A 56,091-nucleotide genomic window follows, 5' to 3' on the forward strand; every position below is an offset into this window, starting at 1 on the left:
TGAACTCACTCGCTGTTTGGGTAAAACGTTTGTCCAGTCCCTGTGGACTAATGGGGAGCTGTTGGAAGGCGGCTGTCCGACTTAATCCATCCAATGTGCTGGCAGGATTGCCCATCCAGCCAAACACCAAGCTGCGGATGAAGTTCGAGCCGCTGAGTTTGCGCTGGCGTTGAATGAAGCCGCTTTTTTTGCTAACGCGTCCGCTTTTTCATACAAGATGGCTTGCAATGCGGTGGCTACTTTTGTCAGTATCAATGCGCGGTCTCCTTGTCGAAGTCGATCTATTCGGTGTGCAAAACTAATAGCCTACCAGAGAGGGAGACCGCTTTCGCGGGTTAAAGTTGATGCGTATAGGCCCGGTGCTCACCATTCCCTACCAACTGACCTACAACATCAAGGAAATGGTCAAAGACAAAGACGGCAAGGAACGTGAAATCCTGCGCGAAGTCACGGACAAAGACACGCTGTACCTGATGCCGACACGCCTTGACATTACCAGCCAACTCAACAGCGCATTACGCTATCGCGGCATTTACGATGTGCCGGTGTATACCAGTGATTTACACGTTACGGGTGAGTTCAATACGCAAGCCTTGCTGGATCGCATTGCTGACACCAAAAACAAACAAATCCGCTGGGAAAAACCCCAGCTTGCCGTCATGGTACGTGATCAACGCGGCATTGCCACCCCGCCCAGCTTGCAATGGAACGGCACAACCCTCGCCTTCAAACCGGGGAACAATCTTCCTGGCAGTGCCAGTGCCGGGATGCACGCCAAACTCCCCGACCTCGATTTGACCCAAAGCCAGCGTATTCCCTTCCAATTCGATGTGGCATTGCGCGGAATGCGCTCGATGAATTTCGCCCTATTAGCTGAAAACAGCACGGTAAAACTGGCGGCTAACTGGCCTCACCCCAGCTTTAGCGGTGAATTACTCCCCGAAACACGTGACGTTAATGACAGCGGCTTCCATGCAGTGTGGCAAGCCTCATCGTTTTCTTACAATGTTAGCGGAGCCTTGGAACAATGCCGTCAGGGTGAATGCAGCAGCTTGTTAGATCGCGCCGTCGGGTTTGACCTCATCCAGCCGGTGGATGTGTATCAGCAATCCGAACGTAGCATCAAATACGCCGCACTGTTCATCATCCTCACCTTTGTGGTGCTGATTCTGTTTGAATTATTGAAAAAGCTGCGGGTTCATCCGGTGCAATACACGCTAGTGGGGTTCGCCTTACTGGTGTTCTACCTGCTGCTGATTTCCCTGTCAGAGCACATTGATTTTCTGCGAGCTTATGGCATAGCCGCCTTAGCCAGCACGAGTCTGTTAACGCTGTACTTTGCTGCCATATTGCACAGCCGCAAGCTGGGTTTACTGCTGGGTGCAGGGTTAGCAGGGCTATACACCTTGCTCTACATCATTTTACAGGCTGAAGAAAATGCGCTACTCATGGGCAGTGTATTGATCTTTGCGGTACTGGCCTTGCTGATGGTGGCAACACGGCATTTCGATTGGTACGCACTCACCACAGAAAAAGACAAAGGGTGATTACCCAAAGAAGGGGGTGATAACTCACCCCTTCAAACATTAACCCAGCAGCTCTTTCAAAAACTGCGGTAGCGCAGCACTTCCCTGATGAATCCCTGCATTGTAATAGCGGGTTGGGAAGGTCAGTACCTCTGCTGCGGCTTGCCGTGCAAATTCTACCTTACCCGCTTTCGCCGCAATTGTGCAACTCCACCAGCCGGTCGGGTAGCTCACCAGTTGAAACTGGTGCAGTTTGGTATCGCTGAAACCTGCTTGACGCATGGTGTCGTGCATCGGTTTAATGATTTTTTCGGCGTGAACCAAGGGTGATTCGCTTTGCTGCACCAACAAACCATTCTCACCCAGCGCCCGCCAGCAGCCCCGGAAAAACTCTTCACTGTACAATACCGCGCCGGGGCCTACTGGATCCGTGCTATCCACAATCAGCACATCCAGTGAGCCGGGTTCAGCATTATTAATCCAAGCAATGCCATCTTCAAACGCCAAGGTCGCACGCGGGTCGTTATTGGATTCGCACAGTTCCGGGAAAAACATTTCACTCACACGGGTCACGCGCTCATCAATGTCGATCTGGATAGCGGATTCGACTTCCGGGTGACGTAAGACTTCACGTAACGTACCACAGTCGCCGCCGCCGATAATGCACACGCGCTTAGGCGCTGGGTGGCTGAATAATACCGGATGTGCCATCATTTCGTGGTAAACGAAGTTGTCACGGGTCGTGACCATCGTGCAACCGTCCAGCGTCATCAGCTTGCCGAAGGTTGTGGTGTCGTAGATTGCCAGCTTCTGGAACGGGGTTTGTTCTTCGTGGAGTTTGCCCGCTTCGGTCAATTCCAAGCCGAAAATCGTGCCGGAATCGGATAATTCAGTAAACCAGTTGGGTTGGGTTGTCATGGCAGCGCCTGTTGGTTGTTCACACAAAGGCGCTATCATGCCACAAGCGTTCAGGCGGGTGAATGACTCTTCAATGAAACACCGGGGCTTCGCCGGAAACACTTAAGCCTTCAGCCCAAAAAAAGCTGTTGCCTTCTTCTGGGCGATTCAATAACACCATTAACACCACCCATTTGAGGCGGTCGAGGTTAAAATCTTCGTCCTGTAATTCCAACACGCGGTCGAGAATTTGTTCACGGGCTTCGGCACTGATCACGCCTGCGTGCTCTAAGAACATCAAATAGCCTTGGCATTCGCCATCCAGCCAGTAACGTTCCTGAGGGGCAAAAATGCGGGTGGTACAAGAGCGATAGGTCACTTCCACCCGTTCGGCGGTATCACCGAGGCTTTCCAGCCAATCAAAAGCGCGGGTAATTTCACTGTTGAGGAAACCCGCATCCTGCAAGTAGCCATGCATAGACGCACGGTCTTCCGGCAGGTTATCACCCATGTCGGGATAGTTATCAAAAAGGTAGAAGAGAACATCCAGCGTATTTTCTTTCATCAGATTCCAGTTCCTGACCCCAATCGCATGTAGTGACCACCACCACATGCTGCTACAAGGTTATGCAGTTCGAGCATAAGGAGAATGGATGAAACTGCGTCAGCGGTCAAGCCTGTATTCAGGATAATCTGGTCTATCGGTAGTGGTTCGTAGCCCAACGCATCAAGTACTTGCAGGTATTCAGGATCAAAGGTAGTAGTGTCGGATAATTGCGCAGACAGGTTTAGTGCCGCTTGTCCTTGGGGTGTGGAACTTACCTTATCTTGTTGTAACCAAACATTTAGTTGTGGCGCAATCTCTTCCAGAATATCGGTGGCAGTTTCGACTAATTTTGCACCTTGACGAATCAAATGGTGGCAACCACGCGCCAAGGGATTGTGAATCGAGCCGGGAATGGCAAATACTTCACGCCCTTGTTCCATCGCGTGTCGGGCGGTGACGAGCGTGCCACTTTGCAATGCGGCTTCCACAATTAACACCCCAAAGCTCATCCCACTAATGATGCGGTTGCGCCGGGGAAAATGTTGCGGATGTGCAGGAATGCCAATCGGAAATTCAGACACGATACAACCTTGCGCGACAATACGCTCCGCTAGTTTACGGTTGCGTAAGGGGTAGATAATGTCGAGGCCATTCCCCACCACAGCAATGGTATTGCCCCCAGCGTCCAAAGCGGCTTCGTGGCTGTGCGCATCAATGCCGACGGCCAGACCACTGGTAACGGTGAGGCCATTGGTGGCGAAATGAGCCGCAAACGCGCGGGCGTTTTCTTTGCCGCCTTGGGTTGGGTTGCGGCTGCCTACCATGCCGATTTGCGGGTCATTCAGTAACCCAGCATTACCCAATGCGAACAATACCGGCGGAGCCGTGCGGATGCGCTTGAGCAGAGCCGGGTAACGGCTGTCTTCCGGCACTAAAATATGGTGCTGATCAGAAGCTTCCACCCAACGCCAATCAGGAACAGCAGCGTCACGCGGCTGGGCGCGGTAGGCAGCAATCCCTTCTTTTTTCAAGCCAGCCTCTAGCAAAGCCGTATCAGACACCTGTAACGCCGCTGCTGCACCACCAAAGTATTCCACGATGCGGCGCAGGCTACCGGGGCCGATGCCTTTAGCACGCCAGAAATGCAGGCGGGCACGAAGTTCTGTATCAGTGAGCATGAAAAAGGTGTTCCGTGATGACAAGCCTTGCATTTTCAGCCAGTGAATGGTGTCGATGCAAACAAATCCGCTAATCTGTGTAACCTACCATTTATCTTGTCACGACCAAGCATCGCTTGATTGCGTCTATACTGTGCCAACGTGTCAATCAACAATAACAGCATGGAATTGTGGTATGCGAAAACTTATTTGGTCTTGTGGCGTTGCCCTATTTTGTCTGGCAACCAATCTAGCAGCAGCCGTGCCACCACCTTCACCTCCAACTGCGTCTGCCGCAGCCACACAACCCGCCGAGCCGGTGAATGTATTGGCTGCCGCTAAACAAGCGGGTGTGTTACGGGTGGCGATGGAACCGGATTTTCCACCCATGTACTGGCTCAATGAAGAAGGCAAGGAAGACGGTTTCGATTACCACCTTGCGCTACTGGTTGCCAAAGAGCTGGGCATTCCAGCCGTGAAAGCGGTTGAAGATGATTATTCCAAGCTGCCTGGCCTAGCGGTTGAAGGCAAGGCTGACATGGTGATGGGCGGCTACATCCCTGATGATTCCATTGAGGGTGTCGATTGGACGGATAGTTATCTGGATTTCGGTCAATGCCTGATTGTGCCGCGTGGCAGCACCATCAAAAACATCAAGCAGCTACGCGGTAAAACCATTGGGGCTTACGAAGACCCCGCTGTTATCAAGTGGATCAACGACAACATCCCCGACAAAAAAGCGCTAGTGACTTACGAAGGTGTCGGCTGGTTTCGTCATCTGGAAAAACGCGATGTTGATGCCATCATTTACGATTACCCCTTTACGGTTGAAGAAATCAAGCCGTTTAGCAGCAGCTTGCAGATTGCAGCCTTTAACTTGAATGAAAGCACCTACGCCATTGGCATCAAACAGGGCAATGATGAAATGCGTACTGCTGTCAATACGGCTCTCGCGAAGATCAAGGAATCCAGTGAGTATGCTGAGTTGATCAAACGCTATTTGCCGTTCAAAATTTCCAAGGAAGTACCGGATGGCAGTAATACTTACACCATCCAACCGGGTGATTCGCTCGGTAAAATTGCCGCCGCCAAACTGGGTACGACGACGGCATGGAAAACCTTGTGGGAACTCAATAAGAATCGTATTCCTAACCCTAACTTATTGGAAACGGGTGATGTATTAATTATGCCTGACACCAAGGCGAAGGAGACGCCATGAAACTTGACCGTTTCTGGATGGTACAAATTGTCATCATCCTGACCTTGTTCACGCTGTTAATTGGCAGTTACCTATTTTCATTTGGCCTGTTTGCCGATAAACAACCTACCACTATCACCGCAACAGTAGCACCAACACCTGTTGTCCCCACAACGACGCCAGAGGCAAGCCTAACGACTGCTCCGACAGGTGCTCCTACCAAGCCAACTGAACCAGCGGCAACCTGTACGCCTGCGGGTATAACGTTATCCAGCGACACGATTCGTGACAGTTTAAGCAGTAATGATGCCGCCCGCCAAGCAAGCTGTCTGGCATTTCTGCAAGCAGAAAGCCTTGCGGGTGATAAAGGTGCGGAAGTATGGCTAGGGCAAGCGCATCACCATGGCTGGGGTGTGGCAAAAAATCTTCAGGAAGCAGCCAAGCATTATCGTCAAGCAGCGAACAGCGACGACAGCGACGTGCGTGATTCCGCCCAACAATGGTTACAACAGTTGGAACAGGAAACGCAGCGTTAACCGCCTGTAGCACTCATGTGGCGGAAAATCATCGGCTGTGCTGCTTGCAAATTGAATTCATGCCCCTGCGGTTTAATCTCCATTGCCTGATGCAGCGCCTCACGTACCCGAAAATCATCAGTGGGGTTAGCGCGTAACACACGGCGTAAATCCAATGAATGCTCTTGCCCCAAACACAACAACAAGCGCCCTTCTGCCGTGACCCGCACCCGATTACAGGTATCGCAGAAGTTGTGGCTGTGCGGTGAAATAAAACCAACCCGCGCCGTACCGCCATCACGTCGAAAATAACGTGCAGGCCCACCCGTCTTCTCAGCCATTTCCTCCAACTGCATGGTGGTGCGCAAATCGCGCAAGATTTCGTCGCTGGAATAAAAGGCTTCAGCACGGTCATGCTCACCAATCACCCCCAGCGGCATTTCCTCGATGAAGGTCATATCCATGCCGCGCTCGTGAGCAAAATTCACCAAATCCGCCACTTCGTCGTGATTACGGTTTTTCAGCACCACCGCATTGAGTTTGATACGTTGGAAACCTGCCGCTAAGGCCGCATCAATCCCCTCCAGCACTTTATTGATGTCTCCCAACCGGGTGAGTGCGTGGAAACGGGCAGGGTCGAGGGTATCAAGGCTGATGTTGATGCGAGTCACGCCTGCGGCTTTCAGTTCCTTGGCGTAACGCGCTAATTGCGTGCCATTAGTGGTCAGGGTCAAATCTCGCAACCCCTCCAATTGCCCCAAATCCTGAAACAGTTTGAGGATATTGCGCCGTACCAGTGGTTCACCACCCGTAATACGCAGTTTATCCACGCCCATTGCGACGAAGGCTTTGCCCAGTCGGAACATTTCCTCCAATGTCAGCAATTGCGCTCGCGGTACGAAGGTCATGTCTTCCGCCATGCAATACACACAACGCAGGTCACAACGGTCAGTCACGGAAAGGCGCACATAAGTAATTTGCCGCCCGAAGCGGTCAATCAATAGGTTTGAGTTGGGGTTGCTTGCTATCATGTGACTGTTTTACCAATTCGGCGTGGGAGTCGCAATAAGCATGACGGGGCAAAGGATACCAGACCAAAGGAGTACCACCGGAGTGGTACTCGCGGGTGGACAAGGCAGCCGCATGGGTGGGCAGGACAAAGGCTTATTGGTTTTTAACGGTCGCCCACTGATCGAACACTTGCTGGAGGCTTTGCAACCACAAACGGATGCATTGCTGATCAACGCCAATCGCAACCACGCCCGTTATCAAACCTATGGCTACCCCGTAATCAGCGATGCGCAAAATACCGCTGGCAATGCATACTTAGGCCCCTTAGCAGGCATTGCCGCCGCCCTGCAAGCCGCCACCACCCCGTATATTCTTACCGTACCGTGTGATGCACCACACATTGCGCCCGACATGGCGGTACGCTTGTGGCAAGCCTTGCAACGCGATGGCGCAGAACTCGCGGTGGCACACGATGGCGAACGCTTGCAACCCATCCATGCCCTGATCCCAGTGACCTTATTGCCGAGCCTGCAAGCCTTCTTAGCAGGCGGCGACCGCAAAACGGATTTGTGGTACAGCCAGCACCGTGTCGCACAGGCCGATTTTAGTGATTGCCGCGAGATGTTCCGCAATATCAATACACCGGAACAACAACAAGCGTTAGCACAAACCTTACCACCCCTGCCATTGCGGGTACTCGGCGTGAGTGCTTGGAGCGGTTCGGGCAAAACCACCTTGCTTGCCGCCCTGATTCCACACTTGAAACAGGCTGGGCTACGCCTGACGGTAATTAAGCACGGGCATCATCACATTGAGTTAGATACCCCCGGCAAAGACACCTACCGCTTCCGTGAAGCCGGTGCGGATCAGGTATTGCTGGCTTCACGCAAGCGCATGGCAATGATGCAGGAATGCAAAACTCAGCGTGAACCGGAACTGGCGGATGTGCTACGTTTCATCAACCCCGATTGCGCTGATTTGGTGCTGGTGGAAGGTTTTAAGCATACTGCCATCCCCAAAATTGAAGTGCATCGCCCCAGCCTTGGCAAGCCCTTACTGTTCCCTGACGACCCAACGGTGATTGCGCTGGCAAGCGATGACCTGTCGTTGGCTGTACCCGCACACATTGCCAAGTTTGACCTGAACCAACCGCAAGCATTGGCGGCGTTTATTGTAGGGTGGTTGCAACAGAAAAAAACGCCAGCAGCAACCCACCTCCCCAAACACCTATCCATGACCGAAGCCCGCACCCGCATTCTCAACCGTGTGCAACCATTGACTGCCGCCCTCAAACTCCCCTTACGCGATGCGCTAGGGCAAGTGTTAGCCGAAGCGGTCATTTCCCCGCACAACGTCCCGAATTACACCAATTCCGCCATGGATGGCTATGCCTTGCGCGGCGTGGATTTACCCACCGATACCCCCCGTGAATACCGCGTCATCGGCAAAGCCTTTGCAGGAGGCGCGTTTGCGGGGGAATGTGGCGCTGGCGAATGCGTGCGCATTATGACGGGTGCGGCAATGCCTGCTGGCACAGATACGGTGGTGATGCAAGAGCAAGTCACAGCGGGTGCAGACGGTTGCGTGCGAATTGCCACCGGGCAGCAGGCGAGGCAAAACGTGCGCCTCGCTGGTGAAGACATTGCCCAAGGCAGCAGCGTGTTGCCCGCAGGCCGACGCATAACGCCTGCCGATTTGGGCGTATTGGCATCACTAGGCATCAACGAAGTCAGCGTGACACGCCCGTTACGCGTCGCCTTTTTTTCCACCGGCAATGAGTTGCGTTCACTCGGCGAAACCTTAGAAGCAGGGCAAGTTTACGACAGCAACCGTTACACCCTGTACGGCCTGTTGAAGCAACTTAACGTCGACATTTTCGACATGGGCGTAGTACGCGATGACCCCGCCACGCTGGAGGCGACCTTGCTGCAAGCCTCTGACATCGCTGACGTGGTGCTAACATCCGGTGGCGTATCGGTTGGGGAAGCGGATCATATCAAAGGCATATTGGCAAAACTGGGGCAAATCCATTTCTGGAAAATTGCCATCAAACCGGGGCGACCACTGGCATTTGGCACTGTGGGCAAGGCGCAATTTTTTGGCTTGCCGGGCAATCCCGTCGCCGTGATGGTGACATTTTTACAATTTGTCCAACCCGCATTGCTGAAAATGGCAGGCGCAACCGCGAACGAACCGTTGTTGCTGGATGCTGTGTGTTTAAGCAGTCTGAAAAAACAGCCGGGGCGCACCGAATTCCAACGGGGTTTTGTGCGACAGGAAGGTGGCAGACTCGTGGTGGATAAAACAGGTTATCAAGGCTCAGGCGCACTAAGTTCCATGAGTCGGGGCAATGGCTTCATTATCTTGCCGGAAGAAAGGGGAAACGTGCAGCCGGGGGATGTGGTACAGGTGCAGCTATTTGGGTGGTAACGAAGCTTTCGCCACCACCCAAAAGCGTATACGCGAATAGTGGAGCGCCACTAATCCCCGTTGCGATTCTCAGGCGTTAGTTTCCAAATATCACGGTTATACTCTTCCATCGTGCGGTCAGTGGAGAAAAAGCCGCTGCTCGCCGTATTGAGGATACTCATGCGCGTCCAGTGTTCCTGATCCTGCCATGCGATTGACACTTGTTCCTGTGCATTCACGTAGCTGCGGAAATCCGCCAAGGTCATCCACGGGTCGTGCGGGCTGAGGATGGCATCCAGCACCATGTCGAAAATACCCGGCTCCGTCATATTGAAATGACCGCAACGAATCAGCTCAATCACACCGCGCAAATCCTCATCGTGTTCGACGTAATGCCAAGGGCGGTAGCAATGGCGTAACTCATCAACGTCATCAGCACGTAAACCAAATAAGAAGAAGTTAGACTCACCCACGGCTTCCAGGATTTCAATGTTCGCCCCGTCATACGTGCCAATGGTCAACGCGCCGTTCATCATGAACTTCATATTGCCAGTACCAGAGGCTTCCTTACCCGCAGTGGAAATCTGCTCCGATAAGTTTGCAGCAGGGGCGATCACTTCCATACTGGAAACCCGGTAATTGGGGATAAACGCCACCTTCAGCCTGCCGTCCACATCCGGGTCAGTATTCACCACTTCCGCCACGCTGTTAATTAGCTTGATAATGCGCTTTGCCATCGCGTAACCGGGCGCTGCTTTGCCCCCGATCAGCACGCAACGGTCAGCCCAGTGATCCAGCTTACCCAGTTTGATACGCCGGTAGAGATGCACAACGTGCAACAGATTGAGCAATTGACGCTTGTACTCGTGGATGCGTTTCACCTGCACATCGAACAAGGCATGGGGGTTGAAATCGACGCCGCATTCCTTTTTCACCAACGCCGCTAAGCGTTGTTTATTCGCATATTTCACCTCGCGCCAACGCGCATGGAAGGCAGAATGTTCAGGCTCAGCCAATGGCTTGAGTTTCGCCAACTGGCTCAAATCGCGCACCCAACTGTCGCCAATATGCTCACTGATCAGTGCCGTCATGCCGGGGTTAGCGTGCGCTACCCAGCGGCGGGGCGTTACCCCATTGGTTTTGTTGTTGAATTTTTCTGGCCAAAGTTCATAGAAATCATGGAACAGGCCATCGACTAACAATTGCGAGTGCAGGGCTGCAACCCCATTAACCGAGAAGCTACCGACAATCGCTAACCAAGCCATGCGCACCTGTTGCCTTGGGCCTTCCTCAATAATGGACATACGCCGCAAACGCTCCGTATCACCCGGCCACTTCATCGACACTTCGCGCAAGAAACGCGCATTAATTTCGTAAATAATTTCCAGCAAGCGTGGCAGCAATTTGGCAAACAGGTGCACCGCCCAACGTTCCAACGCTTCCGGCAGTAAGGTGTGGTTGGTGTAAGCCATGCAGTTGGACGTGATCGCCCACGCTTCTTCCCAACCCAAACCTTTTTCATCCATCAAGAGTCGCATCAATTCCGCCACTGCAATGGTCGGGTGCGTATCGTTCATCTGGAATACATGTTCCGCCGCAAACTTGCTGTAATCGTGATTGCCTTGACGCTCCCACAAGCGGATCGCATCTTTCAAGCTGGCAGAAGCCAAGAAATATTGCTGGCGCAAGCGCAATTCCTTGCCGTTTTCGCTGCTGTCATTGGGGTACAGCACCATCGAAATGTGTTCGGCGTGGTTTTTTGCTTCGACCGCTTCGGTGTAACTGCCTGCATTAAATTCGTCAAGATTGAACTCATCCGTCGCAGTCGCTTTCCACAAGCGTAAGGTATTCACGGTATCATTCTTGTAGCCGGAAACGGGCATATCAAACGGTACTGCCAACACATCATTGGTGCCAACCCACCGCACGCGCTGCCTGCCTCTATGATCCAAGAAATGCTCGGTATGTCCACCAAACTGTACCCGTTGGCTGTACTCGGCGCGTTCCACCTCCCACGGGTTCGGATCGCGTAACCAATGATCAGGATTTTCGATTTGATAGCCGTTTTCAATGTGTTGACGGAACATGCCGTATTCGTAGCGAATACCGTAGCCCAGCACTGGCAAACGCAAGGTTGCACAACTGTCCATGAAACACGCAGCTAGTCGACCCAAGCCACCATTCCCCAACCCCGCATCAGGTTCTTGTGAGGCAACCTCTTCTAAATCAGTGCAGTAATTCAACAAAGCCGTTTTTGTCGGTTCGCAAATATCGAGGTTCAGCAAATTATTGCCGAGAGAACGCCCAATCAGGAACTCCAGCGACATGTAGTAAGCACGACGCTTACCGGGTTGCAAATATTCACCCCATGTCCCACGCCAATCCACCATCAAGCGATCACGCAAGGTGTAAGCTAAGGCTTGATACAAGTAAACGGGCCTACACCCTTGAAACCGCCCTAAGTGGTAAGAGAGATAACGCTGAAAATCAGCGCCGAGGGTTTCTGCATCATTGGATAATGGATCCAGCGGTATCGCGACGTAAGGGATATGGTCGGAAAAATGCTCTGTCATGCTGTTGCTCCTTTGTTGTATAGCGTCAGATACTCTGCCGCGCTGTTATCCCATCCGAATGCATGTTTCATGCCGGTTATTTGTAATTGATACCAGACGGCGGGCTGATAGAAATAATCCATTGCCCGCAAAATCGTCCCTTTCAACGCACTGGTAATCGGGTCATGGAACACAAAGCCATTCGCAACACCCTGCGCTATGTGGTTAGGGGAACTATCCACCACCGTATCGGCTAAACCGCCGGTATGCAGCACAATCGGTGGCGTTCCATAACGCAAACTGTACATCTGATTTAAGCCACACGGTTCAAAACGTGACGGCATCAGGAAAATATCCGCACCGGCTTCCAGCAAATGCGCCAATTGCTCATCATAACCAATGAACACGAATACACGTTCAGGGTGCTGTGCCGCCAAATCCAGCAGACGTTGCTCAAAATAGCCATGCCCTGCACCGATCAGCACAAAACGCGCCTCCGTGCTGGCTAACAAACCAGGAATGGCATTAATGACCAGATCCACCCCTTTCTGTTCCACCAAACGGCTCACCATGCCCAGTAATGGGAAAGCCAAGTGTTCAGCGGGATTCTGCGCCCCAAAACGTTGCAGCAGTGCAGCCTTATTGAGGCTCTTACCCGGCTGAATCTGCTCGACACTGTAATGTGCTGGCAAGTAAGGGTCAGTAGCAGGGTTCCACACATCCGGGTCAATACCATTGAGAATACCGTGCAACTTATAACGCCGTGATAACAGCAAGCCATCCATGCCGTAACCGAAAGCGGGGGTACAGATTTCACGCGCATACGTGGGGCTGACCGTCGTTACTGCATCGGCATAGACAATCCCAGCTTTTAGCATGGAAAAGCCGCCGTAAAATTCAGCGCCTTCTGCCGACCACCAATAGCTCGGCAATTCCAATAACTTAAAATCGGCTTGTGAAAAATGCCCGCCGTAAGCCAGATTGTGAATAGTGAAAATCCGCTGCGGGCGTTGTGGCAACATATCCAGAAACGCAGGTACTAAGCCGGTTTGCCAGTCATGGGCGTGTACCACATCCGGTGTCCAATCCAGTTGCAATGCATCCCGTGCCAATTCCGCAGCGGCCCGTGCAAACACGGTGTAACGCTCGGCATTATCTGCCCAGTCGTAGCCATTGGGTTGCAAATACGGGTTGCCGGGGCGATCAAACAACGCAGGGCAATCCACAATCCACAGCGGGAACGGGTAACCAGGATGCTGACTTTCCAGAATCCGTGCCGTATGCATTTGCCCCGCACCCTGCAATTCCAACCAGCCCAGAATTCGCACACCTCGCAATTTGCGCAATAAATCGCGGTAGCCGGGTAACAACAGGCGCACATCCACCTCGGCTTTATGCAAGGCCACCGGCAAACTGTACGCAACATCCCCCAACCCGCCCGTTTTTACCAAGGGGTAGGCTTCACTCGCAACAAACAATAATTTCATCAGCACGCTTGTAAAAATAACGCCGCCAGTGGCGGCAGGGTTACTTCGACCGAATGCTCAAACCCCATCCACGCATGAGGTTGCACCGGAATCATGCCCGCATTGCCGCAATTGCTACCGCCGTAGTATTCCGAATCAGTATTCAGCACTTCGCGGTAGTGACCAGCAGCGGGAACCCCGATACGGTAAGCGTAACGGGGTACGGGGGTAAAGTTTAGCAATATAATCAACTTATCGTCGGGATTTTCTCCCTGACGAATCAGGCTAAGCACTGACTGGTCAGAATCATGGCAATCAATCCACTGAAAACCGCGACCATCAAAATCGTAGTGGTGCAGGGCTGGCAAATCGCGGTACAAGCGGTTCAAGTCCCGCAAAACGTGGCGCAGGCTGTCATGAGCAGGAAAACTCACCAACGCCCAATCCAGTTCCTTTTTCACGTTCCACTCTGCCCATTGCCCGAATTCACTGCCCATGAACAGCAGCTTTTTACCGGGGTGCGCGTAATGCCAGGCATAAAACAGCCGTAAATTCGCAAACGCCTGCCAGTAATCCCCCGGCATTTTATCCAGCATACTGCGCTTTAAATGCACCACTTCGTCGTGTGACAATGGCAGCACGAAGTTTTCCGAATACGCATAAATCTGGCTAAACGTCAGCAAATTATGGTGGTATTTGCGGTGCACGGGGTTCTGTTCAATGTACTTGAGGTTGTCGTTCATCCACCCCATGTTCCACTTCATGCTGAAACCCAAGCCGCCGATTTCCACCGGGCGCGACACCGCAGGCCACGAGGTGGATTCTTCTGCAATCGTCAATACGCCGGGGAAATAACCATGCACCACGGTATTCATTTCGCGCAAAAATGCAATCGCTTCAATGTTTTCACGCCCGCCGTACTGATTCGGCAACCATTCGCCTGCTTTGCGTGAATAGTCCAAATACAGCATCGACGCGACCGCATCCACCCGCAGCCCGTCAATGTGGAATTCATCAATCCAATACAGCGCATTGGAAATCAGAAAGTTCTTCACCTCATTGCGCCCGAAATCGAAAATCAGCGTCCCCCAATCCTGATGTTCGCCTCGGCGTGGGTCAGCGTGTTCGTACAGCGGTTCGCCAGTAAATTTTGCCAGCGCAAAATCATCTTTGGGGAAATGCGCCGGAACCCAATCCAGCAATACGCCAATCCCCGCCACGTGACAGGCATCCACAAAGGCGCGGAAGTCATCTGGCGTGCCGTAACGGGCGGTGGGGGCGTAATAACCTGATACCTGATAACCCCACGATTCATCCAGCGGGTGTTCCGCCACTGGCATTAATTCGATGTGGGTGTAATTCAAGTCGGTGACATAAGGAATCAGCGTTTCGGTAAGTTCCACCCACGAATAAAAACGCCCGTCAGGGTGTTTACGCCAAGAACCGGGGTGCAATTCATACACACTCATGGGCTGGTGTTGCCAGTCGAACTGCTCGCGGGCGGCAATCCACGCGCTATCTTGCCAAAAGTATAGTGTATCGGTAGGGACACGGGACGTGGTTTCGGGGCGCATGAACATTTGCTGCGCATACGGGTCAGTTTTGACCACGATGGCATCGTGCCGATTGAGGATTTCGTATTTGTACGACGTGCCGACTGCAATGCCGGGGATGAAAATTTCCCATACGCCGGAATCGCCGCGCACACGCATCGGATGACGACGACCATCCCACGCATTGAAATCGCCAATCACGCTGACGCGCTTTACCGCAGGTGCCCAGACGGCAAACAATGTGCCAATTACGCCATCCACACTGGTGAAATGTGACCCCAACACTTTCCAAGCGTGGTGATGGCGACCTTGACCAAGGAGATGTAAATCAAGGTCGCCCACCTGTGGAGGAAACGTGTAGGGACAGACGGCATCGTGCCAGTTGCCTGCTTGTTTATCCTGCCAGCGTAGGGCGGGGTGCGAGGGAGCGGAGTCAGTTGGAGAGGGGAGCCTCGCTTCAAAACAATCAGTACCTTCCAAGCGTGTCATTAATCCATGCCCGACGACTTCAACCGCTTCAGCGGCAGGCATGAAAGTACGCAGCACTTGGCCGCCATCCGGTAGCGGATGCCATCCCAGCCAATCAAACGGGTCGTGATGTGTGCCTTGTTGTATCCGACGCAAGTTCTCGTTCATTTCGCTGGTGTCCCTGTAGTTTTTCATGCAATTGTGATGCCAGAGTATCCGGTATGTCTGACCAGTCGAAGCGCCATGCCCAATTACCCTCCACCGTACCGGGGGTATTCATGCGGGCATCGCTACCTAAATGCAGTAAATCTTGTAATGGAATAATGGCTAACAAAGCACGGCTGGCAAAAATCGTATCCAGCATAGCGTCTGTTACCTGTAAAGTGTCATCAATGCCTAACACCTGCATGATATGTTGCTGACCCACCTCATTCAGACTGCTAAACCAGCCTTGCAAGGTGTCATTATCGTGCGTACCAGTGTAGTACACGGTGTTCTCACGCACATTGTGTGGTTTATGTGGGTTATCTTCAAAATGATCAAAACCAAATTGCAGCACACTCATCCCCGGCAAACCGTACTTATCGCGTAAAGCCGTCACATCAGGCGTAATCACCCCTAAATCTTCAGCCACCAACGGGATATCACCGAGTGCTGTTTGGATGCTGGCAAGCATGGCGTCACCGGGAACAGCCTGCCAATACCCTTTGGTCGCAGTCAGCTCTGTTGCCGGAATCATCCAACTCGCGGCTAAACCTCGGAAGTGATCCAGCCGTACCAAATCGAAAAATTCGAAGTGATACAACAAGCGTTGCTGCCACCAGAGGAAGTTTTCCGTCCGCATGTATGCCCAGTTGTAGTGCGGATTGCCCCAACGCTGCCCTGTTTCGGAGAAATAGTCGGGCGGCACACCGGTCACCACCGTTGGCTTACCCGCATTATCCAACAAAAAACGTTGCGGATTTGCCCACACATCCGCGCTGTCGTAGGCCACAAAAATTGGCATATCCCCGAATAGGTACACCCCACGTTCAGCCGCATAGGTGCGTAAGGCTTGCCACTGCAACCAGCAAGCGTATTGCTCGTGGATCATAGCGGCAAGAGCTTCGGCCTGTTCACCACGTACAATAAACATGGCCTTCGGGTCACGCAAGCGCAGGGGTTCTGGCCATTCGCTCCATTCCTGTCCCTGAAACCGCTGCTTCAGCACCATAAACAGTGCGTAGTCCTCCACCCAGTGCTTTTGGTTAGCGTACCAAACGTCAAAAGACTGATCTGCATCAATGCTCGTTGCCTCCCCATCGCCAAACAACGCCGGATTCACCGCAAACGCTGATGCACACTGATACGGCGACGCCCCAGCCAATGGCACTCCCAAGGGCAACATTTGCCAGACGTTGAAACCCGCTGCTGCCAGCCAATCCACCCAACGGTAAGCATCAGTATCCAACTTGCCACTTGGCAGAGAAGTGGGGTGTAACAATACTCCTGCGGCACGTCCAATCGTTTGTATGCCCATCAAGTATTCCTGCGCATCGTGCCAGCATTTTCAGCGGCAGCGCCACCTTGCGACATCGGTTTATCCAAATACGCGGGAGCATCCACACCCAGCATTTCATACAACTTGCGTAATTGTTGGCGGAATAACCGCTCAAAATCACGCACGCTATCCGCCGGATTGTAATCACCGAACCACCAGAACCAGTCTGAGCCTTCGCAAATCCCTAACTGACGACTAGCCAATTCTTGTTGCTGCTTATCCAATGTACCTGCCGCCATGACCTCATCAAAAGCAACTTTCGCAGCGGCAAGATAATCCCACCCCCGATTTTTGTCGGTTGAACCTATCCACGTTGAGAATGAACCATAGACCCAACTACCCGCACAAATCGCGGGTAACGGGCGCGTCGGCAACTGACTGGCTTGCGCAAACGTTACCATCTTAATTTGATCAGAATGGCTGAGGGCAGCGTAGAGCGCATCAAGGAAATACACACCATTTTTCGGGTAATACTCCCACGCATTTTCACCATCCAAAATGATCGACACGACCTGATTGGATACATTGTGATTGAGAAATACTGCAATATTTTCTAAGTGTTGCACGAAATCTGCCACCGCATCACGGGCGTGCCAATCGCTGTACTTAAAGCCGATCAAATCCGACAAACCATCGTCACGGAAAAACAAACGTACCTTACTATCCGGCTGCTGGTATGGCATAAACAGGCTGCGTTTACTGTGTTCGTCTTCACCGTCGTACCCCGAAAGGCGGCAACTGTTACGCCATACGCCTTCCCCTGAAGCAGTCCAACGAATCCCTAACGTATCCAGCAACTGCACGGCATCGCTACTGATGCCACCTTCCGACAACCAAACACCCTGTGGCTTCAGTCCGAAATAACGTTGGAATACATCAATACCCTGTTGTAAATGCCAGCGGGAACGCGCCTCCCCATCAGGGTAGCTACTGGCTTCAGGCACGGGTGCATCCGGCAAAGAACAACGCAAATTCTGGAAATTATTCAATAACGGCACAATCGGGTGCATGTAGGGTGTCATGGAAAGTTCCACCTGCCCACGTTCTGCCAATTTGCGGTAACGCGGAATTAGCCCACTCAAGCACTCCCGCATGACACTTAACAAATCGTGCCGGTCTGCCGCACTGAACTCACTGCCTTGCTGCATCAAACGCTGGATAATCGGCAAGTCTTGTAATGACTGCCCCATCCATGCCAAGTGATACCACGTCAATAAATCCAGAAAATACTGACGGCTCAAATAGGCCAATGAACAGCGAAAATGTTTACTGCCCACACCCGATTCATCGGTTGCCCCAATCATCTTAAACAGACGTTGGAACGCTGGGTGCGGATGAATCATAGTCGGTGCATGGCAACGCTGGCACTCCGCAATCAATTCAGCCCGCGCGACTTTATCCAGCGGCACATCTTCGACACCTGCCAGCAAATTGAGCAAGCGATCCTGCATGGGTGTACCCTCTTGCAGAAAAGCACTTAATTGCTGGGCGTAATCGTCAATTTGCTCCAGCAAGACTGGGGCAAAGTTAACCACACAACGCATCCGGCTCTGTTTTTCCAGATGTGCCGCCATGTCGCTGTAATCTTTGATGCCATGCAAGTAAACCCACGGCAGACGGTACTCACCATCCAGCCCATTGCGATACCAAGGCTGGTGCATGTGCCAGCATAAAACAACATTTAACTGGCCATTCGCCATAACATATCCCTATCGCCTGTACGTAATTTTTGCCCCATCATTTCGGCTGTGACCAGCACAATACCTTCGGGGGTGACGTGGAAACGTTTGCGGTCGAGTTCAAGGTCTTCCCCGATAATCGTACCGTCAGGGATCACCGTGCCTTTGTCGATAATGGCTTTGGTGATCCGGCAATTTTTACCGATGCTGACCTTGGGTAAGATTACGCTGTCTTTGACTGAACTGTAACTTTCAATGGTAGTAGCAAAGAACACCATTGAACGTTTCACCCGTGCACCTGACAAAATGCAGCCTGCGGAAATCAGCGAATCAATCGCCTCACCCCGGCGACCGTCGTCATCGAACACAAATTTGGCGGGTGGGTATTGTGGCTGATATGTCCAAATCGCCCAATCGCGGTCATACAGGTTTAACTCTGGCTCCACCGCGCACAATTCCATATTGGCCTGCCAGTAAGAATGTACCGTCCCCACATCACGCCAGTAGCCCGGTTCGCCATTATCCTTGCGGAACGGGTAAGCCATTGCCACCGACTTATGAATATTGGATGGAATAATATCCTTACCGAAATCACGCGAAGACTGCGTTTTTGCGGCGTCTTCGTACAGCACCTTGTAGAGGAAATCGCGTGAAAAAATGTAGATCCCCATCGACGCTAACGCCATACCCGGCTTGCCAGCGATTTCTTCAGGATGAGCTGGCTTCTCGGTGAATTTAGTGATCCGCAAGCCCTCATCGACCGACATCACCCCAAAACCTTTCGCTTCTTCCACCGGTACTTCAATACAACCCACCGTGAAATCTGCGCCAGAATTGACGTGGTGCACCAACATTTTGGAATAATCCATCGTATAAATATGATCGCCACCCAACACCAGCACGTAATCAGGGTCGTGGCGTTGCACAATGTCGATATTCTGGAACAAGGCATCTGCCGTACCCTGATACCATTCTTTTTTGCTGGTACGTTGCTGTGCGGGCAGAATTTCCACGAACTCACCGATTTCTGCCCGCATAAAACCCCAGGCACGTTGTAAGTGGCGGATCATGGAGTGCGATTTGTATTGCGTCAGCACCCCGACCCGTCGAATGCCCGAATTCACACAATTGGACAAGGCAAAGTCGATAATGCGGTATTTACCACCGAAAGGTACAGCCGGTTTCGCCCGCCACATGGTCAGGTCTTTCAAGCGCGAACCTTCGCCGCCCGCCAACACCAACGCTAAGGTTTTACGGGTCAGTTCCGTGACCATCTTCGGCTCGGTGTAATATCGGTACAACTTCGCCTGTTGATTTTTATCCAGTGTCATGATGTCTTCCTATGGTGCAGTGCGACCGCCAGTGCCCCTTGCAAGCCGAGCCGCGTATTGGTAATCAAGTAAATAGGCATTTGCTGAACCAAGCCAGCCATTCTGCCTTTGTCAAAACAAGCATCCAAAAAACGTTGACTGGTTAACCACGGCTGGATTCGGGCGGAAATGCCTCCACAAAGGTATAAACCGCCACGTGGTTGGTAGAGCAGCGCCACATTGCCTACCCAGTTAGCATAAATATCCGTAAACAACTCCATTGCGGCGATGGCAATCGGGTCACCCGCCTGTGCAGCACTATTGACTGCCGCACCACCACGTTCACGCAATGCACCCGGCAATGTTCCTGTCATGTCTTGCAAACAGAACTGGTACACCTGATTCACCCCAGGCCCGGAAAGTACCCGTTCCCACGAAACATGGCTGAATCGTTGCCGCATAAAGGTCAGCAAACGTTCTTGCTGAGCATTCGCCGGGGCAAAATCAGTATGTCCCCCCTCAGTCGCGAAGCTCTGGTAATGACCCCACGCATCAGCTTGCATCCATGCCAAGCCTAAACCTGTACCCGCACCAGTGATAACACGCACCCCAGATGCTTGCCGAGTTGCTGCTCCCGCATTCAGTACCACATAGTCATCAACCGTTAACCTAGCAACACCCGCAGCAGCCGCTTGGAAATCATTGATAAACAGAAGCTGCGGCGTATTTAACAAGGTTTGCAGAGCTGATTGCTCCAACGTCCAGTCCAAATTGGTAAGACGAATCGGCTGACCAGCTTGCACCGGCCCCGGTAAAGCCAAGCACACACTATCCGGCACTACGCTCTGCTGCGCATCCGTGAGGAATTGTGCTAACAATGCCTCCGCACTGGCAAAGTCACTGCTGGCATATACATGCTCAAAACACACACTTAAGACTTGCGCGTCGACTTGTACCCATGCCAACCAACTTTTAGTACCACCAATATCACCCGCAATTATATTCATCAACGACCCTGTGGTTATATGTCCGTTTTTGGGTTATGGCTTGTTATGCCTTAATACTAGCAGCCCTGAATAATAGATACTCTGCTGCATATCAAGATAGTTAAGCTTACTAGTGCTTATCCCTGCGTTTGCTCCTGTTGAGCACGTTGCTGACGGTAATAGTTAATTAAGCCATTGGTGGAAGCATCATGCGTGGTAATTGTTTCCGCTGCATTCAATTCGGGTTGAATGCATTTTGCCAATTGCTTGCCTAACTCAACACCCCACTGGTCATAGGAATTCAAGTTCCAGATGATGCCTTGCACAAAGATCTTGTGTTCGTATAACGCAATCAACAGGCCTAAACTATGCGGGGTGAGCGCCTTCAGCAATAAAGCATTACTAGGGTGATTGCCAGCAAATACTTTAGGTGCGTGAGGTGGGGCAACACCGCTGTCACGGGTTTCCTCCAAGGTACGCCCACGCATCAAAGCTTCAGTTTGTGCCAAGAAGTTTGCCATGAGAATGTCATGCTGCTCATGCAAGCCGGTGGGGGGGGTCACGGAGATAATAAAATCTGCCGGAATCAAGCGGGTTCCTTGGTGAATCAGTTGGTAGAACGCATGTTGCCCATTGATGCCGCTCGTACCCCAGATAATCGGGCCGGTGGCATAATCAACATTGCACCCGTTACGGTCAACTGACTTACCATTGCTTTCCATATCAGCCTGTTGCAAGTACAGCGGCAGGCTGCGCAAGTAATGGTCATAAGGCAATACCGCTTGTGATTCTGCCCCAAAGAAATTGCTGTACCACACGCCCAATAGCGCGAGAATCACCGGCATATTGCGCTCAAACGGTGCTTCTCTGAAATGCTGATCCATCGTATGTGCACCGCCGAGCAATGCTGTGAAGTTGTCTGCCCCCACTGCCAACACAATCGAAAGCCCGATCGCTGACCACAGGGAATAGCGCCCGCCGACCCAATCCCAGAAGCCGAACATATTGTCAGGGTCAATTCCAAATCCAATGACCGCCTCCCGGTTGGTGGAAACTGCCACGAAATGCTTGGCAATGTGCGTGTCATCTTCGGCGTGTTGCAAAAACCAGTGCCGTGCGTGATGCGCATTGGTCATGGTTTCTTGCGTGGTGAAGGTTTTGGAGGCGACGATGAACAGTGTGGTTTCAGGGTCAAGGCTTTCGAGTTTTTCGACAATGTGCGCACCATCAACATTGGACACGTAATGCATCTGCAAACGCGGGTGGCGATAGGCTTTCAGGGCTTGATACACCATGTGGGGGCCGAGATCAGAACCACCGATACCAACATTCACCACATCCACAATCGGCTTGCCGGTGTAACCTGTCCAGGTACCGCTACGTACCCGTTCGGCGAATGCGCTCATCTGTTCGATGACGGCATTCACCGCAGGCATGACGTTTTCGCCATCCACCATCACCGGGGTATTGCTACGGTTGCGTAAAGCAGTATGCAGCACCGCACGCTGTTCGGTGTTATTAATTTTTTCACCCTGGAACATACGTTCCCGCCAACCTGCCACATCAGCCGTTTCAGCCAGTTGGATCAGCAGTTGCAGGGTTTCCTTGGTAATACGGTTTTTGGAATAGTCGAGCAAGAGATCGTCGACTTGCAGGGAAAAGTGCTCGAAACGCTGGGGCTCAGCGGCAAACAATTCACGTAAATGCACATCGCAAAGTGTCTGGTAATGGTGTTGTAAGGCTTTATGGATAGGTTGATGCAATGCTGGTAACTGGTCAGCATTGGATGGGGTTTCCGTGGTGATTGGCATGAATTCTCCTTGTTCGCATGACCGGCAGTTATTGTTATGCAAATTCTATGCCGGAAAACCGCTAACTCGCCATGATTTAGCGCATGTTTATTGTTATAAAGCTTACAAGATTTTCCGCTAATCTAGGTGAACACGCAATGAAATTTTGCCCCAATTCAGTGCGTACTGACTAACAATTAGTCTGACCTGCCGGAATTTTGCAGGAGGAGATTCGACCAGTATTGAGAGCAATCGTGACTTCATAGCGATTCACCCCTGCCAGTGCTAACGTAAACGTACCTGAATGTTTGACTTTTCCCATTGACGTATAACTCACTTGTTGCGGTGTATCTATGTTATTGGTGATCGTCACGCCGTTAGTATCGGGAGCAACATCCAACAAAATCTCCCCAGTCGCTTCAACCAACACCAGCCAACCCTGATTAAACCCATCCGATGGCGTGGTGGAACAACCCGAACCGTCTGCCTCGCGCACACACAGATTGACAGTCTGATTACGTTTCACGGCTTCGGAACGTGCGTAATTCAATGCAGAAACCAGTTGGTTGTTGAGGGCAGTCAGGCGGTTACTCTCCATCATTTCACGTAGCGAAGGCGCAGCAGAGGCTATCAGTATGGCTGCAATGGTGACTGTGACGATGAGTTCAATGAGCGTCATGCCGCTCTGTGGGCGCTTATTCATGAAAGATTCCCTTAGCTGTGTTTTATTGTTGGGATTCAGGGAAGAAAAGGCGTCCATGCCATGCACGTACTTCCTTGTGGCAAGCAGTATACCGAATCAGCCATTCATCAGCGGTGGCTGTAGGATGAACGGCTATCCATAGCAGATTAACCGCGTTACTAACCCGCGTTACTTGCGCCAAAACGCCGGAGTTAAAATGACCAACATGGTGAATAATTCCAAGCGCCCCATCAACATAGCCAGACACAGCCACCATTTAGAGAAATCATCGAGGCTCTTGAACGTACCGGCAACTTCCCCAAGCCCCGGCCCCAAGTTATTCAAGGTAGCGGCTACCGCAGAAAATGCAGTGATCTGCTCATGCCCTTGTGCCATCAGCACCAGCATGAACACCACAAATACCGCAATGTACACCGAGAAAAACCCCCACACCGCCTGCATCACATTTTCAGGCAACGGGTTACGGTTGATTTTGATGCTGATGCGTGCATTGGGGTGAATCAAACGATTGACCTCACGAATCCCCTGTTTCACCAGCAACAAGAAACGAATGACCTTCATGCCCCCGGCAGTAGAAGCCGCACACCCCCCAATAAAACTGGCAAATAGCAGCAACACCGGCAAAAAACCCGGCCACTCACTGTAACCTGTGGTAGTAAAACCGGCTGTCGTACCAATGGATACCACGTGAAACAAGGAATGCCGCAATGACTGCAAAAAACTGTCATACGTGGCGTTGTAATACAAATAAACGGTACTCACCACCGCTAACCCAGCCATCAGGCCAACATACGCACGGAACTCAGAATCACGCACATATCCCATCACACTAGCACTACGCCAAGCAATAAAGTGTAAACCAAAATGCACCCCTGACAGCAGCATAAAAACCACCGCAACGGCTTCAATCGCACTATTATCGAAATGCCCAAGGCTGGAATCGTGGGTTGAAAACCCGCCAATAGCCACCGTGCTAAAACTATGGGAAACCGCATCGAACCACTCCATGCCCGCGACGCGATAAGCCATTGCACATAAAATAGTCAAAACCAAATAAATATACCACAACAACTTAGCGGTTTCGGTAATCCGTGGCGTAAGCTTAGCATCCTTCATTGGACCTGGCGTTTCGGCACGGTAAAGTTGCATTCCCCCAACACCCAGAATAGGCAAAATAGCAACCGCTAGCACAATAATGCCCATCCCCCCCAACCATTGCAGCTCTTGGCGGTAAAACAGTATGGAACGCGGCAAACTATCCAAACCGATAATGACGGTAGCCCCCGTAGTGGTTAACCCAGACATGGATTCAAATACCGCATCGGTCACGGACAAGTCCACCGCTTCGGATAAGATCAACGGTAGCGAACCCGACAGCCCCAATACCACCCAAAACAACACCACAATCAAAAAACCATCCCGCGAGCGCAGTTCTGCACGTTCCCGATACACTGGTAACCAAAGCAATAGCCCACCGATAAGCAGCAAAGCAAAACTTTTCCCAAATGGCAGAATGTCAGGGTCATCCATAGTCCAACCGATAACAATAGGGGGCAACATCGTCAAACTGAACACCATCAGCAGCAACCCCAATACCCGTTGTATGACTTTATATTGCATAGACTTAGAAGAAATGGATACCGACTTGGAACAGTTTTTCTACGGCTGGCACGTAACGTTTGTCGGTCACGAGCATGATAATATGATCGTTTTCTTGCACAAGAAGATCAGCGGCAGCCATCAAAATAGTCTCTTGCCGAACCAATGCACCGATCGTGGTACTAGGCGGTAACTTGATTTCATCCAAACGTCTACCCACCACCCGTGAGGTTTTGTAATTGCCATGCACCACGACTTCAATAGCCTCTGCTGAGCCACGCCGTAAGGCATGTACTGCCACAATATCGCCCCGGCGGATATGCGTGAGTAATGCGCCTATCGTGACTTGCTGGGGAGAAATTGCCAAGTCGATGCTGCTTTCCACCAAATCGATATAACTAGGGCGATTAATGAGGCACATTACTCGGCGTGCACCTAAGCGCTTTGCCAGCATGGAAGAAAGAATATTCGCCTCATCGTCGTTGGTAATCGCCACAAACACATCAGTATTATCAATGTTTTCCTCTGCGAGCAGGCTTTCATCAGCAGCATCACCTTCCAACACAATGGTCTTATCAAGGCGTTCAGCAAGTTTGGCAGCACGGTCGTTATTCTTCTCAATGATTTTGACGTGATAGCGGGATTCTTCCAGCAAACGGGCAAGGCGATTGCCAATATTACCCCCGCCCGCCAGCATAATGCGCTTATAGGGTTTATCGAGTTTGCGCAATTCGCTAATAATGGCACGAATATGCTTGGGACTGGCGATGAAAAAAATCTCATCATTAACCTCTACCACCGTCTCTTCTTTGGGGACAATGGGCTTACCTTTTCGAAAAATAGCCGCTACCCGCGCTTCCACACCTGGCATATGTTCACGCATCGCCTTCAAGGGGGAACCAATCAGCGGGCCATCGTGCAAGGCTTTGACCCCAACCATTTGCACCTTACCGTTCGCAAAGCTAATGACTTGCAAAGAACCGGGGTGGGAAATCAAGTTAAAAATATGTTCTGTGACCAATTGTTCGGGGCTAATCAGTACATCAATAGGAACTGCCGTATCATTGAATAATTCCGGTCTATCCAAATAATGGGAAGAGCGAATACGCGCAATCTTGGTTGGAGTATGGTACAGCGTATGGGCAATCTGGCAGGCCATCATATTGATTTCATCACTATTAGTCACCGCAACCAACATATCGGCATCTTCGATCCCCGCCCGTTCCAACACCCGTGGGTAAGACGCTTGCCCGACTTCGACGCGCACATCCAGTTTTTCGCGTAAATCACGCAATGCCGTCGCATTGGTATCCACAATGGTGACATCGTTATCTTCGTGCACTAATGATGCAGCAACGGAATGACCCACTTGCCCCGCACCGAGAATCAGGATTTTCATAGAGTACGCTTAGCGTCCGTATTTTTTCGGGTCAACGTTGAGGGAACGCATTTTGCGATACAAATGGGTACGCTCCATTTTCACCTGATCCGCCAATTTGCTGACATTGCCATCCGCTTGTTTGAGTTGATAAATCAAATAATCGTGCTCAAACTGTTCGCGGGCTTCCCGCAAAGGCATATCAAACAAGCTTTCGGGAATTTGTCCGATTTCTTGTGAAAACACGGGAATACGCGTGCCAACCGACTCTTCCACCTCATCCAGCGACACTTCGGTTTCGGTGCCAAGAATCAACAAGCGTTGTACCAGATTGCGTAATTCGCGAATATTGCCAGGCCACGTATGGTTGCGCAGGAAATTCTGTGCCGCCAGCGAAATATGCCGGTACGGTAAACCCTCTTGTGCGGTGAGGATGTCGACGTAATGGTTGAGTAATTCCGGCACATCTTCGGGGTGTTCGCGCAAAGGGGGAATCATGATTGGTAAAATATTAAGCAGATAGTACAGCTCTTCGTTGAACTTGCCACCACGAACATCATCCAGCAAATCATGGGAGGAGGACACCATCAGGGTAATATCCATATCCACCCACTCATTACTCCCCACACGCATAAAACGGTTTTCCTTCAGGGCATGGAGCAAGCGGGTTTGGGTATCCTGATCCAACTCATAAATTTCAGCGAGAAACAGCACGCCACCATTGGCTTCATCTAACAAACCGTATTGAATTTTGTCCTGGTCTTCACGCCCAAACAGTAACTGGCTCATGCTACCCGCCTCTTTACTGGCAGCCAGTGCAGCCCGTACAAACGGGCGGTTTTTGCGGCTACTCAAGGCATGAATATAGCGGGCAAACGTTTCCTTACCCGTACCCGGCTCACCATACAACAACACCCGGCTATCATGCTGGGCAATGCGTTTTGCCTGTTCACGCAAGCGTTGCATGGTCTGACTGCCGCCGACAGGTTCCAAAGAACTCACCATTTGTTTGCGCAAGCCCCGGTTTTCCTTTTCCAATTGACTGGCACGCAAGGCATTGCTGATCGTCAGCAACATTTTAGCCATCGACAGGGGTTTTTCGATGAAATCGTGTGCGCCCAGTTTGGTCGCTTCTACCGCCGTTTCAATCGTGCCATGCCCTGACATCATGATCACGGGGCAACACAGTGTCTCGTTTTCACGCCATTCCTTGAGCAAAGAAATACCATCTTGCCCCGGCATCCAAATATCGAGCAACACCAAATCGGGCTTGCGGCTGCGGTGTAGCTCTTTGGCTTTCGCCGCGTTTTCGGCAGTGACGACCCGATAGCCTTCATCTTCCAGAATTTCACTGACAAGCTGGCGAATATCCGGCTCATCGTCTACCACCATAATGTATTGTGCTGTCATATCCCTACTCCCTATGCCTCGTTCACCGGAAACTTCACGCTGATTATAGCGCCTCCACCGTCATGATTGCGGGCGGTGAGGTATCCGCTGTGTTCTTCGACGATTTTTTTAACGATTGCCAAGCCTAACCCCGTCCCTTTGTGTTTGCTAGTGACATAAGGCTCGAACAGGCGCGGCAGTAATTCGGGCGGAATGCCAACCCCATTATCGCGGACACTGAGAATAGCCTGCTTAGTATCCGCTTGATACTGTGTGCTGATAGTCACGCTGGCTGGGCTGACGTGATGCTCCTCCAAGGCTTCCAGTGCATTTTTGGTCAGGTTGACCAAAAGCTGACGAATGCGGTGAATATCCAGTGACAGCAAAGGTAAGGTGGGAGCCAATTGCAAATGAATTTGCACCTGACCTTCATTCAGACGGTACAACTCAGCAACTTCTTGTACCAGTGCATTCAAATCAACCATTTGGAGGCGCAAACTGGGGGCGCGGGCATAATCACTAAACGCATTCACCATCGACTTGAGGTTGTCGACTTGCTGCACAATGGTATTGGTCATGCGTTGCAGGAAACTGGCAGATTCCGCACTGAGTTCACCTGACAATTTACGGCTCAAACGCTCGGCAGAAAGCTGGATGGGGGTTAGCGGATTTTTGATTTCATGGGCAAGACGCCGCGCCACCTCCCCCCATGCCGCATCGTGTTCAGACTGAATCAGATCCGTCACGTCATCAAATACCAGCACCGAACCTTGCTGCCCCGATACACCTTGCGGCAATGAAGCGCCACGACACACCAAAATCACATGTCCTTCTTCCGTATTCAGGGTAATTTCGGCTTGCCATTCCTGACCGGCAGCCATGTCTTGCCGGTGGGTTTGCACAATGTCGATGAAGGGTTGCAGTAACGGCAAATTCTCACCCAATTCACTCAGCGTTTTACCCACTTGATCCAGTAAGGATTGGCGTAAAATACTGCTGGCAGCAGAATTGACCCGGCGAATGATGCCAGTTTCATCCAAGGTAATGACACCGGACGATAAGTGTTCCAGCACCACATGCAGGTAATCGTGTTCTTGTTGCAACTGGCGGCGAGCTTGTTCACGTTCCCCACGAGCATCGGAGAGACGCTTGGTCATGGTATTGAAGGAACGCGCCAACATGCTGAAATCATCACGTTCAGAAACCGGCAGTTTCTTCTCCAAATCCCCGGCGGCAACCGCCAAAGTACCTTCCACCAAAGTACGCACGGGGCGCGTTAGGCGACGTGAAAACACAAAAGCTGCCCAGAGTGAAAACAGGGTGGTCAACACCATGATCACCACGATCATTAGGCGAAACATATTTTTGATAATATCGCGTTGATAAACCAAACTTTTGTATTCATTACGGGCAGATAACACACTTTCTGCCAAATCGCGTTCCCGATCTGCCACAGGAAAGCGGGCGGTTAGGATAGCGCGGCGTTCATTATCGTGCCCATAGACGATACTGACCGCAACCCGTGAAAATAACTTATCTGTGCCCTCAGGTTCCAGTGCATAGTAGTAATTGCGCATTTGCATAGCACTAAACAAACTGCGGCTTGGCATTTGCGGAATCAGGGTTTCGGTATCCTCCACTGCCAACGCTAAGAGTTGCTGAGAATTATCCAGCAGTAAAATCTCACTCGCACCAATATTAAGGAATGTTTCCAGTAACAAAGGAATTTCATGCAATTCTTTGCCTTGCAGCGTGCGTTTGAAACGTTCCAATGCCCCCAAATACTCGCGATGACGGGTTTCCAAAGCCAATTGGCTTAAATCCAGTGAATCATCCAGCGCCCGCTCCACGGATACCGAAAACCAGCGATCAATCCGTGTACCAATCATATTAATCGCAAACAAGGAAACAAACAGCACCGGCAGCAAGGTAAGAATCAAAAAACCCGTCATCAAGCGCAAAGTAAAACGCGAACCGGCTTGCCGCGTGCGCCATTGATTAAAGACCCTAACCAGATTTCCCAGGATAATCACACTCAGCAACACGAGGGTAAAAATACTGAGGTAAAGATGCCAATCCCCGTAGCGTTCGAGGTTGGTGGGGCTGAGCGTGGCCAAATTCAACAAAATCAGCGACACCAGCAGTAAGAGAAATACCAAGGCTAACGGCAACCATTGCCACCAGCGGCTTTTTAGGGGATCGGCCACAACACTCCGTCACTTTCCAGTGAATAGCGGTCAGAAAACAGCGATTTCAATTTCAGGGGTAATTCCAACGACTGTTGGGTCAAGGTAGCCGTTACAAAAATTGCGGCATTATCACCCCATGCATCCTCAGGTAACGCAGGCAGACGGTAATCACTCAGCGTTCCCATCTGTTCTATCGCTGCTGATAAATTGGGAAAGTTCCAATTTTCCTTAGTGTCAGGGCGCACCACCTGATATTGCTTACTTAACGGGTGGTATTTTAGTTCAGTTTTCACCACCACCAAGGGCTTTTGGGTATTCCACCACCAAGTATTGTGCCATTCCAAGGTGAAACGGGTTTCCTGTTGCAGCGTCAAGCCATTCAGTAAACCTTCCCGCAGGTAATCGCTCAGCTCAACATCGAGTTTGAAATTGGTCAGCAACTGCTTGGGAGGCTGAATGCGGATAGAAAACTCCCGAAACTGGAGATGACTTTCAGCCGCCAGCGCTTGCCCCCACAAAGCGCACAGCAGTAGCCCTATTAGTAAACAGCGCTGCATGATGGATAGGTTGGTGATCACGGTATTATTTCCTGCACGGCTTTGCCCAGTAGCGCGTAATAAAAACCATCCATGCCCTGTTCACCCGGCAAAATTTGCCGTCCAGCGACTTGGGCATAACCCCAAGCTACCTCAAGCGGCAGCAAGTGAGCATCTGGATGTTCTGTCAAAAAAGCCTCGACCTGATGGCTGTTTTCGTCCGGTAAAATCGAGCAGGTTGCATACAGCAACTTGCCACCGGGTCGTAAAGTATGCCACAAATTGTGTAATAATTGCGCTTGTTCTTGTTGTAACTCGGCAATATCACTGGCACGACGTAACACTTTAATGTCAGGGTGGCGGCGGATCACCCCCGTGGCAGAACACGGTGCATCCAGCAAAATACGGTCGAATAATTGCCCATTCCACCACGCCGTCGTGCCCCCTGCGTCCGCAGCAAGCAGTTCGGCTTGCAAGTGCAAACGGGTCAGGTTTTCGGTGACACGTTTGAGACGTGATTCGCTTTCATCAATCGCGATCAAGTGTAAACCGTCGGTGCGTTCCAGCAAGTGGCTGGTTTTGCCACCGGGGGCGGCGCACGCATCCAATACGCGCATTCCGGCTTGGCAATCCAACAACTGGGCGGCGAGTTGCGCTGCTGCATCTTGCACCGAAACTGCACCACTGAAAAAGCCGGGAAGTTGTTCAACACCAACAGGGGTTTGCAAACTCAGGGCGCTATCCACTAGGGGGACAAGCTCCGCCGCAATCCCAGCTTCTTGTAGCATGGCTTGATACGCCACCGTGGTTTGCACGCGTTGATTCACCCGCAATGTCATGGGCGCGTGGGTATTGCTGGCGCTGAGAATGTCCGCCCAAGCGTCCGGCCATGCAGTTTGAATGCGTTCAAGCAACCAGTCGGGGAAGGCATAACGTGCCGTGACGGTGCTATCCGCTTGTACCAATAGCTCGGCTTGCTGGCGGATGAAGGTGCGTAATACGCCATTCACCAATTTGCCTGCCCACTCTTTTTTGAGCTTTTTGGTGGCTTTAACGGTTTCGTTGACGGCGGCATGATCGGGTTTGCGCTGGTAGATAAGTTGGTACAGACCGATGCGCAATAAGCATTCCACATCCTTATCTGCCGGTTTTAAAGCTTTCTTCATCAGCTTTTTGAGGATAGCGCTTAAACGCTCGTGCCAACGCAATGTGCCAAAACACATGTCGCGCAGCAAAGCTTGATCGTGAGGGTTCAGGGTAGCAATCGTGTGGTCTTGCAGCACTTCGGTGAGGGATTCACCCTCGTAAATTACCCGTTGCAAGCACAGCGCTGCGGCGGCACGAGCGCTCACAGTTGCACCCCTAGCAAAGAGCGTCCATTTAAGAATTGCTCTGCGGTTAAGCGTTTACCGCCGGGGAGTTGCAGGCTGAGGATACGTACTACACCGTCACCAGTGGCAATGTCGATACCGGATTTGCTTTCGGCAATGACCGTGCCGGGAACTACCGCTCCCTTCACCCCTTGCGGGGGAAGGGCTGGGGATGGGGGGGCAGTTCGGAGTGAGGACGCAAACAAGCGCAACGGCTGCCCTTCGTACACCGTAAATGCCACCGGATACGCATCAAACGCACGGATAGTGCGATCAATCACGGTTGCGGGTTGTGTCCAGTCAATTTGGGCTTCTGCCTTGGTGAGTTTGTGGGCGTAATTGGCAAGAGTATCGTCTTGCACTTCTGGTTGCAGTTTGCCTGCTTCCAGCAAATCCAAGGTGTGCAGCAATGCGGTTGCGCCCTGTTTTGCCAGATTATCGTGAATGCTTTGCCCGCCATCCTGAGGGGTAATCGGGCAAACCACTTTATACAGCATATCACCCGTGTCTAGCCCGGCTGCCATTTGCATGATGGTGACGCCCGTTTCCTGATCCCCGGCCTGAATTGCCCGCTGAATCGGGGCAGCGCCCCGCCAACGTGGCAGCAGTGAACCGTGAATATTGAGGCAACCGTAGCGGGGAATATCCAATACTACTTGCGGCAGAATCAGCCCATACGCGGCTACAATCATCACGTCAGGCGCATAGGCCCGCAGTTTATCCTGCTCTTCGACTGCTTTTAGGGAAAGTGGCTGTTCAACAGGGATGCCAGCCGCTACCGCAAGCTGTTTCACCGGGCCAAATGTCAATTTGCGCCCCCGCCCCGCCGGACGATCGGGTTGGCAATACACGGCAACCACCTCATGCCCCGCTGTTAGCAGTGCTTGTAAAGCGGGTACAGCAAATTCGGGCGTTCCTGCGTATATAACCCTCATGCGATGATCGCTTTCGCAGCAGCGGCGCGGCGTTCTGCCAATTTAGCTTGTTCTTTTTCCCACTTTTGCACCACTTTGCGGGCGCGTTGCTGCTTGAGCGTGGAGAGGTAATCGACAAACAACTTACCGTCCAAATGATCCATTTCATGTTGGATGCAAATGGCGAGTAGCTCATCAAAGTCTTGCTCTAGCACCGTACCTTCACGGGTCAGGGCACGTACCCGAATACGTTCGGCTCGCGTCACTTTTTCGTAGTAATCAGGTACTGAAAGGCAACCTTCTTCATGCTCGATCTTGCCTTCTTTATGGAGAATTTCAGGGTTGATCAGGCACAACGGCGCATCTTTGTTTTCAGACACATCCAAGGTAACGATGCGCTGGTGAATATTGACCTGTGTTGCGGCTAAACCGATGCCTTGGTTGGCATACATGGTTTCAAACATATCATCCACAATCTGTTGGATGGTTGCGTCAACTTGGGCAACCGGCGCGGCTTTCTTGCGCAAACGCGGGTCTGGGTGGTGTAAAATCTCTAGTTTTGCCATTGTAAATACCGAAAATCTAAAAGTTCTGAATGTTTATCAGGGCATAGTTTATTATAACCCGCACATCCAACCCATAATAACGACAAGGATACCACCATGCGGCATTCTTCAGCTTTTTTCTTAAAAACCCTGTGCATTAGTATCGGGGCTGCCCTTGTGCTTAGCGGCTGCGGTACGACTACCACAACCCCTCGCGGGGGCGCAGACCCGTATGATAAGTATTATGGGCAAGCCACCACACAATCAAGTGATGTGATTGATTCCAGTAGTATTATCGTCAATCCCGCTGCACCACAAACCTATGTTGTCAAAAAAGGCGATACCTTGTGGCGTATTGCTCGCCAATTTCTGCATACCCCTTGGCATTGGCCAGAAATTTGGGATAAGAATCAGCGCATAGCTAATCCGCATCAGCTTTACCCCGGTGATGTGTTGACCTTTGACTACGCTACGGGGGCTAATGGCGATAAATTACAACCGCGCATCCGTATTGATCGACGCGGGGAAGGTGAACCCATCGCCACGTTAGCGACCTTCATGTTATGGCCGCGTGTATTGGATGAAGCCACCATCAACAATGCCCCGTATATTTTAGCTTCACGCGATGACCGTCAGTTAATCACTGAAGGCGAAACCATTTATGTGAAAAACCTGCGCAATGCACAAGCAGGCACACGTTGCGCTATTTTCCACCCCAACAAAGCCTTGCATGACCCACGTACCGGGCAATTGCTGGGCTATGAAGTGACCTATGGCGGCTACAGTCGGGTAGAACGGGTGGACAGTACCTCGACAGCAACCGTGCTGGATGCCAAACGCGAAATTCGCAAAGGTGACCGCTTACTGGCTCCTGTGGATGAAATGGCAAACCTCAATGGCATCATCCATGCACCTACCACCAAGGTGCGCGGCGACATCGTGTCGTTGTTTGATGCCGAAGCGATTAGTGGCAACCACATGATTGCGGTGATTAATAAAGGGCGACGTGACCGCATTGAAGTCGGACACACCCTAGGCGTTTACACCCAGGGTAAGTATGTGGTGGACGTGGTGGAATCGTGCAAAGCCAAATCGGGAGCGGTGTGCAGCCAACTTCCCCCGGAAAAAGTCGCGCATCTGGTAATTTACAAAGTGACGGATCGGGTGAGTTACGGCTTGATCATGGATGCAACCCGTGAAGTGAAGGACGGGGATAAGGTGGGTAATCCTTAACAATACCAGTGAGCATTGATTTGCTGGGGTTATTTTCCGATACAAAAATTGGAAAATATTTCCCCCAGCAAATCATCCGGCGTGAACTTGCCGGTAATCTGCCCTAGCGCATCCTGTGCGGTGCGCAATTCTTCCGCCATTAATTCCCCCGCATTGAATTCGCGCAACTGGAACTCAGCGCGTTCCACCGCTGCCTGCGTCGTCTCCAACGCCTGCAAATGCCGCCGCCGCGCCATAAACGTACCTTCCGCCTCGCCCTGATAGCCCATCCGCGTTTTCAACTCGGCGCGTAAGGCATCAATTCCCAATGACTGTTTGGCGGAAATGTAAAGGTGTTCGCCCTGTTTACCGGGGAGTTTGCCGCTTAAATCAACTTTGTTATGCACGGTAATGCGCGGCAGGTGCGGGGGCAAACGCGCCAGAATGTCAGCATTTTCCGGTTCATCATGGCGGGTATCATCCACCAGCAACAGGATCAAATCCGCTTTGGCAATTTCCGCCCAAGCGCGTTCAATACCAATCTTTTCCACCGGGTCATCACTCTCGCGCAAGCCAGCAGTATCGACAATGTGCAGCGGCATTCCGTCAAGGTTAATGCGTTCGCGCAACACATCGCGGGTGGTTCCGGCAATTTCGGTGACAATCGCGGTTTCCTGCCCTGCTAATGCATTCAGCAAGCTCGACTTGCCCGCGTTGGGTCTGCCCACAATCACCAGATGCATTCCATCACGCAATAAGCTGCCTTGTCGCGCTTTCAGGAAAATCGTGTGTAATTGCTGCTTAATGCTTTCCAGCCGGTTAGTCACCGCGATATCCGCGAGAAAGTCGATTTCCTCATCAGGAAAATCCAACGCCGCTTCCACATACACCCGCAATTCAATCAAGCCCGTGAGCAGCACATTCACCGCAGCGGAAAATTCCCCCTGCAAGGAACGCAATGCCGACCGCGCTGCCTGTTCCGACCCCGAATCAATCAAATCGGCAATCGCTTCTGCCTGCGCCAAATCCAGTTTGTCATTGAGGAAAGCACGTTCGGAAAACTCGCCGGGGCGTGCCAACCGTGCTCCCAGTTCCACACAGCGTTTGAGCAGCATATCCAGCACCACCGTACCGCCATGACCTTGCAGCTCTAACACGTCTTCGCCGGTGAATGAATGCGGGGCAGGGAAATACAATGCGATACCGTCATCCAAGGCCGAGCCATCGGCAGCTTTAAACAAACGGTGAACCGCCTTACGCGGGGAGGGCAGAGAGCCAAGAATACCAACGGCAAGCTTAGGAACAAGCTTGCCGGAAAGCCGGATAATCCCGACCCCACCGCGCCCCGGCGGTGTGGCTACGGCAGCGATGGTGTCAGGATTGTTCCACATGAAACATTAACCTCTTAGGCGTGTCCCACAATTTTCTTATTGATGAACCATTGCTGGGCAATCGACAATACGTTATTGACCACCCAGTACAGCACCAGACCCGCCGGGAACCACAGGAACATGACCGTGAAAATAATCGGCATGAACTGGAAAATTTTCTGCTGCATCGGGTCAGCCGGTGGCGGGTTAAGTTTTTGCTGTACCCACATTGATGCACCCATAATGAGTGGCAATACAAAGTACGGATCCATAATCGACAAATCTTTGTACCACAGCAACCATGGTGCTTGGCGCAATTCCACGCTTTCCAACAGTACCCAATACAAGCCCATGAACACCGGAATCTGGATCAAAATCGGCAAACAACCACCTAACGGGTTAATCTTTTCTTTGCGGTAAATGTCCATCATGGCTTTTTGCTTGCCCTGTGGATCATTTGCGTAACGCTCGTTAATTTCTTTGAGCTTCGGCGATACCGCTTTCATTTTCGCCATCGACTTGTAACTCATTGCCGATGGATAAAAGAACGCCAGTTTGATCAAGATCGTGAGGAAGATAATCGTCCAACCCCAATTGCCAACAACGCCATGAATCATCTGCATCAGCCAGAAAATCGGCTTGGAAATGAAGGCAAAAATACCGTAATCCACGGTTAAATCCAGCCCTGTGGCAATGCTTTCCAGCATGTCTTGGTCTTTAGGCCCGACATAGAAACCGGTTTTGAATACCCCCGTTGCGCCCGGCGCAATTTGCTGAACAGCACTGCGCATCCCTAACACATAGCCTTTCACGCCTTGGTTTTGGCTTACCATGCTGTAGTACTGGGTTTCTTGGTCTTGCTGCGGAATCCAGGCACTCAGAAAGTAATGCTCCTGCATCGCCACCCAGCCACCATTCACGGTTTCATTGACTGGCTTTTCATCCAAATCGTCAAATGACAGCTTGGTGTATTTGCCGTCGTGGAAATACGCCCCGCCAACATAGGCTTGCACCCCGCTCAACAGGCTACCCGCATTTGCCGCGTAACCGTGCTTCAATTGACGGTATTCGGTGCCGCTCCAGATGCTAGTGGATTGGTTGTTAACTTCGTGTTCAACGTTAACCAGAAAACTACCGCGTTTAAAGACAAAGCGCTTGGTGACGGTTACGCCATTTGCCCCTTGCCAAGTTAACGGCACGATCAACTCATTCTGTCCCTCAGCCAAGGTGTACTCGGTTTGAGCAGCGCTGTAGATCGCGAGATGATCCGGCGCGAGGGATTTAGCATCAATCCCCTCCGCCACTTGATGTTGTAACCCGGATTGCGCCACGTAATTGCGCCCATTCAAATCCAGAATTTTAACCGGCTTATCCGGCGTATCCAGGCTGACAGGGTAAGTAGGCAAATCGGTTTCTAAAATTTCACCACCACGGGTATTAATGCGTAACACCAGTGTATCGGTACGCACGGTCAGGGTTTGACCCACGCCATTATCCGCAGCCGGTACAGGCGCTACTTGCCCCGGTATTGCAGCCACACTGCTTTGCACGGGAACTTCTTGAGCCGCGCCATCAACGCTGGCAGGAGCAGTCACACTACTGGCGGCCGCGACTGGGGGTTTGGGTGCATGATCCTGTTGCCATGTTGTCCAAATCAGGAACAGCATGAAAAGCAGGGTGAGATACAGGAAGGGACGTTGCGAATCCATGGGTAAAGCAATCCGGTTATTGACGGTTAGGGTAGGGCAGTCTCATTGGGGTTGCCCAGACCGGCAGAGTATAGCTTGTGCAGGCGCAACCATAAACCTTCCAGTTGCTGGAAAATATCGGTATTGCTCATATTCAGGACATCCGTGCGACACATGATAACCAGATCAACCGCCGGAAGCCTTGCCTGATGCTGGCGAAAACTTTCCCGTACCAGTCGCCGGATACGATTGCGTTCATGTGCACGCCGTAACGCTTTCTTAGCAATCGCCATGCCTAAACGCGGAAAGCCGACCGTGTTAGCGGCGGCTCTGGCATTCAGACCATTAACGTGCAGGCGTTTACCTTGCTGGAATACCCGCTGGAACTCAACCCCGCGAGTCAGGCGAACCTCACGCGGAAAGCCTGTTATTCCTGACAGACCTGCATCCAAAATCTTATGGAATCAGGCGTGCACGGCCTTTGGCACGACGCGCACTCAATACTTTACGACCATCAGCGGTCGCCATGCGAGCGCGGAAACCGTGAGTACGGGCGCGGTGGATTTTGCTCGGTTGGAAGGTTCTTTTCATGACAAGTCACCAGATTAATTCATTAAGTCAATCACTGTGCGCACCACAAAAAAATTTCCGGTTCACGTACAGCTAAAAAGGTGAGGCACATTAAGGGATTGCATGGATTTTGTCAACACTACCATCAACAAGTGTGCGTAGCTTGTGCTTGTGGATAACTCTGGAGGACGTCTATAATTGCCCTCCCAACACTGTGCTTTCCACCCGTTTCAACCACCTTGGAACCGCTTTCTTATGCTCTGGCAACAATGTTTACAGCAACTCGAACAGGAAGTCCCTGATAGCGAAATCAACACCTGGCTACGTGCTTTGCACGCAGTTGAAAAGCGTCAGGCATTGTATTTATTAGCCCCTAATACCATTGTCCTGCAACAGGTTCACGAACACTATTTGCCGCGTATCTTATTTCATGCTCGTATTCTCACCGGGGATAATGAATTTGATGTATTGTTGCAGATTGGTTCATCTGTGCCAGCCCCGCCGCCGGTATCACCACAGCCGCTCACTAACCAACATCAACACCCGTCACCGACGCCACCAGCACAGCCCTATAGTAAAGCGTGGAACCCAACACAACCCGCACCAGTCAGCGAACGTTTTGCCAATGCACTGAATCCCCGCATGACCTTTGCTAATTTTGTGGAAGGCAAATCCAACCAACTGGCATGTGCAGCGTCACAACAAGTCGGTGACCATGCAGATACCACTTACAACCCGTTATTTATCTACGGCGGCGTTGGCTTGGGCAAAACTCACCTCATGCACGCTATTGGTAACCGGATTCTGGAACGCGAACCGGGTGCACGTGTCATTTATGTATATGCAGAACGTTTCGTTAATGACATGATTTCCGCCATTCGTAACTCACGTATGGAAGAATTCAAACAACATTACCGTAGCCTTGATGCCTTGCTGATTGACGATATTCAGTTTTTTGCGGGCAAAGACCGCTCCATGGAAGAGTTCTTCCATACCTTTAATGCGCTGCTCGAAGGTCAAAAGCGTATTATTCTTGCCAGTGATAAATTCCCACGCGATCTTGACGGTATTGAAGACCGTCTCAAAACCCGTTTTAACTGGGGTTTAACGGTACAAATTGAATCCCCCGACTTAGAAACCCGTGTCGCTATCTTACGCAAAAAAGCCGAAGATGCCGGGCTACGTTTACCCAATGACGTGAGCTTTTTCATTGGTAAGCGTTTCCATTCCAATATCCGTGACTTGGAAGGTGCACTGCAACGGGTGATCGCCAGTATGCGCCTCAAGTGCATTACCCAAGTAACCATGGACTTTGTACAAAATGCTTTGCGTGATCAATTAGCCAGCCAAGACAAAATGGTCTCGATGGCAAATATCAAAAAAGTGGTAGCACAGTACTACAATATTCGGATAACCGACATGGATGCCAAAAGCCGCAACCGTTCAGTGGCACGCCCGCGTCAGATTGCAATGGCGCTTTCCAAAGAACTCACCAATCACAGCTTACCGGAAATTGGCGATGAATTTGGAGGGCGCGACCACACCACCGTGCTGCACGCTTGCCGCAAGGTGGCAGAGTTACGCGAATCGGATCCTAAGCTAGAAGAGGAATTCCGCATCCTATTTCGGACGCTAACAAGCTGAGGATAACTACCCCGATAACTCACAGGATAGCCTGTGGATAAACAGTGTATTGAAAAGTATCCACAGGATACTGACAACTTGGAGGGGAAATAGACCACAAGCTTATCCCTGTGGATAAGTGCCTTTCGAGACATGGAAATCAGCTAGATAGCGAGGTTATCCACATTTGGTCACTTCCTTTATTATGATGACTATTCTTTAAGATTTAAGATATATAAGTAATGAGACTGACCCAAACCCGTGAACATCTGCTCGAATCCCTCCAAGCGACGTTGGGAGCCATCGAGAAACGGCATACTGCCCCTATTCTGGAAAATGTGTTGCTACGTATCCAAGGTAACCAATCATTCTGGCGTGGAACCGATTTGGAATTAGAAATTGCCACTCACGCACCCATCATGGATGGTGCGGATGGTGAGATCACTTTACCTGCCCGTAAACTCGCTGATATTTGTAAATCCCTCCCTGCTGAAAGCATTGTTAATATCGAAGTGCAGGAAGATAAACGTGCACGCGTAACCGCAGGACGTAGCCGGTTTGAGCTTGCAACCTTGCCCGCCAGTGAGTTTCCCGAATTGGAAGACATCGGTGATGTGCATACCTTGGAATTACCTGAAAGTGCCTTGAAACACTTATTGGAAGCAGCCTCTTTTGCCATGGCAAATCAGGATGTGCGTTATTACCTCAATGGTTTATTGTTGGAAGTCAATCAGGATGGGGTGCGTACTGTCGCTACGGATGGACACCGGTTAGCCCTGTGTTTTCATACGGCTGAGATGCCCGGTGTCGAACAAAGCCGTCAGTTGATTATTCCACGTAAAGGCGTTTTGGAATTATCACGGCTGCTGCGTAGCGATTGCCAAGTACCTGTACAGGTACAGAGCAGCCAAAACCATTTGCGGGTACAACTGGATAATTTACGCTTCACCACTAAACTGGTGGACGGGCGCTACCCTGATTACCGGGCTGCGGTTCCCGGTGGTGGGCAAATTCAAGTTGATCTGGATCGTAAAGCCTTCAAAGACATGTTGAGTCGGGTCGCAATTCTTTCCAATGAAAAATTCCGGGGCGTGCGCTTATCCTTAAGTGAAAACTTATTGCAGGTGCAAGCACATAACCCAGAACAGGAAATCGCTACCGATGAGTTGGATGTACAGTACACTGGCAATGATTTCAGTATCGGTTTTAACGTTACCTATTTATTAGATGCGGTAAACCATCTGGAGGGGCAAACCCTGCGCTTGCACTGCAATTCCCCTGAAAGCAGTGTATTGCTCACCGACCCCGAAGATGAAAGCGTGCGCAATGTCATTATGCCGATTCGCCTGTAAGCCCCGGTACGCAGGCGCATGTGGTTAAGCCGTGTCAGCGTCGACTATTGCCGTGTGGTTACTCATGCCGAGCTGAGCTTGGCAGAACGGGTCAATGTGCTGTACGGTGACAATGCTTCGGGCAAATCCAGCGTGCTGGAAGCCTTGAGTGTATTGTCACGTGGGCGTTCGTTTCGCACCCCGCGCATTGCCGAATTGATTAGTCGCGGGGAAACCGAACTCACTGTCGCTGCCACCGTAGAAAACGGTTTGTCCGGGGCGCGTTACCCTTTGGGCATCAGCAAAAGTATGACGGATACCCGCATTCGTATTAACCACGCCGATGTACCTCAGCAAGCCGAACTCAGCAGCCACGTTCCACTCACCTTAATTCACCCCGGTTCGGTGGAATTGGTTACGGGTAGTCCAACGGCGCGGCGGGCATTTCTCGATTGGATTGCGTTTTACCGTTTTGCGGATTTCAATATGGCATGGCGGCAATACCAGCGGGTGTTGAAGCAGCGCAATACCTGCTTACGTGATCCACGTCAGCGTCAAGCATTGCCGCAATGGACACAGCAGCTCATTAGTCTGCAAACCGTATTATACCGTTATCGTGTGAGTGCATTAGCGGTCTTGCAGGAGGCTTTGCAGAATACCGCAGAACTTTTAGCTGCATTGGGAACACCACAACTACACCTTAGCAGTGGTTTTCCACAGGGGGTTGATGTGGAGGATGAAACGACTCTGCAACAGTTTTTCCGTGATAAAGCGGAGCAGGAACTTAAACAAGGTTTCAGTCTCTACGGTGCACACCGTGCTGACTTGCACATCATGTTGGATACGATTCCCGCTGTGCGGGTCGCTTCTCGTGGGCAACTTAAAATACTTACCGTGAGTTTATTATTAGCTCAAAGCTATGCAATTGCGGAGACTGGCACAAAACGCGGTATAATCGCCATCGACGACTTGGCAGCAGAACTGGATGAGCAAAATCAGCAAGCGTTATACAATACGCTGCACACAACACAGCAACAGTTGCTAATCACCGGCACACATCACCAACCGCTGAAAAACTGGGTGGCAGATGCCAAGGTGTTTCACGTGAAACACGGGCAAGTGTTTGCCAGCGCGTAACCACCGAATCACAGCAGTAAATAATGGAAAAGATATGACTGAACCAACACCTGTACCACCAACCTACGATTCCTCGAATATTAAAGTACTTAAAGGTTTGGAAGCGGTGCGCAAACGCCCCGGCATGTACATCGGCGACACCGATGATGGCACGGGTTTGCACCACATGGTATTTGAGGTCGTGGATAACTCCATCGATGAAGCACTCGCGGGTTACTGTAAAGAAGTCAAAGTGGAATTGTTCAGTGATGGCTCGGTGAAAGTCTCGGATGATGGGCGTGGTATTCCTGTTGATTTACACGAAGAGGAAGGTCGTTCTGCTGCTGAAGTCATTATGACCGTGTTACATGCAGGCGGTAAGTTTGATGATAACTCTTACAAAGTGTCGGGCGGTTTGCACGGTGTGGGTATCTCGGTAGTGAATGCCCTTTCCTCCAATCTGGAATTAACGATTCGCCGCAACGGTAAGTTGTATCAGCAGATGTATAAGCTGGGTGATCCGGTTGCGCCACTGGCGATTATTGGTGATACCGAAGGTACAGGGACATCAGTGCGTTTCTGGCCGAGCGCCGAGATTTTCGCACTGACCGAATTCCATTACGACATTTTAGCGAAACGCTTGCGCGAACTATCCTTTTTAAACTCTGGGGTTCGCATCCACTTGATCGATCGTCGCGGGGAAGGCCGTGAAGACATTTTTGAATACGAAGGTGGGATTAAAGCCTTTGTTGCCCACTTGAACCGCAACAAAGCACCGATCCACAATAATATTATTTACTTCACCACCGAACGCGATGACGTGGGTGTGGAAGTCGCCTTGCAGTGGAACGATTCGTATCAGGAAAACATTTTCTGCTACACCAACAATATCCCGCAGCGCGATGGTGGTTCGCACTTGTCCGGCTTCCGCGCTGCCCTCACCCGCACCCTGAACAGCTATATTGAGAGTGCTGGCTTAGCCAAAAAAGAGAAAGTGAGTCCTAACGGTGATGATGCCCGCGAAGGTTTGACTGCTGTATTGTCCGTCAAAGTGCCTGACCCGAAATTTTCCTCACAAACCAAAGACAAGTTGGTGTCGTCTGAAGTCAAAGGCATTGTTGAGGCGGCTATGAATGAGCGTCTGACCGAGTTTTTGCTGGAAAGCCCCACTGAAGCCAAATTGATTGCAGGCAAGATGATCGAAGCGGCGCGGGCACGTGAAGCAGCCCGTAAAGCGCGTGAAATGACCCGCCGTAAGGGAGCCTTAGACATTGCCGGTTTGCCGGGGAAATTGGCTGACTGCCAAGAAAAAGATCCTGCGCTGTCCGAACTGTTTTTGGTGGAAGGGGATTCTGCGGGGGGGTCTGCCAAGCAAGGGCGTGACCGCCGCACCCAAGCTATCCTCCCGCTCAAAGGTAAAATTCTCAATGTGGAACGCGCCCGTTTTGACAAGATGATCAGTTCCCAAGAAGTCGGCACATTGATCATTGCCTTAGGTTGCGGGATTGGGCGTGAAGAATACAATATCGACAAATTGCGTTATCACCGCATTATTATTATGACGGATGCGGACGTGGACGGATCACACATCCGTACTTTGTTGCTGACATTCTTTTATCGGCAATTGCCGGAGTTGGTGGAACGCGGCTATATCTACATTGCACAACCGCCGTTGTACAAAGCGAAACGTGGGAAACAAGAGCAATACATCAAAGATGATAGTGAGATGGAACGTTACTTGCTGCAATTAGCTTTGGATGGTTCTAACCTGCACTTGGATGCACACTCCCCTGCCATCAGTGGCGAAGCCTTGGAAACGTTAGTGCGCCAGTACAATGCTGCCAAGCAAGTGATTGCCCGCTTGTCACGCCGTTACGACCGTAATCTGTTGGAGGCTTTGTTGTTTGAAAGTCTGCCTTCCACCGAAGAAGCAAGTAGCGTCACGGCTGAAGCGTTTGCGACTTGGGTCAGCAACGCGGTTGCCACCTTAAATGCCGGGGATAATGGCGCTCGCACCTATTCCTCGGTATTACAGAAAATTGATGATAGCGCCTGGACATTGGGTGTTAACCGCCGTCAGCACGGTTTAGATCATCGGATTACGCTGGATCGCGATTTCTTCCTGATGCCTGAAACCAAATTGCTAATCAAAACCAACCGTGAAATGGATGGCTTGCTTGGTGACGGTGCGGTGGTGATACGGGGTGAGCGTAAGCAAGCTGTACAGCGTTTCGACCAAGTGGTGGAATGGTTGATGAAGGAAGCAAACCGTGGTTTGCAGATCAGCCGTTACAAAGGTTTGGGTGAAATGAACCCCGATCAATTGTGGGAAACTACCCTTAACCCTGAAAGCCGTCGTTTAATGCAGGTGCGGGTTGAAGACGCAATTGCTGCCGATGAGGTGTTTACCACGTTGATGGGTGATGAGGTTGAACCGCGTCGTGATTTCATCGAAAAGAATGCGTTGTCTGTTTCAAATCTGGACGTATGAGGTTTCACGTGAAACAAGAAAATCCATTACTGAATAACGATAAGTTACCACTGTTTTCTCTGATCAAACCGGAACACATTACCCCCGCGTTGGATGTGGTGTTGCAAGACAACCGTGCGTGGTTAGATAAAACCTTAGATACTGAAATCCGTTTCACGTGGAACAATTTGGTTGACCCCATGAACGAAGCGGGCAATCGTTTAGAGCGTATGTGGTCGCCTGTCAGCCACATGAACGCGGTGGTAAATACCGATGCACTGCGGAAAGCTTACAACGACAACCTTTCTCGCTTGAGTGATTACCATACCGAGCTTGGACAGAACACCAAGTTGTATCAAGCCATGCAGTCGATTCGTGCGAACGAAACAGGGTTGGATGCGGCGCAACAGAAGAGCTTAGATGACAGTTTGTTAGGTTTTACTTTATCCGGTGTAGCGTTGCCAGAGGCACAAAAAGAGCGGTTCCGTGAAATCAGCCAAGCGTTGTCGCAACTGACTTCACGCTTTTCCGACAATGTATTGGATGCAACCAATGCATGGACAAAGCAGGTTCTGGATGTGAACGAACTCGCGGGTTTGCCCGAATCCGCGTTGGAAATGGCGGCACAAACCGCTAAGCAGCGTGATATGGAAGGTTGGGTGATTACCCTACAATTTCCTTCCTACTTTCCGGTGATGACTTATGCTGACAATCGTGAATTGCGGGCGGACGTGTATCGGGCATACACCACCCGAGCCTCCGAACTCGGTGCGAATCTGGAGTGGGATAATTCGCACGTGATGCGTGACATCCTGCGTTTGCGTCAGGAAGAAGCCGCATTATTGGGTTACGCCAATTTCGCAGAACTCTCTCTCGCTACGAAGATGGCGGAAAGCCCGCAGCAAGTGCTGGACTTCCTTGAAGACCTTGCACATAAAGCCAAGCCGTTTGCGGAAACTGAATTTGCCGATATTCAAACCTTTGCACGTGAACAGTTGGGACTGGCGGATGTACAAGCGTGGGATGTGGGTTACGTCAGTGAAAAAATGAAACAGGCGCGTTTCGACTTCAGCGAAGAAGATCTGAAACCCTATTTCCCTGCTGACCGTGTGATCAGTGGTTTGTTTACCTTGGTAGAGAAACTCTTCGGGGTGCGCATCGAGCAGCAATCCGGTCACATTGATTTGTGGCATAACGACGTGCGTTTTTATTTGGTATACGACCGTACCAATACGGTACAGGCATGTTTCTACCTCGATTTATATGCCCGTCAGCACAAGCGCGGGGGGGCATGGATGAGCGATTTCTGCGGGCGCTTCCGTCGTGCCGATGGCTTACAAATTCCGGTGGCGTTCATGACCTGTAATAGCAGCGCACCTGTCGGTGACAAGCCTGCTCTGTTTACTCACGATGAAGTGGTGACGCTGTTCCACGAATTTGGACACGGTTTGCACCACATGCTGACGCAAGTTGATTACCCCGACGTTGCGGGCATTAATGGCGTGGAATGGGATGCGGTCGAACTGCCAAGCCAGTTCATGGAAAACTGGTGTTGGGAACGCAGTGTACTGGATATGATCGCGGCACATTGGGAAACAGGTGAACCTTTGCCGGAAAGTTTGTTCCAGAAAATGCAGGCAGCACGTCACTTTCAAACCGCGATGGCTACCGTGCGCCAACTGGAATTTGCGCTGTTCGACATGAAGCTGCATCTTGACCCACAAGCAGCCGAACCCGGCAAGGTAGAAGCGATTCGTCGTGAGGTGTTGGAACAGGTGGCGGTAATCAAGCCTCCTGCGTTCAACCGGATGCCGAACAGCTTTACACATGTGTTTGCGGGGGGGTATGCAGCAGGCTATTACAGCTATAAGTGGGCGGAAGTATTGTCAGCAGATGCGTTTGCTCGTTTTGAGGAGGAAGGCTTGTTTGATGCGGGTGTGGGTGAGTCTTTCCTAAAAGAGGTGCTGCAAGTCGGTGGTTCGCGCAAAGCCATGGAATCATTTGTTGCCTTCCGTGGACGCAAGCCGTCAGTGGATGCATTGCTGCGTCACAGTGGTTTAATTGCATGAAAATAGCCACATGGAACGTCAATTCATTGCGGGTACGCTTGCCTCACGTTTTGCAATGGCTGGCAGCAGCTCAGCCGGATGTACTGGCGATTCAAGAAACCAAAACAGTGGATGAGCAATTTCCATTGGTCGAACTGCAAGCGGCGGGCTACGTCGCCGCGTTTGCCGGGCAGAAAACGTATAACGGAGTGGCAATCCTTAGCAAGTCCCCTGCTTCGGAAATCATTACCGATATTCCCGGTTTAGATGACCCACAGCGCCGCATTCTGGCAGCGACGATTGATGGTGTACGGGTAGTGAATTTATACGTGGTGAACGGCTCGGAAGTTGGGTCGGATAAATACGCTTACAAGCTTGATTGGTTGGGGAAAGTGACGACGTGGTTGCGTCAACAGGCGGCACTTTACCCCAAACTCGTGGTACTGGGTGATTTTAACATCGCGCCCGAAGACCGTGATGTACATGACCCTGTGGCTTGGGGGGATGCTATCCTCTGTTCACCTGCTGAACGCGCCGCATTGCAAGCGATTCAGGCATTAGGTTTACGTGATACTTTTCGTCAGTTTGAGCAACCAGACAAAAGCTTTAGCTGGTGGGATTACCGTGCTGGCGGGTTTCGGCGCAACCACGGTTTGCGAATTGATTTGATTCTTGCCAGCCAACCCTTAGCCGATGCTTGCCTCTCCTGTGTGATTGATCGTGAGCCGCGTACTTGGGAAAAGCCTTCCGACCATACCCCTGTCGTAGCAGAGTTTCGGTGATGATACGTTACTTACTGATTATGCTGTCAGTGTTTGCGCTGACAATCGCAGGTAAGTTATGGCTAGATTCACGCAAGGATACGGTCTTGCCCATTGTTGAATTAAGCCTACAGCTACCTTGTGATTTGCATCAGGCTCCCTGTATTGCCAGTGATGCACAAGGCCGCAGCTTGCGTGTTAGCATCAACCCCAACAGTATTCCCTTAATGGAAGAGCTGCTGGTGCAAGTAGAAACCAGTGGTTTACCTGAGGTGCGAAGCCTGCGTTTGACCGTTGAAGGGGTCAATATGTTCATGGGCTATCAATATGCGGATTTGCACGCCATTAGCCCAGGGCGGTTTCAAGGAAAGCTGATTCTGCCTGTGTGTACCTTGGAAAAAATGCAATGGTTGGCAATGTTGGAAGCGCTGACACCCTCCTTCAAGGTAGCGGCGAAAATTCCTTTCGAGACTATTAGTAACACACCTTTACCACCGTTTAATCAAGATTTAATTAAAAAATAGACAAGCCAAGCCCTTGTATCCGTCAAGCGTAAAAATGTTCGTGCCTATCTGCTAAACATTGTGCTTCAAACGGTGATCGCGTCTCATGATAACTCTGTCAGAACGCGGTACACTTTCATGCTCAAAAAGAACAATAAGGCGCAAGGTTGCGTCGACTATAGGCTTCCCAGTTTTATGCAAACGTATCTGCTCATCTTGTTGGTGTTTAGCTTTGGCATAGGGGCAACAGCAGTGAAGCCTATAAACAACTCTGCTCCTGCTCTTTTGCAAGCAGGATCAGCACCGGCTCATCAGTTCCATAATTTAGCTTTGTCAGTAAAGCTCCCCCCTGAATTAATGATTACGGCTGGCGAGGTCGAGTGGCAGATCCGCTCTCAAGATAAGCGTATCGAACAACGTTATCTTGGTTATGCCCCTCTGCTGACCTTACCTGCTGGGCAATACACTATAAGTCTGGCGATTGGCACGTATACGGCTCAACAAACCGTAACGGTACTGGCTAATCACACCAGTAGTGTTCCCTTTAGTGCTCAAGTGGGACGTGTGCGGGTTAATAGTAGCTTAAATGCAGATTGGAAAATTATTGCTCAAAATGGAGAGTTTGCTGGAAAAATGGTGAGTCAAAGTAGTGATACCCGTGAACTCAATGTGTTATTAGCCTCAGGTGAGTACGAGGTCGTCGCTACTCGTGGGAACGGCATACAACATTCGCAACGTCTCCAAGTGAATGCTGGTCAGCTCAGTGCTGCCAATATTCAGATACCTTCAGGTAAAGTCACTTTGGTTGCTACTTTAGGTAATGGTCCTGCATTACGCCCGATGAGCTGGACGGTATACCGGCTTGATGGGGATAAGCAAACAGTTGCAACGCCTAGACGCCATTCTGCTAATCTAGAGGTTGCACCTGGTCATTATGAAGCCGTAGCAAAACTGGAGGGTCAGGAGCGGCGTCGTGCCTTCACGGTAATGACGGATACCAGTAACTTGATTGTGATTGCAATGGATTAACTATGTCACACACTCCCCGTATTGGCATTGCGTTGGGTAGTGGTTCCTCACGTGGTTGGGCGCATATTGGCGTATTGCGAGCCTTAGCTGAGCGAGGAATTCACCCTGACATTGTCTGCGGCTGTTCGGTGGGTTCCATTGTCGGCGCTGCTTATGTTGCCGGACACTTGGATACCTTGGAAACAGGGGTACTAGCATTAAATCGCTTGGAACTCATGCGTTTTTTCGAGTTAAACCCGTCGTTAAATGGTTTCGTTAACCGCGACAAACTGCAACAGTTTTTTCAAGAGCATGTGTGTGATGAGCACTTACAGATCGAACAATTGCCCCGAAAATTTGCGAGTGTTGCTACCAACTTAGAAAATGGGCGCGAAGTTTGGTTTACCCAAGGTACGGTCTTAGAGGCGGTGTTTGCCTCCATTGCCCTGCCCGGTTTGTTTACCCCTTATCGGTACGCTAAGCAATGGTTGGTAGACGGTGGTTTAGTCAATCCAGTACCCATTTCCTTGTGTCGAGCCTTGGGTGCAGAGGTTGTTATTGCGGTGAATTTAAATGGTAACGTTGCCCGCCGTTACGCGCATCATACTCAAAAGAAAACGCCTGAGACTCTCCCCAGCAAAGCTGACAACGGCAATGCGTCTAAGACAGAAACATTCGTAGATACCTTAGCAGCGTCATTACGCGGCTATTCAGCAGCATTATTGCCTGATACTAACAGTAAACCGAAAGAAATGACGCCGGGATTGATGGATGCACTCGCCGCTTCCATCAATATCATGCAGGATAAGATCACCCGCAGCCGGATGGCTGGTGATCCCCCCGAAATTTTGCTGATGCCTCAACTAGAACACATCGGTTTATTGGAATTTCACCGTGCTGGTGAAGCCATTGCAGAAGGCTATGCCACAGTGGAGCGCTTACACGCTGAAATTAACCGTGTAGTCAGCAGTTAATGTGGCTAATCATCCTCGTATTTGCGTAAGTAACGCGCATCATCAAACACCGGAATGCATTGCGGTGCATACACTACTGCAATCGCGACTAGCATCCCGTTGATGATGCCTTCAGGGAACATTAAGAGTGGAATAAAAGGCAAGTAATAAGTTTGCAGGTAATGTGCGCTAAAGGTATCTGTCCACCACAGTAACCAACTGCCAGTGAGAACAACCGCCACGCTGCTGGCAATCGCGGCAAGGAATCCGTTCACGAAGACAAAAATGAAGATATTGGTCGGCAAATGCTGTTGACTCCAGCGGAGTAGCTGAACAGTAATTAAGATGGGAATGCCACCCATGACCAAGGTATTCAGCGGAATTGCCAGTAAACCCGCTTCTACGCGCCACAATGCAATACTGACAATGACGGTGGCAGCAAGCAGCGCTAACCGCCAGCCGAACATTAAGGTGATGACGGTCATGCCCAGTAAATGAAAGTTTAGGGTGCTACCAATACCTGCTCTTAATATCCATATAATACTTGCAAATAGAATAGCACCTAGGTAAACATGCGTGTGTTCACGCACGTATGCCCAGTTGGCATGGCGTATTGAATGCCCCAACAAGATAAACAATAGAAAACTGGCAACGATAAGCCAGTCTTCATTAAAAACACTAGCAGGTATATCCATGCAAACCATCCTCTCACGATTCACCTTTAACCAACCACAAACCCGACTCTTAATGAAGTTTTTGTTCGTTACCTTGGCATTACTTGGCATTGTTGCTGCATTACTGCCCGGTAGTGGAGAAGGTTTACCCCACGCCGACAAGTTACTGCACGCCGGTGCGCTGTTTGGGTTTGCGCTATTGCTCGATTTGGCAACCACCCGCAGTTTTTGGCGCTGGCAAGTACCTATACTCCTTAGCTACGGGGCTTTCATTGAAATTGCGCAAGCCTTTACGCCATGGCGATCGTTTTCCGTTGCAGATTTTGTGGCAGATGCAACGGGTATCTTGTTGTACTGGCTGTTGTGGCGCTTGGCGTTACAACGCATTGTGCCACATGCTAACGATTAGTCCTGACGCTGTTGGGATCCGTCGTCTTGGTAAATTTCTACAGAAGCATCCTTGATTTGATAGCCTGCTTCAGCAAGGTCAGTATGGACTTGTTCGGTAATAATCGTGCCAGAAACCCATACAGGTTCATACATACGTTCCATCCCGATACTTTTGCCCTCTAATGGCTTGATCAATAAGGTTTGGTTGAGCGGTGGTGGTGGGACGTGGATACACGCCCCAAAGTACGGGACGAGTAGGAATTCTTTTACCATGCCCTTGTCTTCATCGACTTCTAGGGGGGAGATGAAGCCAGGAATTTTGACTTTTTTACCATTAAGCGCTGGGTTGACTGGGGCAGCATTGAGTTCAGATTGCATTTTTTCCATCACTGCGTCTTCTGCTGGGTCGCCTTCGGGGATGGCATCAATTTGTGGCTGGTATTTTTTGATGATTTGCTCCAGCCCCTGCCCCGGTAATTCGAGGTCTTCCCACTCAATTTCAGTGAATTCACCGTCTTGCTTAGGTGTGCCATCTGCTGCTTTCGCTACGTCTTGGATAGGTGTACCGACAGCAGGCGCATCGACGGGCAATTCGGCTTGTATGGCAGTTAATGCATCTGCGGCAGAGCTTGTTTCGGCTGAGGTGGTCGCAATCGGTGTACTGGTGTTAGTACTGGTTTCAACTGCTGGCTTTTCTTCACCACAGGCGACTAATAGACTGGCAAGTACCAGTGCAGGCAGAATTGTTGTCTTCATCTTAAACTCTTACGGTCAAACCATCTTGCAACGACCGCTGATACGCAATCGCTCCCGGAATTAGGCTGAACAGTAGCGCAAGCACAGCCACTACTGCAAGCAACAAGCCGTCATTCATATCAGGAATCCACGTACTCAGGTAAAACCCGTATTCCGCCATCACCCACGGACGTGCCGCCAACAGCCCTATGAACACTAGCCCTGCCCCTAACAGGCAACCCAATACCGCCAACACCCCCGCTTCCAGCACAAACAGCAAGAACACCTGACGCGGGTGTGCGCCTACTGCCCGTAAAATTGCCATTTCGCGCCGCCGCTCGTTCAGGGTGGAAAGCAGTGTGGTTAACATGCCCAGCAAGCCCGCGATGACCACAAAGCCGGTGATAATCCGCAGCACGTTTTCAAACATGCCAATGGCTTGCCACAATTCTGCCAACGCTACGCCGGGAACAGTCGCCAGCAAGGGTTCGCGCTTGTAGTCGTTGATTTCACGCTGTACCCGAAACGCGGCGGCGCGGTTTTTCAGCCCCACCATAAACGCGGTAATCACTTTAGGTTGCAGGTTTTTCTGTAAGGCTTCGTCGGCACTGATTTGGTAGCCAGGGACTTTTGCGCCACCTACCCAGTCGATATGGACGGCTTCAATGCCTTCTAACGAAACGTGTACGGTGCGGTCAATCGGTGTGCCGGTGGGTTTGAGAATGCCTACCACCTGAAACGGTTTGTCAGCGTGCAAGGTAAAGCTGGTAGCGGCAGCGCCGTGCGCAATCACAATCTTGTCGTGGAGCTGATAGCTGAGTTTACGCGCCACTTCTGCGCCCAACACGGCATCGAACACGCCTGCAAATGGCTTGCCTTCAGCAAATTCCAGCAAGCGTTTATCACCGTGGCGGTAGTAGCGAAAATAATCCTGATTCGTGCCCAACACCCGATAGCCCTTGTGCGAATCACCGAGGCTGATGGGAATTGTCCAGTCCACCAGTGGTTTGCTGGCAATGTCTTGGTAGGATTGCCAACTGATATTGTTGGTGGCATTGCCGATGCGGAACACGCTGTAGAGCAGTAACTGCACCGGGCCACTGCGTGCACCGACCACCAAATCCGTGCCGGAAATGGTGCTGAGGAAACTGCTTTTGGCTTCTTTGCGTATGTATTCCACGCCCAGCAATAGCGCGACGCTAATGGCGATGGAAAACAGCGTGAGCAGCAAACTGGCGCGGCGATTCCACAAACTGCGCAGGGTAAGGTTGAGCAGGATCATGGCTGATTTAACTCCCGTAAATCCACCACGCGCGGAAAGTGGCTGGCAATGTGCGGATCGTGGCTCACAAACACAATAGTGCTACCTTGCACCGCTGCCTCTTGGAACAACAAGTTCAGGAAACCGTCACGGGTATCGGTATCCAGCGCCGAGGTCGGTTCATCCGCAATGATCAATTCAGGGCTGCCGATCAGGGCGCGGGCGACGGCGACGCGCTGTTGTTGACCTACGCTCAGGTCAGTGACGGGGCGCTCCCACAACTGGCGATCTAAGCCCAGATGTTCCAGCAAGCGGTTGGTGGTGGCTTGCATATCCCCTGCTTGTTGTTTGCGCCGTTTGGAAAAATGGCAGGGTAACTGCACATTTTCCCGCACCGACAAATACGGCAATAGGTTGAACTGCTGGAAAATCACTCCCATGTGATCCGCACGAAACCGGTCGCGGGCGGCATTATCCATGCTCTGCAAGGCTTGCCCCAGAATGGTCAAGCTGCCACTGGCAGGGCGCAAAATGCCTGCCAGCAGGTTGAGAAACGTGGTTTTGCCGCTGCCGCTTGCGCCGCGAATAAACAGGTGTTCACCTTGGGCAACGTGCAACTTGGCAATCGCCAGCGTGTCACGGCTTTGCCCTTGCCAGCGGTAATGCAGGTTTTGCAGTTCGATCACGTTCATGGGGTTAGTTTGATGGTGTCATCCTTGTCCAGTTCCAGCGCTGATGCGCCCTTCTCTGTTACCCATTCCGCCTTGATGTGTTGGAAACCGTCGGGGAAGGCGGCGAAGAGTTTTACCGCGACTTCTTGCAGTTCGGCGGGTTGGGTGCAGGCAAATGACCAGGTAACATCCATATCGTTGTGGGTTTCGCCTTCCTTGTGATCATGGTCATCCTTGCTCTTGGCTGCATCTTCTGCGTTACCCAACAGGGCGGAGATGACTTCGGCACTTTTGAGGGTGCAACCTGCTTCGGTATTCATGCTGAATAACTCTGCCCCTGCTTCGAGCTTTTTTACTGCATCAGCAAGTTTTTGCTTGTCGGCATCGGTGGTGGCGGCGTGTTCAAAGCCGATGATATTGGCAGCGGGGGATTCGAGCATGATTTCCAGCCCTGCTGTGCCAACGGCGAGGGAAAGTGTGGCAGCACCGTGTTCGTGTGCACCGTGTTCTTCGTGTTCATGTTCGTGATCATCAGCATAGAGAGTGCTGCTGGACAGCGCTAAGCACAGGCTGAAAAGGATGCTAGGGTATTTCATATTATTCTCCAGAATGGGGTGTTTGTTGGTTCACTGTTTGGGTAAACGAGGTTAATAAATTGCTGACGAAATCTTCGTCGAGATCGGCGGTGATGAACACAAAGCGACTGCGGTGATCGTCATCCGGCCATGCGGGGAGTTCCACCGAGGGGTAAAACAGGTGTTGCACCGCGTGTAGCACGATGGGGCGACCGGGGTATTCTTGTACGTTGACAATGGCTTTCATGCGTAACAGGCGTGCGCTGCAAAATTCCACCAGCGTGTCGAGTGCTTCGGCGACCCCTGCCCAGGGCAAGGGTTGGTCGAATTGCAGGGAAAAGCTGCGGATGCGCCCGTCCGTGCCGCCGTGCGTGGGGGTACTGGGGTTGAGGATGCTGGGTTGTTTGAGGGGCAAACTGGCACTGACGACGCGGAAGTTTTCCGCTGCTAACCATTGCTTGGCTTTGACGGGTTCGGATTGGTGGTAAGCGCGGAGTTTGAACACATGGTCGGGGTCAACATTACCGTGCTGGACATGCACGATCGGCGCGGAGGGGTTGATACTGGCAAGGCGGCTTTCCAGCGTCTGAATCGTTGCAGTGTCGGCAAGGTCGGTTTTGGTGAGCAGCAAACGGTCTGCACCGGCGACTTGGCGTACCGCTTCAAAGTGTTGGTCGAGCTGACCATTGCCGAATACCGCATCCACCGTGGTCACAACGCCATCCAGATAATGGCGTTTGGCTACCCAGTCGGAACGCAGCAGGGTTTCGAGGATCGGCGTGGGGTCGGCGATGCCGGTGGTTTCGATAATAATGCGTTCATACGGGGGGATTTTGCCGTCGCGCCGCCCCATCCACAGGTTTTTCAGGGTGGGGACGAGTGAACCTTGGATTTCGCAGCACACGCATCCGCCGGACAGCAGCGCCATCGTGCCTTGGGTGTTATCGACGAGTTGATGATCCAGCCCGATGCTGCCGAATTCGTTCATGATCACGGCAGTCAAGGGCGGCGCACGTAGTAGGCGTTCCCAGAACGACGGTTTCAGCAGGTTGTTGAGCACCGTGGTTTTGCCACTGCCCAAAAAGCCGGTCAGCAGGGTGATCGGGATGCGGACATCCACCGCGTCAGTCATATTGGATACTCATGCGAGCCTCTTTTGCAACAAAGTTGCAGTCGATTCTAGTGGCGGGACAAGTGGCTTGCAATGTTTGTTTTCGCCCAATGTTTCTGTATAAATCAACTACACTTAAAAAGCCATGACAGCTTATCCATAAAAACAAATTGTACGCTGGCAAATAATTGATCGGATAGACCTTAGGAGGAACCCATGAATAGGAAGACCCGTATGCAGATCGGCGGCTTTGCCGTCTGCGCTTTATTCACAGCACCGGCATTGGCTGATGGTTTGGACGGCAACCGTTATGGACAAGATCGCCAATACCATTCAGAAATCAGTTCGGCACAAACTTATATCGCGCTACAGCAGTATTTGTGGCCTTACGATCCGGCTCAGCGCCAGCCAATGACCATTATTGATGTGCGCTCCATTGAGGAATACATCGGCGGACACCCTATACGCATCAACTTTAAGCCCTCCATTCCCTAACTTGCTGTAATCTCATCCAATTATTAGGTTTTTTCCTCCGTTTGTTTTGTCGGCAAGCGGTTGAAGAAGCGAAGAGTTTTGCCAGTTGCTTGAGGCATTTTATCAAGCTGCGTCGCTCAGCGATGCAGGCGGCAAGATGGGAAGCCTGTTCCTGAATGGCTTGAACACCTTTGGTGAGGCTGCGCTGGGGTATTTCCCACAATCCGGTGAGCATGATCCAGTGTTGGATGAGGATAATCAGTAATTTGACGTAGATTTCACACAAAATTCGCCATACGTTGGCACTTCTGGAAACCGCG

The 56,091-nt window shown here is 51.2% G+C and carries 49 protein-coding genes; 17 read left to right on the forward strand and 32 right to left on the reverse strand.

The genetic code is table 11. The features are described 5' to 3' along the window. Positions 1-81: 81 nt before the first annotated feature. On the reverse strand, positions 82-255 hold the full coding sequence (locus tag BLV87_RS19455; RefSeq protein WP_175517799.1) for a hypothetical protein: 174 nt from the start codon (positions 253-255) through the stop codon (positions 82-84). 89 nt (positions 256-344) lie between these two features. Here BLV87_RS19455 and creD point away from each other — a divergent pair, with 89 nt between their 5' ends. Continuing rightward, entirely contained in the window at positions 345-1,547 is a 1,203-nt protein-coding gene (gene creD / locus BLV87_RS14650) for a cell envelope integrity protein CreD (protein ID WP_093069875.1), read from the forward strand. A gap of 39 nt (positions 1,548-1,586) precedes the next feature. Here creD and speE read toward each other — a convergent pair whose 3' ends face one another. The 3 genes from speE to dprA form a co-directional block, all read right to left on the reverse strand. Continuing rightward, complete coding sequence (speE, locus tag BLV87_RS14655) at positions 1,587-2,444, reverse strand: polyamine aminopropyltransferase (RefSeq protein WP_093069876.1); 858 nt, start codon at positions 2,442-2,444, stop codon at positions 1,587-1,589. A gap of 70 nt (positions 2,445-2,514) precedes the next feature. Further along, the gene (locus tag BLV87_RS14660) at positions 2,515-2,988 is read right to left on the reverse strand and encodes a Smg family protein (protein WP_093069878.1); all 474 of its coding nucleotides are present in this window, start codon (positions 2,986-2,988) and stop codon (positions 2,515-2,517) included. Further along, entirely contained in the window at positions 2,988-4,148 is a 1,161-nt protein-coding gene (dprA, locus tag BLV87_RS14665) for a DNA-processing protein DprA (RefSeq protein WP_093069880.1), read from the reverse strand. Before dprA ends, BLV87_RS14660 begins: the two co-directional genes overlap by 1 nt. A 175-nt stretch (positions 4,149-4,323) precedes the next feature. Here dprA and BLV87_RS14670 point away from each other — a divergent pair, with 175 nt between their 5' ends. Continuing rightward, positions 4,324-5,346 carry an ABC transporter substrate-binding protein gene (locus BLV87_RS14670; RefSeq protein WP_175517954.1) on the forward strand — a complete coding sequence of 341 codons (1,023 nt, stop codon included), beginning with the start codon at positions 4,324-4,326 and terminating at the stop codon, positions 5,344-5,346. Continuing rightward, a complete protein-coding gene (locus tag BLV87_RS14675; RefSeq protein ID WP_093069883.1) occupies positions 5,343-5,861 on the forward strand; it encodes an SEL1-like repeat protein in 519 nt (172 codons plus the stop codon). The genes BLV87_RS14670 and BLV87_RS14675 overlap by 4 nt, the downstream gene beginning before the upstream one ends. Here the strand turns inward: BLV87_RS14675 and moaA are convergent. Next, positions 5,858-6,871 carry a GTP 3',8-cyclase MoaA gene (gene moaA, locus BLV87_RS14680; protein ID WP_093069885.1) on the reverse strand — a complete coding sequence of 338 codons (1,014 nt, stop codon included), beginning with the start codon at positions 6,869-6,871 and terminating at the stop codon, positions 5,858-5,860. The genes BLV87_RS14675 and moaA overlap by 4 nt on opposite strands. 82 nt (positions 6,872-6,953) lie before the next feature. Here moaA and BLV87_RS14685 point away from each other — a divergent pair, with 82 nt between their 5' ends. Then, complete coding sequence (locus BLV87_RS14685; RefSeq protein WP_175517955.1) at positions 6,954-9,281, forward strand: bifunctional molybdopterin-guanine dinucleotide biosynthesis adaptor protein MobB/molybdopterin molybdotransferase MoeA; 2,328 nt, start codon at positions 6,954-6,956, stop codon at positions 9,279-9,281. 50 nt (positions 9,282-9,331) lie between these two features. Here BLV87_RS14685 and BLV87_RS14690 read toward each other — a convergent pair whose 3' ends face one another. The 17 genes from BLV87_RS14690 to def all read right to left on the reverse strand — a co-directional run bounded on the left by BLV87_RS14690 (position 9,332) and on the right by def (position 33,248). Next, entirely contained in the window at positions 9,332-11,833 is a 2,502-nt protein-coding gene (locus BLV87_RS14690; protein ID WP_093069888.1) for a glycogen/starch/alpha-glucan phosphorylase, read from the reverse strand. Beyond that, positions 11,830-13,299, reverse strand: a complete 1,470-nt coding sequence (glgA, locus tag BLV87_RS14695) for a glycogen synthase GlgA (protein WP_093069889.1) — start codon at positions 13,297-13,299, stop codon at positions 11,830-11,832. Before glgA ends, BLV87_RS14690 begins: the two co-directional genes overlap by 4 nt. Next, positions 13,299-15,467, reverse strand: a complete 2,169-nt coding sequence (glgB, locus tag BLV87_RS14700; RefSeq protein ID WP_093069891.1) for a 1,4-alpha-glucan branching protein GlgB — start codon at positions 15,465-15,467, stop codon at positions 13,299-13,301. The genes glgA and glgB overlap by 1 nt, the downstream gene beginning before the upstream one ends. Beyond that, on the reverse strand, positions 15,415-16,818 hold the full coding sequence (gene malQ, locus BLV87_RS14705; protein WP_175517956.1) for a 4-alpha-glucanotransferase: 1,404 nt from the start codon (positions 16,816-16,818) through the stop codon (positions 15,415-15,417). The genes glgB and malQ overlap by 53 nt, the downstream gene beginning before the upstream one ends. Beyond that, positions 16,818-18,539 carry a glycoside hydrolase family 57 protein gene (locus BLV87_RS14710; RefSeq protein WP_093069895.1) on the reverse strand — a complete coding sequence of 574 codons (1,722 nt, stop codon included), beginning with the start codon at positions 18,537-18,539 and terminating at the stop codon, positions 16,818-16,820. Before BLV87_RS14710 ends, malQ begins: the two co-directional genes overlap by 1 nt. Then, positions 18,521-19,849 (reverse strand): glucose-1-phosphate adenylyltransferase, encoded by a 1,329-nt coding sequence (gene glgC, locus BLV87_RS14715; RefSeq protein WP_281241354.1) that lies wholly within the window; start codon positions 19,847-19,849, stop codon positions 18,521-18,523. Before glgC ends, BLV87_RS14710 begins: the two co-directional genes overlap by 19 nt. Beyond that, on the reverse strand, positions 19,846-20,835 hold the full coding sequence (glk, locus tag BLV87_RS14720; RefSeq protein WP_093069896.1) for a glucokinase: 990 nt from the start codon (positions 20,833-20,835) through the stop codon (positions 19,846-19,848). Before glk ends, glgC begins: the two co-directional genes overlap by 4 nt. A gap of 116 nt (positions 20,836-20,951) precedes the next feature. Then, positions 20,952-22,625, reverse strand: a complete 1,674-nt coding sequence (pgi, locus tag BLV87_RS14725) for a glucose-6-phosphate isomerase (protein WP_093069898.1) — start codon at positions 22,623-22,625, stop codon at positions 20,952-20,954. A 169-nt stretch (positions 22,626-22,794) separates the two neighbouring features. After that, positions 22,795-23,307, reverse strand: a complete 513-nt coding sequence (locus tag BLV87_RS14730) for a GspH/FimT family pseudopilin (protein WP_175517958.1) — start codon at positions 23,305-23,307, stop codon at positions 22,795-22,797. Positions 23,308-23,475: 168 nt separating this feature from the next. Then, complete coding sequence (locus tag BLV87_RS14735; protein ID WP_093069902.1) at positions 23,476-24,927, reverse strand: TrkH family potassium uptake protein; 1,452 nt, start codon at positions 24,925-24,927, stop codon at positions 23,476-23,478. Between the two features lie 4 nt (positions 24,928-24,931). Beyond that, entirely contained in the window at positions 24,932-26,305 is a 1,374-nt protein-coding gene (trkA, locus tag BLV87_RS14740) for a Trk system potassium transporter TrkA (protein ID WP_093069904.1), read from the reverse strand. Positions 26,306-26,314: 9 nt separating this feature from the next. Further along, positions 26,315-27,694: a sigma-54-dependent transcriptional regulator gene (locus BLV87_RS14745; RefSeq protein WP_093069905.1), complete on the reverse strand. Its 1,380-nt coding sequence runs from the start codon at positions 27,692-27,694 to the stop codon at positions 26,315-26,317. Positions 27,695-27,705: 11 nt separating this feature from the next. Further along, a complete protein-coding gene (locus BLV87_RS14750) occupies positions 27,706-29,880 on the reverse strand; it encodes a sensor histidine kinase (protein WP_093069907.1) in 2,175 nt (724 codons plus the stop codon). Beyond that, a complete protein-coding gene (locus BLV87_RS14755; RefSeq protein WP_093069909.1) occupies positions 29,865-30,440 on the reverse strand; it encodes a DUF4390 domain-containing protein in 576 nt (191 codons plus the stop codon). The genes BLV87_RS14750 and BLV87_RS14755 overlap by 16 nt, the downstream gene beginning before the upstream one ends. Continuing rightward, complete coding sequence (rsmB, locus tag BLV87_RS14760) at positions 30,437-31,750, reverse strand: 16S rRNA (cytosine(967)-C(5))-methyltransferase RsmB (protein ID WP_093069910.1); 1,314 nt, start codon at positions 31,748-31,750, stop codon at positions 30,437-30,439. Before rsmB ends, BLV87_RS14755 begins: the two co-directional genes overlap by 4 nt. Beyond that, entirely contained in the window at positions 31,747-32,703 is a 957-nt protein-coding gene (gene fmt / locus BLV87_RS14765) for a methionyl-tRNA formyltransferase (protein WP_093069912.1), read from the reverse strand. The genes rsmB and fmt overlap by 4 nt, the downstream gene beginning before the upstream one ends. Next, entirely contained in the window at positions 32,700-33,248 is a 549-nt protein-coding gene (def, locus tag BLV87_RS14770; protein ID WP_093069914.1) for a peptide deformylase, read from the reverse strand. Before def ends, fmt begins: the two co-directional genes overlap by 4 nt. Before the next feature lie 96 nt (positions 33,249-33,344). Between def and BLV87_RS14775 the strand changes: the two genes are divergently transcribed. Beyond that, entirely contained in the window at positions 33,345-34,460 is a 1,116-nt protein-coding gene (locus BLV87_RS14775; protein ID WP_093069916.1) for a LysM peptidoglycan-binding domain-containing protein, read from the forward strand. Between the two features lie 29 nt (positions 34,461-34,489). On the opposite strand, the gene mnmE is transcribed toward BLV87_RS14775, so the two are convergent. From mnmE to rpmH, 4 genes are read right to left on the reverse strand one after another with little or no spacing between them, the layout of a single operon-like run. Next, the gene (gene mnmE / locus BLV87_RS14780) at positions 34,490-35,830 is read right to left on the reverse strand and encodes a tRNA uridine-5-carboxymethylaminomethyl(34) synthesis GTPase MnmE (RefSeq protein WP_093069917.1); all 1,341 of its coding nucleotides are present in this window, start codon (positions 35,828-35,830) and stop codon (positions 34,490-34,492) included. 14 nt (positions 35,831-35,844) lie between these two features. Next, positions 35,845-37,518, reverse strand: a complete 1,674-nt coding sequence (gene yidC, locus BLV87_RS14785; protein WP_093069919.1) for a membrane protein insertase YidC — start codon at positions 37,516-37,518, stop codon at positions 35,845-35,847. Between the two features lie 26 nt (positions 37,519-37,544). After that, entirely contained in the window at positions 37,545-37,949 is a 405-nt protein-coding gene (rnpA, locus tag BLV87_RS14790; protein WP_245707047.1) for a ribonuclease P protein component, read from the reverse strand. A gap of 4 nt (positions 37,950-37,953) precedes the next feature. Continuing rightward, on the reverse strand, positions 37,954-38,088 hold the full coding sequence (gene rpmH / locus BLV87_RS14795; protein WP_002708931.1) for a 50S ribosomal protein L34: 135 nt from the start codon (positions 38,086-38,088) through the stop codon (positions 37,954-37,956). A 234-nt stretch (positions 38,089-38,322) separates the two neighbouring features. Between rpmH and dnaA the strand changes: the two genes are divergently transcribed. From dnaA to BLV87_RS14840, 9 genes are all read left to right on the forward strand, one after another. Further along, complete coding sequence (gene dnaA, locus BLV87_RS14800; protein WP_093069921.1) at positions 38,323-39,711, forward strand: chromosomal replication initiator protein DnaA; 1,389 nt, start codon at positions 38,323-38,325, stop codon at positions 39,709-39,711. A gap of 221 nt (positions 39,712-39,932) precedes the next feature. Further along, a complete protein-coding gene (gene dnaN / locus BLV87_RS14805; RefSeq protein ID WP_093069922.1) occupies positions 39,933-41,042 on the forward strand; it encodes a DNA polymerase III subunit beta in 1,110 nt (369 codons plus the stop codon). A gap of 18 nt (positions 41,043-41,060) precedes the next feature. Further along, positions 41,061-42,158 (forward strand): DNA replication/repair protein RecF, encoded by a 1,098-nt coding sequence (gene recF / locus BLV87_RS14810; protein WP_093069924.1) that lies wholly within the window; start codon positions 41,061-41,063, stop codon positions 42,156-42,158. Positions 42,159-42,192: 34 nt separating this feature from the next. Continuing rightward, a complete protein-coding gene (gyrB, locus tag BLV87_RS14815; RefSeq protein ID WP_093069925.1) occupies positions 42,193-44,628 on the forward strand; it encodes a DNA topoisomerase (ATP-hydrolyzing) subunit B in 2,436 nt (811 codons plus the stop codon). Further along, entirely contained in the window at positions 44,625-46,676 is a 2,052-nt protein-coding gene (locus BLV87_RS14820) for a M3 family metallopeptidase (protein ID WP_093069927.1), read from the forward strand. Before gyrB ends, BLV87_RS14820 begins: the two co-directional genes overlap by 4 nt. Then, positions 46,673-47,437, forward strand: a complete 765-nt coding sequence (gene xth, locus BLV87_RS14825) for an exodeoxyribonuclease III (RefSeq protein WP_093069928.1) — start codon at positions 46,673-46,675, stop codon at positions 47,435-47,437. Before BLV87_RS14820 ends, xth begins: the two co-directional genes overlap by 4 nt. After that, positions 47,437-47,940 carry a hypothetical protein gene (locus tag BLV87_RS14830; RefSeq protein ID WP_093069930.1) on the forward strand — a complete coding sequence of 168 codons (504 nt, stop codon included), beginning with the start codon at positions 47,437-47,439 and terminating at the stop codon, positions 47,938-47,940. Before xth ends, BLV87_RS14830 begins: the two co-directional genes overlap by 1 nt. 174 nt (positions 47,941-48,114) lie before the next feature. Further along, the gene (locus tag BLV87_RS14835; RefSeq protein WP_139282196.1) at positions 48,115-48,948 is read left to right on the forward strand and encodes a hypothetical protein; all 834 of its coding nucleotides are present in this window, start codon (positions 48,115-48,117) and stop codon (positions 48,946-48,948) included. 2 nt (positions 48,949-48,950) lie between these two features. Beyond that, positions 48,951-49,901, forward strand: a complete 951-nt coding sequence (locus tag BLV87_RS14840) for a patatin-like phospholipase family protein (RefSeq protein ID WP_093069933.1) — start codon at positions 48,951-48,953, stop codon at positions 49,899-49,901. A gap of 5 nt (positions 49,902-49,906) precedes the next feature. Here BLV87_RS14840 and BLV87_RS14845 read toward each other — a convergent pair whose 3' ends face one another. Further along, positions 49,907-50,575: an energy-coupling factor ABC transporter permease gene (locus BLV87_RS14845; RefSeq protein WP_175517957.1), complete on the reverse strand. Its 669-nt coding sequence runs from the start codon at positions 50,573-50,575 to the stop codon at positions 49,907-49,909. On the opposite strand from BLV87_RS14845, the gene BLV87_RS14850 reads away from it, so the two are divergent. Then, complete coding sequence (locus BLV87_RS14850; protein WP_093069949.1) at positions 50,574-50,963, forward strand: VanZ family protein; 390 nt, start codon at positions 50,574-50,576, stop codon at positions 50,961-50,963. The two genes, BLV87_RS14845 and BLV87_RS14850, sit on opposite strands and share 2 nt — an antisense overlap. On the opposite strand, the gene BLV87_RS14855 is transcribed toward BLV87_RS14850, so the two are convergent. The 5 genes from BLV87_RS14855 to BLV87_RS14875 are packed head-to-tail and all read right to left on the reverse strand — an operon-like array spanning position 50,960 to position 55,318. After that, positions 50,960-51,700: a DUF3299 domain-containing protein gene (locus BLV87_RS14855; RefSeq protein ID WP_093069936.1), complete on the reverse strand. Its 741-nt coding sequence runs from the start codon at positions 51,698-51,700 to the stop codon at positions 50,960-50,962. The genes BLV87_RS14850 and BLV87_RS14855 overlap by 4 nt on opposite strands. A 1-nt stretch (position 51,701) precedes the next feature. After that, positions 51,702-52,961, reverse strand: coding sequence for an ABC transporter permease (locus tag BLV87_RS14860; RefSeq protein WP_093069938.1), 1,260 nt, complete (start codon positions 52,959-52,961; stop codon positions 51,702-51,704). Next, entirely contained in the window at positions 52,958-53,632 is a 675-nt protein-coding gene (locus BLV87_RS14865; protein WP_093069939.1) for an ABC transporter ATP-binding protein, read from the reverse strand. Before BLV87_RS14865 ends, BLV87_RS14860 begins: the two co-directional genes overlap by 4 nt. Continuing rightward, complete coding sequence (locus BLV87_RS14870; RefSeq protein ID WP_093069941.1) at positions 53,629-54,207, reverse strand: DUF2796 domain-containing protein; 579 nt, start codon at positions 54,205-54,207, stop codon at positions 53,629-53,631. Before BLV87_RS14870 ends, BLV87_RS14865 begins: the two co-directional genes overlap by 4 nt. A gap of 1 nt (position 54,208) precedes the next feature. Then, complete coding sequence (locus BLV87_RS14875) at positions 54,209-55,318, reverse strand: CobW family GTP-binding protein (RefSeq protein WP_093069942.1); 1,110 nt, start codon at positions 55,316-55,318, stop codon at positions 54,209-54,211. A 195-nt stretch (positions 55,319-55,513) separates the two neighbouring features. On the opposite strand from BLV87_RS14875, the gene BLV87_RS14880 reads away from it, so the two are divergent. Continuing rightward, positions 55,514-55,792, forward strand: coding sequence for a hypothetical protein (locus BLV87_RS14880; protein WP_139282198.1), 279 nt, complete (start codon positions 55,514-55,516; stop codon positions 55,790-55,792). Between the two features lie 85 nt (positions 55,793-55,877). Next, a complete protein-coding gene (locus tag BLV87_RS19460; protein WP_175517813.1) occupies positions 55,878-56,036 on the forward strand; it encodes a hypothetical protein in 159 nt (52 codons plus the stop codon). The last annotated feature ends 55 nt before the right edge of the window (positions 56,037-56,091 follow it).

The organism is Thiothrix caldifontis, assembly GCF_900107695.1.
Taxonomy (GTDB): domain Bacteria; phylum Pseudomonadota; class Gammaproteobacteria; order Thiotrichales; family Thiotrichaceae; genus Thiothrix; species Thiothrix caldifontis.

What these genes read in the sequence shown, in the direction of transcription:
- creD (WP_093069875.1), top strand. Translation starts at nt 345, where the DNA reads ATGCGTATAGGCCCGGTGCTCACCATTCCCTACCAACTGACCTACAAC.
- speE (WP_093069876.1), bottom strand. Translation starts at nt 2,444, where the DNA reads ATGACAACCCAACCCAACTGGTTTACTGAATTATCCGATTCCGGCACG.
- glgB (WP_093069891.1), bottom strand. Translation starts at nt 15,467, where the DNA reads ATGAACGAGAACTTGCGTCGGATACAACAAGGCACACATCACGACCCG.
- BLV87_RS14775 (WP_093069916.1), top strand. Translation starts at nt 33,345, where the DNA reads ATGCGGCATTCTTCAGCTTTTTTCTTAAAAACCCTGTGCATTAGTATC.
- gyrB (WP_093069925.1), top strand. Translation starts at nt 42,193, where the DNA reads ATGACTGAACCAACACCTGTACCACCAACCTACGATTCCTCGAATATT.
- BLV87_RS14730 (WP_175517958.1), bottom strand. Translation starts at nt 23,307, where the DNA reads ATGAATAAGCGCCCACAGAGCGGCATGACGCTCATTGAACTCATCGTC.
- BLV87_RS14820 (WP_093069927.1), top strand. Translation starts at nt 44,625, where the DNA reads ATGAGGTTTCACGTGAAACAAGAAAATCCATTACTGAATAACGATAAG.
- BLV87_RS14855 (WP_093069936.1), bottom strand. Translation starts at nt 51,700, where the DNA reads ATGAAGACAACAATTCTGCCTGCACTGGTACTTGCCAGTCTATTAGTC.
- BLV87_RS14710 (WP_093069895.1), bottom strand. Translation starts at nt 18,539, where the DNA reads ATGGCGAATGGCCAGTTAAATGTTGTTTTATGCTGGCACATGCACCAG.
- BLV87_RS14875 (WP_093069942.1), bottom strand. Translation starts at nt 55,318, where the DNA reads ATGACTGACGCGGTGGATGTCCGCATCCCGATCACCCTGCTGACCGGC.
- BLV87_RS14835 (WP_139282196.1), top strand. Translation starts at nt 48,115, where the DNA reads ATGCAAACGTATCTGCTCATCTTGTTGGTGTTTAGCTTTGGCATAGGG.
- BLV87_RS14660 (WP_093069878.1), bottom strand. Translation starts at nt 2,988, where the DNA reads ATGAAAGAAAATACGCTGGATGTTCTCTTCTACCTTTTTGATAACTAT.
- BLV87_RS14675 (WP_093069883.1), top strand. Translation starts at nt 5,343, where the DNA reads ATGAAACTTGACCGTTTCTGGATGGTACAAATTGTCATCATCCTGACC.
- pgi (WP_093069898.1), bottom strand. Translation starts at nt 22,625, where the DNA reads ATGCCAATCACCACGGAAACCCCATCCAATGCTGACCAGTTACCAGCA.
- BLV87_RS14860 (WP_093069938.1), bottom strand. Translation starts at nt 52,961, where the DNA reads ATGATCCTGCTCAACCTTACCCTGCGCAGTTTGTGGAATCGCCGCGCC.
- BLV87_RS14840 (WP_093069933.1), top strand. Translation starts at nt 48,951, where the DNA reads ATGTCACACACTCCCCGTATTGGCATTGCGTTGGGTAGTGGTTCCTCA.
- dnaA (WP_093069921.1), top strand. Translation starts at nt 38,323, where the DNA reads ATGCTCTGGCAACAATGTTTACAGCAACTCGAACAGGAAGTCCCTGAT.
- recF (WP_093069924.1), top strand. Translation starts at nt 41,061, where the DNA reads ATGTGGTTAAGCCGTGTCAGCGTCGACTATTGCCGTGTGGTTACTCAT.
- glgC (WP_281241354.1), bottom strand. Translation starts at nt 19,849, where the DNA reads ATGACACTGGATAAAAATCAACAGGCGAAGTTGTACCGATATTACACC.
- BLV87_RS14865 (WP_093069939.1), bottom strand. Translation starts at nt 53,632, where the DNA reads ATGAACGTGATCGAACTGCAAAACCTGCATTACCGCTGGCAAGGGCAA.
- BLV87_RS14670 (WP_175517954.1), top strand. Translation starts at nt 4,324, where the DNA reads ATGCGAAAACTTATTTGGTCTTGTGGCGTTGCCCTATTTTGTCTGGCA.
- BLV87_RS14745 (WP_093069905.1), bottom strand. Translation starts at nt 27,694, where the DNA reads ATGACAGCACAATACATTATGGTGGTAGACGATGAGCCGGATATTCGC.
- def (WP_093069914.1), bottom strand. Translation starts at nt 33,248, where the DNA reads ATGGCAAAACTAGAGATTTTACACCACCCAGACCCGCGTTTGCGCAAG.
- xth (WP_093069928.1), top strand. Translation starts at nt 46,673, where the DNA reads ATGAAAATAGCCACATGGAACGTCAATTCATTGCGGGTACGCTTGCCT.
- BLV87_RS14735 (WP_093069902.1), bottom strand. Translation starts at nt 24,927, where the DNA reads ATGCAATATAAAGTCATACAACGGGTATTGGGGTTGCTGCTGATGGTG.
- mnmE (WP_093069917.1), bottom strand. Translation starts at nt 35,830, where the DNA reads ATGTGGAACAATCCTGACACCATCGCTGCCGTAGCCACACCGCCGGGG.
- malQ (WP_175517956.1), bottom strand. Translation starts at nt 16,818, where the DNA reads ATGGGCATACAAACGATTGGACGTGCCGCAGGAGTATTGTTACACCCC.
- BLV87_RS14845 (WP_175517957.1), bottom strand. Translation starts at nt 50,575, where the DNA reads ATGGATATACCTGCTAGTGTTTTTAATGAAGACTGGCTTATCGTTGCC.
- BLV87_RS14690 (WP_093069888.1), bottom strand. Translation starts at nt 11,833, where the DNA reads ATGACAGAGCATTTTTCCGACCATATCCCTTACGTCGCGATACCGCTG.
- moaA (WP_093069885.1), bottom strand. Translation starts at nt 6,871, where the DNA reads ATGATAGCAAGCAACCCCAACTCAAACCTATTGATTGACCGCTTCGGG.
- BLV87_RS14870 (WP_093069941.1), bottom strand. Translation starts at nt 54,207, where the DNA reads ATGAAATACCCTAGCATCCTTTTCAGCCTGTGCTTAGCGCTGTCCAGC.
- yidC (WP_093069919.1), bottom strand. Translation starts at nt 37,518, where the DNA reads ATGGATTCGCAACGTCCCTTCCTGTATCTCACCCTGCTTTTCATGCTG.
- glgA (WP_093069889.1), bottom strand. Translation starts at nt 13,299, where the DNA reads ATGAAATTATTGTTTGTTGCGAGTGAAGCCTACCCCTTGGTAAAAACG.
- BLV87_RS14850 (WP_093069949.1), top strand. Translation starts at nt 50,574, where the DNA reads ATGCAAACCATCCTCTCACGATTCACCTTTAACCAACCACAAACCCGA.
- dnaN (WP_093069922.1), top strand. Translation starts at nt 39,933, where the DNA reads ATGAGACTGACCCAAACCCGTGAACATCTGCTCGAATCCCTCCAAGCG.
- rpmH (WP_002708931.1), bottom strand. Translation starts at nt 38,088, where the DNA reads ATGAAAAGAACCTTCCAACCGAGCAAAATCCACCGCGCCCGTACTCAC.
- fmt (WP_093069912.1), bottom strand. Translation starts at nt 32,703, where the DNA reads ATGAGGGTTATATACGCAGGAACGCCCGAATTTGCTGTACCCGCTTTA.
- BLV87_RS14880 (WP_139282198.1), top strand. Translation starts at nt 55,514, where the DNA reads ATGAATAGGAAGACCCGTATGCAGATCGGCGGCTTTGCCGTCTGCGCT.
- glk (WP_093069896.1), bottom strand. Translation starts at nt 20,835, where the DNA reads ATGAATATAATTGCGGGTGATATTGGTGGTACTAAAAGTTGGTTGGCA.
- trkA (WP_093069904.1), bottom strand. Translation starts at nt 26,305, where the DNA reads ATGAAAATCCTGATTCTCGGTGCGGGGCAAGTGGGTCATTCCGTTGCT.
- BLV87_RS14830 (WP_093069930.1), top strand. Translation starts at nt 47,437, where the DNA reads ATGATACGTTACTTACTGATTATGCTGTCAGTGTTTGCGCTGACAATC.
- dprA (WP_093069880.1), bottom strand. Translation starts at nt 4,148, where the DNA reads ATGCTCACTGATACAGAACTTCGTGCCCGCCTGCATTTCTGGCGTGCT.